At 58.9% G+C, this 55946-nt stretch carries 57 protein-coding genes and 1 tRNA gene (2 of these 58 running past the window's edge); 32 read left to right on the forward strand and 26 right to left on the reverse strand.

Going from position 1 to position 55946, the window contains the following annotated elements:
- On the reverse strand, positions 1–116 hold the 5' portion of the coding sequence (gene hisI, locus O3S81_RS03910; protein ID WP_269341103.1) for a phosphoribosyl-AMP cyclohydrolase. It extends 337 nt beyond the left edge of the window; 116 of the gene's 453 nt are visible here — the first part of the coding sequence; the start codon lies at positions 114–116; its stop codon lies off the left edge, out of view.
- Positions 117–240: 124 nt separating this feature from the next.
- Positions 241–867 (reverse strand): GTP cyclohydrolase I FolE, encoded by a 627-nt coding sequence (gene folE / locus O3S81_RS03915; protein WP_003495569.1) that lies wholly within the window; start codon positions 865–867, stop codon positions 241–243.
- Positions 868–1147: 280 nt separating this feature from the next.
- Here folE and O3S81_RS03920 point away from each other — a divergent pair, with 280 nt between their 5' ends.
- From O3S81_RS03920 to thrS, 4 genes are all read left to right on the forward strand, one after another.
- Positions 1148–1594 (forward strand): iron-sulfur cluster assembly scaffold protein, encoded by a 447-nt coding sequence (locus tag O3S81_RS03920; RefSeq protein ID WP_269341105.1) that lies wholly within the window; start codon positions 1148–1150, stop codon positions 1592–1594.
- A 3-nt stretch (positions 1595–1597) separates the two neighbouring features.
- The gene (gene yidD, locus O3S81_RS03925) at positions 1598–1957 is read left to right on the forward strand and encodes a membrane protein insertion efficiency factor YidD (RefSeq protein WP_269341106.1); all 360 of its coding nucleotides are present in this window, start codon (positions 1598–1600) and stop codon (positions 1955–1957) included.
- The gene (locus tag O3S81_RS03930) at positions 1954–2478 is read left to right on the forward strand and encodes a DUF1697 domain-containing protein (protein WP_269341107.1); all 525 of its coding nucleotides are present in this window, start codon (positions 1954–1956) and stop codon (positions 2476–2478) included. The genes yidD and O3S81_RS03930 overlap by 4 nt, the downstream gene beginning before the upstream one ends.
- A gap of 126 nt (positions 2479–2604) precedes the next feature.
- Positions 2605–4608: a threonine--tRNA ligase gene (gene thrS / locus O3S81_RS03935; protein ID WP_269341109.1), complete on the forward strand. Its 2004-nt coding sequence runs from the start codon at positions 2605–2607 to the stop codon at positions 4606–4608.
- A 206-nt stretch (positions 4609–4814) separates the two neighbouring features.
- Here thrS and O3S81_RS03940 read toward each other — a convergent pair whose 3' ends face one another.
- Positions 4815–5795: a hypothetical protein gene (locus tag O3S81_RS03940; protein ID WP_269341110.1), complete on the reverse strand. Its 981-nt coding sequence runs from the start codon at positions 5793–5795 to the stop codon at positions 4815–4817.
- A 109-nt stretch (positions 5796–5904) separates the two neighbouring features.
- On the opposite strand from O3S81_RS03940, the gene O3S81_RS03945 reads away from it, so the two are divergent.
- The 3 genes from O3S81_RS03945 to O3S81_RS03955 all read left to right on the forward strand — a co-directional run bounded on the left by O3S81_RS03945 (position 5905) and on the right by O3S81_RS03955 (position 8363).
- Positions 5905–6486, forward strand: a complete 582-nt coding sequence (locus O3S81_RS03945) for a nitroreductase family protein (protein WP_269341111.1) — start codon at positions 5905–5907, stop codon at positions 6484–6486.
- Positions 6486–7097 (forward strand): flavin reductase family protein, encoded by a 612-nt coding sequence (locus O3S81_RS03950; RefSeq protein WP_269341113.1) that lies wholly within the window; start codon positions 6486–6488, stop codon positions 7095–7097. Before O3S81_RS03945 ends, O3S81_RS03950 begins: the two co-directional genes overlap by 1 nt.
- Positions 7098–7208: 111 nt before the next feature.
- Complete coding sequence (locus O3S81_RS03955; RefSeq protein ID WP_269341115.1) at positions 7209–8363, forward strand: DUF2336 domain-containing protein; 1155 nt, start codon at positions 7209–7211, stop codon at positions 8361–8363.
- A 78-nt stretch (positions 8364–8441) separates the two neighbouring features.
- On the opposite strand, the gene O3S81_RS03960 is transcribed toward O3S81_RS03955, so the two are convergent.
- Positions 8442–8876, reverse strand: coding sequence for a hypothetical protein (locus O3S81_RS03960; protein WP_269341116.1), 435 nt, complete (start codon positions 8874–8876; stop codon positions 8442–8444).
- 106 nt (positions 8877–8982) lie between these two features.
- Here O3S81_RS03960 and O3S81_RS03965 point away from each other — a divergent pair, with 106 nt between their 5' ends.
- The gene (locus O3S81_RS03965; protein ID WP_269341117.1) at positions 8983–9438 is read left to right on the forward strand and encodes a GNAT family N-acetyltransferase; all 456 of its coding nucleotides are present in this window, start codon (positions 8983–8985) and stop codon (positions 9436–9438) included.
- A 248-nt stretch (positions 9439–9686) separates the two neighbouring features.
- Here the strand turns inward: O3S81_RS03965 and O3S81_RS03970 are convergent, their stop codons facing one another.
- Positions 9687–10925, reverse strand: coding sequence for an AI-2E family transporter (locus tag O3S81_RS03970; protein ID WP_269341118.1), 1239 nt, complete (start codon positions 10923–10925; stop codon positions 9687–9689).
- Between the two features lie 230 nt (positions 10926–11155).
- Between O3S81_RS03970 and O3S81_RS03975 the strand changes: the two genes are divergently transcribed.
- On the forward strand, positions 11156–12889 hold the full coding sequence (locus tag O3S81_RS03975; protein WP_269341119.1) for an ABC transporter ATP-binding protein: 1734 nt from the start codon (positions 11156–11158) through the stop codon (positions 12887–12889).
- A 21-nt stretch (positions 12890–12910) separates the two neighbouring features.
- Here the strand turns inward: O3S81_RS03975 and O3S81_RS03980 are convergent, their stop codons facing one another.
- Positions 12911–13138: a hypothetical protein gene (locus tag O3S81_RS03980; protein WP_269341120.1), complete on the reverse strand. Its 228-nt coding sequence runs from the start codon at positions 13136–13138 to the stop codon at positions 12911–12913.
- A 139-nt stretch (positions 13139–13277) separates the two neighbouring features.
- Positions 13278–13643, reverse strand: coding sequence for a VOC family protein (locus tag O3S81_RS03985; RefSeq protein WP_269341121.1), 366 nt, complete (start codon positions 13641–13643; stop codon positions 13278–13280).
- A 329-nt stretch (positions 13644–13972) separates the two neighbouring features.
- Between O3S81_RS03985 and O3S81_RS03990 the strand changes: the two genes are divergently transcribed.
- Complete coding sequence (locus O3S81_RS03990; protein WP_269341123.1) at positions 13973–15298, forward strand: Nramp family divalent metal transporter; 1326 nt, start codon at positions 13973–13975, stop codon at positions 15296–15298.
- Between the two features lie 6 nt (positions 15299–15304).
- Here the strand turns inward: O3S81_RS03990 and O3S81_RS03995 are convergent, their stop codons facing one another.
- The 6 genes from O3S81_RS03995 to O3S81_RS04020 form a co-directional block, all read right to left on the reverse strand.
- On the reverse strand, positions 15305–15592 hold the full coding sequence (locus O3S81_RS03995; protein ID WP_269341125.1) for a helix-turn-helix domain-containing protein: 288 nt from the start codon (positions 15590–15592) through the stop codon (positions 15305–15307).
- A 57-nt stretch (positions 15593–15649) separates the two neighbouring features.
- A complete protein-coding gene (locus O3S81_RS04000) occupies positions 15650–15997 on the reverse strand; it encodes a hypothetical protein (protein WP_269341127.1) in 348 nt (115 codons plus the stop codon).
- Positions 15998–16149: 152 nt separating this feature from the next.
- Positions 16150–19968, reverse strand: coding sequence for a vitamin B12-dependent ribonucleotide reductase (locus tag O3S81_RS04005; RefSeq protein ID WP_269341129.1), 3819 nt, complete (start codon positions 19966–19968; stop codon positions 16150–16152).
- Positions 19969–20645: 677 nt separating this feature from the next.
- Positions 20646–21143 (reverse strand): xanthine phosphoribosyltransferase, encoded by a 498-nt coding sequence (gene gpt / locus O3S81_RS04010; protein ID WP_269341131.1) that lies wholly within the window; start codon positions 21141–21143, stop codon positions 20646–20648.
- 299 nt (positions 21144–21442) lie between these two features.
- Positions 21443–22288, reverse strand: a complete 846-nt coding sequence (locus O3S81_RS04015) for a universal stress protein (protein ID WP_269341132.1) — start codon at positions 22286–22288, stop codon at positions 21443–21445.
- Between the two features lie 206 nt (positions 22289–22494).
- A complete protein-coding gene (locus tag O3S81_RS04020) occupies positions 22495–23286 on the reverse strand; it encodes a competence/damage-inducible protein A (RefSeq protein ID WP_269341398.1) in 792 nt (263 codons plus the stop codon).
- A 276-nt stretch (positions 23287–23562) separates the two neighbouring features.
- Here O3S81_RS04020 and wrbA point away from each other — a divergent pair, with 276 nt between their 5' ends.
- Positions 23563–24162 carry an NAD(P)H:quinone oxidoreductase type IV gene (gene wrbA / locus O3S81_RS04025; RefSeq protein ID WP_269341134.1) on the forward strand — a complete coding sequence of 200 codons (600 nt, stop codon included), beginning with the start codon at positions 23563–23565 and terminating at the stop codon, positions 24160–24162.
- Positions 24163–24669: 507 nt separating this feature from the next.
- Here wrbA and O3S81_RS04030 read toward each other — a convergent pair.
- Positions 24670–24915 (reverse strand): DUF982 domain-containing protein, encoded by a 246-nt coding sequence (locus O3S81_RS04030; RefSeq protein WP_269341136.1) that lies wholly within the window; start codon positions 24913–24915, stop codon positions 24670–24672.
- Positions 24916–25008: 93 nt separating this feature from the next.
- Positions 25009–25314, reverse strand: coding sequence for a hypothetical protein (locus O3S81_RS04035; RefSeq protein WP_269341137.1), 306 nt, complete (start codon positions 25312–25314; stop codon positions 25009–25011).
- Between the two features lie 755 nt (positions 25315–26069).
- Between O3S81_RS04035 and O3S81_RS04040 the strand changes: the two genes are divergently transcribed.
- From O3S81_RS04040 to O3S81_RS04060, 5 genes are all read left to right on the forward strand, one after another.
- On the forward strand, positions 26070–26222 hold the full coding sequence (locus O3S81_RS04040; protein ID WP_269341139.1) for a DUF3309 family protein: 153 nt from the start codon (positions 26070–26072) through the stop codon (positions 26220–26222).
- A 239-nt stretch (positions 26223–26461) separates the two neighbouring features.
- Positions 26462–26535: transfer RNA gene (locus O3S81_RS04045), tRNA-Cys, on the forward strand.
- A 229-nt stretch (positions 26536–26764) separates the two neighbouring features.
- Complete coding sequence (locus O3S81_RS04050) at positions 26765–27727, forward strand: site-specific integrase (RefSeq protein WP_269341140.1); 963 nt, start codon at positions 26765–26767, stop codon at positions 27725–27727.
- 128 nt (positions 27728–27855) lie between these two features.
- Positions 27856–29016, forward strand: a complete 1161-nt coding sequence (locus O3S81_RS04055) for an ImmA/IrrE family metallo-endopeptidase (protein ID WP_269341142.1) — start codon at positions 27856–27858, stop codon at positions 29014–29016.
- On the forward strand, positions 29016–29507 hold the full coding sequence (locus tag O3S81_RS04060; protein WP_269341144.1) for a DUF4411 family protein: 492 nt from the start codon (positions 29016–29018) through the stop codon (positions 29505–29507). Before O3S81_RS04055 ends, O3S81_RS04060 begins: the two co-directional genes overlap by 1 nt.
- A 28-nt stretch (positions 29508–29535) precedes the next feature.
- Here the strand turns inward: O3S81_RS04060 and O3S81_RS04065 are convergent, their stop codons facing one another.
- From O3S81_RS04065 to O3S81_RS26560, 9 genes are all read right to left on the reverse strand, one after another.
- Positions 29536–30120 (reverse strand): hypothetical protein, encoded by a 585-nt coding sequence (locus O3S81_RS04065; RefSeq protein ID WP_269341146.1) that lies wholly within the window; start codon positions 30118–30120, stop codon positions 29536–29538.
- Positions 30121–30124: 4 nt separating this feature from the next.
- Complete coding sequence (locus O3S81_RS04070) at positions 30125–30346, reverse strand: hypothetical protein (RefSeq protein ID WP_025592359.1); 222 nt, start codon at positions 30344–30346, stop codon at positions 30125–30127.
- 225 nt (positions 30347–30571) lie between these two features.
- Positions 30572–31345, reverse strand: a complete 774-nt coding sequence (locus tag O3S81_RS04075) for a S1 family peptidase (RefSeq protein ID WP_269341149.1) — start codon at positions 31343–31345, stop codon at positions 30572–30574.
- A gap of 553 nt (positions 31346–31898) precedes the next feature.
- Complete coding sequence (locus O3S81_RS04080; protein ID WP_269341150.1) at positions 31899–32282, reverse strand: hypothetical protein; 384 nt, start codon at positions 32280–32282, stop codon at positions 31899–31901.
- A gap of 112 nt (positions 32283–32394) precedes the next feature.
- Positions 32395–32895: a hypothetical protein gene (locus tag O3S81_RS04085; RefSeq protein WP_269341152.1), complete on the reverse strand. Its 501-nt coding sequence runs from the start codon at positions 32893–32895 to the stop codon at positions 32395–32397.
- Between the two features lie 63 nt (positions 32896–32958).
- Positions 32959–33381, reverse strand: a complete 423-nt coding sequence (locus O3S81_RS04090) for a hypothetical protein (protein WP_269341153.1) — start codon at positions 33379–33381, stop codon at positions 32959–32961.
- Positions 33382–33534: 153 nt separating this feature from the next.
- Complete coding sequence (locus O3S81_RS04095; protein ID WP_269341155.1) at positions 33535–33804, reverse strand: hypothetical protein; 270 nt, start codon at positions 33802–33804, stop codon at positions 33535–33537.
- A 96-nt stretch (positions 33805–33900) separates the two neighbouring features.
- Positions 33901–34173, reverse strand: coding sequence for a hypothetical protein (locus O3S81_RS04100; protein WP_269341156.1), 273 nt, complete (start codon positions 34171–34173; stop codon positions 33901–33903).
- Positions 34174–34259: 86 nt separating this feature from the next.
- On the reverse strand, positions 34260–34556 hold the full coding sequence (locus tag O3S81_RS26560; protein ID WP_331284176.1) for a hypothetical protein: 297 nt from the start codon (positions 34554–34556) through the stop codon (positions 34260–34262).
- Between the two features lie 9 nt (positions 34557–34565).
- Between O3S81_RS26560 and O3S81_RS04110 the strand changes: the two genes are divergently transcribed.
- From O3S81_RS04110 to exoR, 8 genes are all read left to right on the forward strand, one after another.
- Positions 34566–34907: an Arc family DNA-binding protein gene (locus O3S81_RS04110; protein ID WP_269341158.1), complete on the forward strand. Its 342-nt coding sequence runs from the start codon at positions 34566–34568 to the stop codon at positions 34905–34907.
- Positions 34907–36079: a tyrosine-type recombinase/integrase gene (locus O3S81_RS04115; RefSeq protein ID WP_269341160.1), complete on the forward strand. Its 1173-nt coding sequence runs from the start codon at positions 34907–34909 to the stop codon at positions 36077–36079. Before O3S81_RS04110 ends, O3S81_RS04115 begins: the two co-directional genes overlap by 1 nt.
- 193 nt (positions 36080–36272) lie before the next feature.
- Positions 36273–36470, forward strand: a complete 198-nt coding sequence (locus O3S81_RS04120; RefSeq protein WP_442864862.1) for a hypothetical protein — start codon at positions 36273–36275, stop codon at positions 36468–36470.
- 184 nt (positions 36471–36654) lie between these two features.
- Entirely contained in the window at positions 36655–37326 is a 672-nt protein-coding gene (locus tag O3S81_RS04125; RefSeq protein WP_269341162.1) for a protein-L-isoaspartate O-methyltransferase family protein, read from the forward strand.
- A 388-nt stretch (positions 37327–37714) separates the two neighbouring features.
- Positions 37715–38683 carry a cell division protein PopZ gene (gene popZ / locus O3S81_RS04130; protein ID WP_269341164.1) on the forward strand — a complete coding sequence of 323 codons (969 nt, stop codon included), beginning with the start codon at positions 37715–37717 and terminating at the stop codon, positions 38681–38683.
- A gap of 218 nt (positions 38684–38901) precedes the next feature.
- On the forward strand, positions 38902–41745 hold the full coding sequence (locus tag O3S81_RS04135; protein ID WP_269341165.1) for a valine--tRNA ligase: 2844 nt from the start codon (positions 38902–38904) through the stop codon (positions 41743–41745).
- 454 nt (positions 41746–42199) lie between these two features.
- Complete coding sequence (locus O3S81_RS04140; RefSeq protein ID WP_269341166.1) at positions 42200–43489, forward strand: OmpP1/FadL family transporter; 1290 nt, start codon at positions 42200–42202, stop codon at positions 43487–43489.
- A 562-nt stretch (positions 43490–44051) separates the two neighbouring features.
- Positions 44052–44846 carry an exopolysaccharide production regulator ExoR gene (exoR, locus tag O3S81_RS04145; RefSeq protein WP_003509731.1) on the forward strand — a complete coding sequence of 265 codons (795 nt, stop codon included), beginning with the start codon at positions 44052–44054 and terminating at the stop codon, positions 44844–44846.
- 58 nt (positions 44847–44904) lie between these two features.
- Here exoR and xth read toward each other — a convergent pair whose 3' ends face one another.
- Entirely contained in the window at positions 44905–45702 is a 798-nt protein-coding gene (gene xth, locus O3S81_RS04150) for an exodeoxyribonuclease III (RefSeq protein ID WP_269341168.1), read from the reverse strand.
- Positions 45703–45798: 96 nt separating this feature from the next.
- On the reverse strand, positions 45799–46131 hold the full coding sequence (erpA, locus tag O3S81_RS04155; RefSeq protein ID WP_269341169.1) for an iron-sulfur cluster insertion protein ErpA: 333 nt from the start codon (positions 46129–46131) through the stop codon (positions 45799–45801).
- A 214-nt stretch (positions 46132–46345) separates the two neighbouring features.
- On the opposite strand from erpA, the gene O3S81_RS04160 reads away from it, so the two are divergent.
- The 8 genes from O3S81_RS04160 to tatB all read left to right on the forward strand — a co-directional run.
- A complete protein-coding gene (locus O3S81_RS04160; RefSeq protein ID WP_269341171.1) occupies positions 46346–47563 on the forward strand; it encodes a deoxyguanosinetriphosphate triphosphohydrolase in 1218 nt (405 codons plus the stop codon).
- A 74-nt stretch (positions 47564–47637) separates the two neighbouring features.
- Positions 47638–49395 carry an arginine--tRNA ligase gene (gene argS, locus O3S81_RS04165; protein ID WP_269341173.1) on the forward strand — a complete coding sequence of 586 codons (1758 nt, stop codon included), beginning with the start codon at positions 47638–47640 and terminating at the stop codon, positions 49393–49395.
- 66 nt (positions 49396–49461) lie between these two features.
- On the forward strand, positions 49462–52488 hold the full coding sequence (locus tag O3S81_RS04170; protein ID WP_269341174.1) for an SPOR domain-containing protein: 3027 nt from the start codon (positions 49462–49464) through the stop codon (positions 52486–52488).
- A 260-nt stretch (positions 52489–52748) separates the two neighbouring features.
- Entirely contained in the window at positions 52749–53765 is a 1017-nt protein-coding gene (nagZ, locus tag O3S81_RS04175) for a beta-N-acetylhexosaminidase (RefSeq protein ID WP_269341175.1), read from the forward strand.
- 58 nt (positions 53766–53823) lie between these two features.
- Positions 53824–54672 (forward strand): segregation and condensation protein A, encoded by an 849-nt coding sequence (locus O3S81_RS04180; protein ID WP_269341177.1) that lies wholly within the window; start codon positions 53824–53826, stop codon positions 54670–54672.
- Complete coding sequence (scpB, locus tag O3S81_RS04185; protein ID WP_269341178.1) at positions 54662–55396, forward strand: SMC-Scp complex subunit ScpB; 735 nt, start codon at positions 54662–54664, stop codon at positions 55394–55396. Before O3S81_RS04180 ends, scpB begins: the two co-directional genes overlap by 11 nt.
- 127 nt (positions 55397–55523) lie before the next feature.
- Complete coding sequence (locus O3S81_RS04190; protein WP_003509722.1) at positions 55524–55730, forward strand: twin-arginine translocase TatA/TatE family subunit; 207 nt, start codon at positions 55524–55526, stop codon at positions 55728–55730.
- Between the two features lie 157 nt (positions 55731–55887).
- Positions 55888–55946 carry the 5' end (the start) of a Sec-independent protein translocase protein TatB gene (tatB, locus tag O3S81_RS04195; protein WP_269341180.1) on the forward strand. 685 nt of this gene lie beyond the right edge of the window, so 59 of the gene's 744 nt are visible here — the first part of the coding sequence; its start codon is at positions 55888–55890; its stop codon lies beyond the right edge, outside the window.

Below are 55946 nucleotides of genomic sequence, written 5' to 3' on the forward strand. Positions count from 1 at the left end.
CGTGCATCGGTAACCACGGCGGTAACGAGGCCATGGGCATCGAATTTCGGCGAAAAGAAACCTGCGTTTTCGAGCACTTCCTTGTCCGCAGGCGCGGACGGAAACGAAATGGACATGGCTACCCCGGGAGAAAAGCGGAAGGTTTCAGAGCGGCGGAGACAATGCAATCAGTCCGCCACTCCAAAATTTGTCTGGGCAGCGGGTTTCAGGAAACCCGCGCTACACTTTTCGGTCCGATGCTTAGCGGTTCCGCACCATGGTCATGAAGCGCACCTGCTCGGCCGGATCGTTCTTGAACGTGCCGGTGAAGCTGGTGGTCAGCGTCGTGGACCCTTGCTTGTTTACGCCGCGCATGGACATGCACATATGTTCGGCGTCGATCATGACGGCAACGCCGCGCGGTTTCAGCGTTTCTTCGATCGATCTTGCGATCTGCGCTGTCATGTTTTCCTGCGTCTGCAGGCGGCGGCCGAAGATTTCGACGACGCGGGCGATCTTCGACAGGCCAAGCACGCGGCCGGCCGGAAGATAGGCGACATGCGCCTTGCCGACGATCGGCACCATATGGTGCTCACAATGGGAGAAGAACGGGATGTCGCGCACCAGCACCACATCGTCATAACCGCCGACTTCCTCGAAGGTCGTGCCAAGCACGTCCTGAACGTTCAGCTCATAACCCGCAAAAAGCTCGCGATAGGCCTTGGCGACGCGCTTCGGCGTATCCAGAAGTCCTTCGCGGGCCGGATTTTCTCCTGCCCAGCGCAGGAGAACGCGCACGGCTTCTTCCGCTTCGGCCTGGCTTGGGCGAGCTTCGGCCACGTCTGGTTTTGCGCCAGCGCCGGGGAAATTCTTCACGATCGCATCCATTCCGTCTCTCCCGATGCGGGTAAAGGCCGCACCTGAATTCGTTTTTCATCGCGAACTCATGTTCGCAGCTGCTGCTATCTGGTTGTTTTACAGCATTTTGGCAAGACCGATGCTGTTTTTTCGGTATCGGAGCCGTTAATTTGATCACGGCTTGATGTCCAGAAAGCTCGTTAGCATATAATGAGAATGAAGGGCAGGAAAGCTTCACTGCGACAAACGCTGTGTTTGAAAAATCTGACCTGTCCCGTTTTGGGTATTTTTGAGCGCGCCGGACACTTCGATGGACGATATCTACAATAATCGCATTCTGGAATTTGCCGGGAATATTCCACTGACGGGAGTTCTCGAGGATGCCGATGCCAGTGCTGAAAAACACTCGCGGCTGTGCGGCTCGAAACTCAAGGTCTATCTGAAGGTCGAAGACGGCATCGTGACGGCGTTTTCGCACGAAGTCCGTGCATGCGCACTGGGGCAGGCCTCGGCCTCCATCATGGCGCATCACATCGTTGGGGCTTCCACCGGCGAAATCCGGCAGGCGCGGGAAGATATGCTCGCCATGCTCAAGCAGGATGGCGAGGGGCCGACGGGCCGTTTTGTGGACATGCGGGTGCTTTTGCCGGTGCGGGATTTCAAGGCGCGTCACGCCTCCACCATGCTGACCTTCGAGGCCGTGGTCGATGCGCTCGACCAGATCGAAGGCCGCCCGGCTCTCAACGTCGCGGGTTAGGCCATGTGCGGCGAACCGGGCTGCCGGCACCAGCAGACAGCGGTGAAAACCGGGCGATCCCGCAACTGGGCGGGCAGCTTTGCCAAGACACCGGGACGGCTTTTCGGCGTCGGCTTCATCAGGCTGTATCAGCTCACACTGTCAGGTTTCGTTGGTAATTCCTGCCGCCACATCCCCACCTGTTCCGAATATGGCTATGAGGCGATTGCCCGCCACGGGCTCTGGGCCGGCGGCTGGATGACGCTGTTTCGTGTGGCGCGCTGTGGCCCTGGCGGCACCGGCGGGCTGGACCCGGTGCCGGAGGAGCTCGGTGGCAGCAGGCGCTGGTGGATGCCCTGGCGTTACTGGAGCCGGCATCGATGAATGACTATGTGGCCCTGCTGCACAGCATCGTGCTTGGCCCCGGCAAGCGGCTCATCATGGCCGATCTCAGGGCGCTGGCGGAAGAGCTGGGATTTGCCGACTGCAGGACGCTTGTCGCGACAGGAAATCTGGTTTTTCGCACTGAGGCGGCACCTGTTCGCGAGATTGAGGACAGGCTGGAGCGTGCCTTTGAGGCCCGTTTCGGCAAACATGTCGATATTCTCGTTCGCTCGGGCGGCGACTGGCTGAAACTGGCGGCGGATAATCCGTTTCCGCACGGCAATCCGCCTGACGTCTGCGTTCGGGTCATGCGGGAGCCGCTGGACGGGAAAGTTCTCGGATTATTCGATAAGTCCCGTCAGCGGGAAGAGGTTGCCGTGGTCGGCGGTGACCTGTGGATCGATTTTCAGGGGAAACCGAGCGAGAGTCGGCTTCTGTCGGTCGTGACCACCAAAAGGCTCGGTATCGGCACGACCCGCAACGCCAATACGGTCAATGGTCTCGCGGAAATGCTTCGCTGACCTGCCCTTCACCTTTGACTGCAATGGCAAAAGCCTTTATCAGCCTGCCTGTCCGCTTGTCGCGGGCAAATCATTATTCCAACACCACCCGCATTCGTTGGCGGGACTGGACAGGAGCACGAGACGATGTCTGAAGCTATTTCCCTTACATTTCCCGATGGATCCGTGCGCAGCTACCCCGCCGGTACGACCGGCCGCGAGGTCGCCGAATCCATTTCCAAATCGCTTGCCAAGAAGGCCGTCGCCATTGCGCTTGACGGCACCGTGCGCGATTTGTCCGAGACCATCACCGATGGCAAAATAGAGATCGTTACGCGTGAAGATGGCCGTGCGCTGGAGCTCATCCGCCACGATGCCGCCCACGTCATGGCTGAAGCCGTGCAGGAACTGTGGCCCGGCACGCAGGTGACGATCGGTCCGGTGATCGAAAACGGCTTTTATTACGACTTCGCCAAGAACGAACCCTTCACGCCGGAAGATCTGCCGAAGATCGAAAAGCGGATGAAGGAAATCATCCTGCGCAACAAGCCGTTCACCCGCGAAGTCTGGTCGCGCGAGAAGGCCAAGGAAGTCTTTGCCGCCAAGGGCGAGAACTACAAAGTCGAACTCGTGGATGCCATTCCGGCAGGCCAGGACCTCAAGATCTATTATCAGGGCGACTGGTTCGATCTTTGCCGTGGTCCGCATATGGCTTCGACGGGCCAGATCGGCACTGCCTTCAAGCTGATGAAGGTGGCCGGCGCCTATTGGCGTGGTGACAGCAACAATGCGATGCTGTCGCGCATCTATGGCACCGCCTGGGCGACGCAGGAAGAGCTGGACAATTATCTGCATGTGCTGGCCGAAGCCGAAAAGCGCGACCACCGCCGTCTCGGCCGCGAAATGGATTTGTTCCATTTTCAGGAAGAAGGTCCGGGCGTCGTGTTCTGGCACGGCAAGGGCTGGCGCATGTTCCAGACGCTGACGGCCTATATGCGCCGCCGGCTCGCCAATACCTATCAGGAAGTCAACGCGCCGCAGGTGCTGGACAAGTCGCTGTGGGAAACCTCCGGTCACTGGGGCTGGTATCAGGAAAACATGTTCGCGGTGAAATCCGCCCATGCCTTTACCCATCCCGATGACGAGGAAGCCGATCAGCGTGTCTTCGCCCTGAAGCCGATGAACTGCCCGGGCCACGTCCAGATCTTCAAGCATGGCTTGAAGTCTTACCGCGAAATGCCTGTCCGTCTTGCGGAATTCGGCACCGTGCATCGCTACGAAGCTTCCGGCGCACTGCATGGCCTGATGCGCGTTCGCGGCTTCACGCAGGACGATGCGCATGTCTTCTGCACGGAAGAGCAGATGGCGGCGGAATGCCTGCGCATCAACGACCTGATCCTCTCGGTCTATGAGGATTTCGGTTTCAGCGAAGTCGTCGTCAAGCTCTCGACGCGCCCGGAAAAGCGCGTCGGTTCCGACGATCTCTGGGATCGCGCCGAAAGCGTGATGCTGGAGGTTCTGAAGACCATCGAGGAACAGTCCGAAGGCCGCATCAAGACGGGCATCCTGCCGGGTGAGGGCGCGTTCTACGGGCCGAAGTTCGAATATACGCTGAAGGACGCCATCGGCCGCGAATGGCAATGCGGCACGACGCAGGTGGACTTCAATCTGCCGGAACGCTTCGGCGCCTTCTATATCGACCATAATTCCGAAAAGACGCAGCCGGTGATGATCCATCGCGCCATCTGCGGCTCCATGGAGCGCTTCCTCGGCATTCTCATCGAGAACTTCGCCGGTCACATGCCGCTCTGGTTCGCACCGCTTCAGGTCGTGGTTGCCACCATTACTTCGGATGCGGACGATTATGGCCGTGAGGTTGCCGAAGCGCTGCGCGAGGCGGGCATGGCGGTCGAGACCGACTTCCGCAACGAGAAGATCAACTACAAGGTCCGCGAACATTCGGTGACCAAGGTTCCGGTCATCATCGTCTGCGGCCGCAAGGAAGCGGAAGAGCGCACCGTCAACATCCGCCGTCTCGGTTCGCAGAACCAGACGTCGATGTCGCTCGAGGAAGCGATCACCAGCCTCGTGGACGAGGCGACGCCGCCGGATGTCAAGCGCAAGCTTGCGGCGAAGAAACAGGTTGCCTGATAACAGTTACGGCCCCTTCGGGGGCCGTTTTTGTTTGCGGGGTGAGGGACGCTTGAAGCTCTCTGAAGTCATCCTCGGGCTTGACCCGAGGATCCACAGTCTGGCGGGGGAATGGATCCTCGGGTCAAGCCCGGGGATGACGTGCAGGGTGGTGGGTCGCTCCGCACAATCTCGCCTCCGACGAGACGATGAATGTGCAATGTCGGCTACTCAAAATCCCCGGTCATGTCTTCCGGCGCCTGGTCCTTCATCAGCACTTCCACATCCGAATCCCGGCCGGACGTGACCTTGAAATTGCGCTGAAAGACCTTGTCCTTGTTGCGGGCGATGGCGGTATATTCGCCTTCGGCCAGCACCATGGTCGAAAAGGCGCTGACGCTTTCATTGACCACGTCGCCGCCGCCGTTCAGCACCGACCAGGCCGTATCGGCAATGGCTTCGCCGCCCTCTTCGGAAACGAGCTTGAGCGTGATCTGCGCTGCCTGATGCTGCAGCGTCGCTTCGGTCAGCTTGCCGGCTTCCACCTGGATATCGGCGCGCACCACCGCGTTGACGTTGCCATATTCGGAAACCACGTGGTAGGTGCCGGCATTCAGCCGCACGATGGTGTTGGGCTTGATATCGGCCATCACCAGACCGCGTTCACCATCCGGACGGGCGTCCGAGGAATAGACGGAGAATTTCAGCTGGTTGCCGGAAATCTGCTTGTCGGAGCCAGCAACCGCATTCAGCACGAAACCGCCGGCATCGAGGATAAGCACCTGCTTCTGGACACTACCGGAGGCGGGCACGTTGAGTTTCTTGGTGACGCCCGCGCGGCCGAAGGCGACGTTGACGAAATATTCGCCCGGCACCAGATGGAATTCGGCCGAGCCGCCTTCCGAGCTTGCCAGCATCGGCAGCTTGCCGTCAGCACCGGGAATGGGGCTGAAGACGCGCCAGGACAGGCCTTCCTTGACCGCTTCGCCTTCGCTGGTCAGCTTCGCTTCCATCGCGATGTCGCGGGCGGTGCTGGTTGGGGCATTGGGAGCGGAAGGGGCGGTGAAAGCGTTGAGTTTGGGCATTTTCGGCGTGCCGCCGAGTTGCTTGAAGTCCTTGAAAGCGTCCTGCGCAAAAGCAGCTTGTGATAAAACGCCCATCGCGGCGCATGCAATGACCAGACGTGCCGCGATTTTGATTGCCGACATTTTCGATACCGATTGACTTCTTGATTTTCCCGCCTCACTTCAAAACCAATGCCATGGCTATTTCAAGGCCCTAGTTTCGCGATGACAGCAGAATGGAAGATTTTTGATCATGACCAGCGATATCAAGCTCCTCGATTATCTCAAGGTTCGCCGCTCCATACCGGCACTGCAACTCAGCGAACCCGGACCTTCGAAAGGTGAAATTGAGGAAATCCTGCGCCTTGCCGTGCGCGTGCCCGACCATGGCAAGCTCGCCCCCTGGCGTTTCGTCGTCTATCGCGGTGAGGAGCGGGTGCGTCTCGGCGAGACGGCGCTCAGAATCGCGCTCGAAAAAAATCCCGATCTCGATCTGCAGCAGCAGGAAGCGGAGCGTACGCGCTTCACCCGCGCGCCCGTCGTCATTGCCGTCATCAGCACCGCAAAACCGCATTTCAAGATTCCCGAATGGGAACAGGTCATGTCCGCCGGTGCGGTGTGCCTCAACGTCATCTTCGCGGCCAATGCCAGTGGTTTTGCTGCGAACTGGCTGACGGAATGGCTTGCTTTCGACCCGGCCTTTCTCGCGGAGATCGGCGTCAGCGCGGAAGAGAAGGTCGCGGGCTACATCCACATCGGCTCGACGACATTTCCGCCGGTGGAGCGGCCGCGGCCGGAGCTTGCCGATGTCGTCACCTGGGTCGGGGACATCTGATGTTCTACACCACGGATACCAACCAGCACGGCCTGCCGCATGATCCGTTCAAGGCGATCGTCGCGCCGCGGCCGATCGGCTGGATCGGTTCGAAGGGCAGGGAGGGTGTCTTGAACCTCTCGCCCTATTCCTTCTTCAACGCGATTTCGGACCGGCCGAAGCTCGTCATGTTTTCCTCGAGCGGCCGCAAGGACAGCCTGCGCAATGTCGAGGAGACCGGCGTCTTCACCGCCAATCTCGTCAGCCGCCATCTGGTCGACCGGATGAACGCTTCTTCCGCGCCGGTTGCCTATGATGTTGATGAATTCGCCCTTGCCGGCCTCACCGCTGTCGACGGGCGGGTTGTGGATGCGCCTTTTGTGGGCGAGGCACTGGCGGTTCTGGAGTGCCGCGCGACGCAGATCCAGCAGCTCACGGACATTGACGGCAAGCCGACCGAATCGTGGATGGTCATCGGGCAGGTCATGGCGATCCATATCGATGAGACGATCATTCGTGATGGTCGCATCGACATGGGGCTTGCGCGTCCGGTGGCGCGCATGGGCTATATGGATTACTGCGATGGCGGCAGCGATGTATTCCAGCTGCAACGCCCCTCTACTGCGCCGTAAATATAGCCCTTCTTCGGCAAGGGTTAAATTTTATGGTGAACCAAACGTAAACCATTTGCGCCTAGAGTTTTATACATGGTGGCGGCGATGATGCCGTCATCCATTGTATGAATGTGTTTCGAGGCTCAGGTGATCGTACAGGCATTTCTTCGCTGGTCTGAAAAGGCTGGATCGAGCGAGCGGGCAAAAGCCGCCAATGCGCTCGGCCGTGCCTATCTGCAGTCCGACATGGCGCGGGAAAACCGCGATGCCGCCTATATGGCGATGACCTATCTGCTCGATGACCCTTCACCACGCGTGCGGCTGGCGCTTGCCGAGGCGCTGGCGGATGCCGACGACGCACCGCGAGCCATTCTTGTTTCGCTTGCCGAAGACCAGCCGGAAATCGCCTGCACGGTTATTGCCCGTTCGCCGGTGCTGACTGAAGCTGATCTTGTCGATCTTGCCGGGCGTGGCGAGAGCCTGACGCGTGCCCTTATCGCCGCAAGGCCGGGCCTGCCGCGCGGTGTCTGCGCCGCGCTCGCCGAAGTTGGCGATTTGCCGGAAACCCTCATCCTGCTCGAAAACGACGATGCCTTCATCACACCGTTTTCGCTCAGGCGCATTGCCGAGCGCCATGGCTGCGACGCCGATGCCCGTGATCTCCTGCTGCGCCGAGAGGCGCTGCCCGCCGATGCGCGCCATCTCTTGATGGGTCGTATCAGCGAGGCGTTGGCGGGTTCCGCGCTGGTTCATGCGATGATCGCACGCAACCGCGCCGACAGTCTTTTCCGCGAGGCGGAGGATTCCGCCACCATCCTCATCGCTGCCGGTGTTTCGTCACCGGAACTGCCGGCGCTGGTGGAGCATCTGCGCCAGCGGCTGGAGCTGACGCCGGCGCTGCTCATCCACGCTGTCTGTTCGGGGCGGCTGGAGTTTTTCACGGCGGCGATGGTCAATCTCTCCGGTCTCGATGACCGCAAGGTGCGCGCCATTCTGGCCACCGGGCGGCCACATGCGCTGAAGGCCCTGTTCCAGTCGATCGGTCTTCTGGGGGATGTGGTCGACGTCTTCATCGAGGCGACGCTGATGTGGCGGCGTGCCGCCCGCTCGCAGCTTTCTGAAGCCGCGGCCTCCGTCTCGGCCGAATTGCTGGCGCATTTCCGTGACGTCAACGGCTCGGAAACGCTGTTCGAACTGCTGCATGCGGTACGCAAGCTGGCCATTGCGGAAGAGCGGCAGAAGGCGAGATATTATGCGGAAGCGCTTTCGATCGAGGCGGCGTAAGATCCGTGATGTTTCCGGGCCGGAGCATCCCCACACCCTCATTCCTGTGACAAGCGCAGGAACGAAGGTTCGCTGCAATCACTTATCGAACCGCTTGGCAATCCACGAATAGCTGTTCTCGACCATCCTCACCGGCGTTCCCAGGAAATGCTTTATGCCCTCGGTGGAAGGAAGGATGCGGCTGACGCGGCCGATCGCCTGTTTGGTGAGGCTTTCCTCTTCCTTTGGCGTAACTTCTGCCGTTGCCTGCTGCGCATCGGCGGGTGCCGCAGCAGGGGGCTGCGTGCCGGCCGTCTGCGGGGTCTGGTCGCCCGGGGTTTGGTCGCCCGGTGTCTGGCACACGGCCACCACAACCGGATAGGACGCGTTGGCGAAGCGCTCCAGCTCCTTTTCCGACACGGCGTCGCACAGTTCGATGCTCGTCCAGCGCTGCTGCGAAGTGGCGAGGTAGTGGCAATCGGTGGCGCTGTCGTCGCAGCCAAGGAAGGTCATGAGAACGAGGGCTGTTTTCATGGTGTGTGTTGCCTCTGTCGGGAATAATGCTCTAGAAACTCATCTATCCGGATTGCAGTGATATTACGACGAAATACGCATTTTTTGAAAGAAAGCAGGCACCGCATTGGTCACCGAAATCAAGCTTGAAACGCCCCGCCAGGACGCGGTTCTGCGCCTTATCGATCTTTCCAACGCCTATATGGCCTCGCTTTACCCGGCCGAGAGCAATCATCTGGTCGATATCGGCCAGTTGGAGAAGGACAATGTCTCGTTTTTTGTGGTCCGGCACGATGGCCGCGTGGTCGGATGTGGCGCGCTGGTGGAAGCGGGTGACGGCACGGCGGAGGTGAAGCGCATGTTCGTTGATCCCGAGGCGCGGGGATTGCGGATCGGCAAGCTGATCATGGATACGCTTGTTGCACGCGGCGCCGAACTTGGTCTTTCCGCCATCCGGCTTGAAACCGGCATCAGCCAGCCGGAGGCGATCGGCCTTTACCGCAAGGCGGGATTTGTGGAGATCGAGGCCTTTGCGCCCTATAAGCCTGATCCGCTCAGCCTGTTCATGGAGAAGGCGCTTTAAGGGCCAAGGCACGGCTTGATCGCATGATCCGGTGACGGGGAGGTTTGTGGTGCAGCCGCATCCGCTCAACGTCACCCCGGACTAGTTCCGGGGTCCAGTGCGATCAAGTCTTTGATCGCGGAAGACTCTTAATACGGCGCAGACATGCCGTGGCTGGATGCCGGATCAGGTCCGGCATGACGGAAGAGTGGATTGAGATTGGCCTTATCCGGTGTTCCAGGCAACGCCCTTCACACCGGTTTCACCAATCAAAACGCCGCTTTCCGATACGCCGTTGTTTCGTCGCTGCCGTCCTGACGCGAAACGGCCTCCGCGGTCGGATCGTTCTGCGTGGGCGGTGGAGGTGGAGCCTCGGCGCTGACGGCAGCGGAAATTTCCACTTCACGCACCCATTCGCGCCAGATCGCCACCAGCAGCGCCATCAGCACCGGGCCGATGAAGAGGCCGAGGAAACCCATGGTCTTGACGCCGCCGACGAGGCCGAAAAAGGTGGGCAGGAAAGGCAGCTTGATCGGTCCGCCGACGAGCTTCGGGCGGATGGTCTTGTCGACGATGAAAAGTTCGACCGAACCCCAGACGAAGAGCGCGAGCCCATGGGCGGGCGAGCCGCTGGCGACCAGATAGATCGACACCAGCGTGAAGGAGAGCGGCGCGCCGCCCGGAATGAGCGCCATGACGCCGGTGAGCACGCCGAGCGTGACGGGCGAGGGCACGCCGGCGATCCAGTAGGCGATGCCGAGGATGATGCCTTCGCCGATGGCGATCAGTGTCATGCCGGTCACGGTGGAGCTGATGGTGGCGGGCACGACGCGGGAAATGCGTTCCCAGCGTGTCGGCAGGATGCGCTCACCCACCAGATCGACCTGGCGGGTGAAGGCGGCGCCGTTGCGATAAACGAAGAACAGCGCGATCAGCATGAAGAGCAGGGTCAGCACCAGGTGGAAGGCGCCGTTGCCGGCGGCGAGGATCGCCCGGTAGATATTGCCGATATTGGCGCCGCTGACGAGCTGGATGAGTTCGCCGATGGCGCCCGGCGTGCCGATATATTTCACCCATTGGTCGCCAAGCCAGGGGCCGACAGCGGGAAGGGCGGCGATCCAGTCCGGCACGGGCGCGCCTGTTTTGTTGACATGCACTGCCCAGCCGAACCATTCGCGGATTTCGGTTGCCGTATAGGAGGCGGCGATGAAGATCGGCACCACGAGGAAGGCAATGATGAGGATGATGGCGATGGTGGCGCCGAGCGTGGTGTTGCCGCCCACCTGCCGCAAAAGCCGCGTATAGACCGGCCAGCTGGCGAAACCGATGACGAGGGCGGCGAGAACCGGAACCAGGAAGCCGTTGAAGAAATAGATGCCCGCAAGGACGACCAGAAGGAGCAGCCAGCGCGCAGCCGAAATGGGCGGAATCAGGGCGATCCGCGTCGGGCTGGCGGGACCAAGCCATCTCGGTTCGCCACTGGGCTTACGGCTGTCAATGTTACTCACGGCAGGCTCTTTCTCGCATTCTCCCCTCAAGGGGTGCATTCACTCTGTCACACCGATACATATAAGTGCAATATAACCCGATCACATTACCGTTGTGTGTTTATTGCCTAGGCTATTGAACGATTTTGGTAAAAATAGAACATCGGCCTTGGCGCGCGCATTGAAATATGACAATTAAACTCCGTTTTATTGCGGCGTCAGATTGCCGCGCCCGATCCCCAGGTCACGCCATGCTCCGCCGTTTCTTCGCCTATTACCGTCCCTATCGCGGTCTGTTCATTCTCGATTTTTCCTGCGCGGTTCTGTCGGGTGTGCTCGAACTCGGCTTTCCGATGGCGGTGAAGGCCTTTGTGGACGTGCTGCTGCCGGGCGGCGAATGGGCGATCATCCTTGCCGCCTCGGTGGGGTTGCTCCTCATCTATGTGCTGAATACCGGGCTGATGGCGACGGTCACCTATTGGGGACATATGCTCGGTATCAATATCGAGACCGATATGCGGCGTCTCGCCTTCGATCATCTGCAGAAGCTTTCCTTCCGTTATTTCGACAACCAGAAGACCGGCCATCTGGTCGGGCGGCTGACCAAGGATCTGGAAGAGATCGGCGAGGTGGCCCATCACGGCCCTGAGGATCTGTTCATCGCCATCATGACCTTCATCGGCGCCTTCCTGCTGATGATGTCGGTCAATGTGCCGCTGGCGCTCATCACCGCCGCCGTCGTGCCTGTCACCGCCTGGGTGACCAGCCGTTACGGCGGCCGCATGACGCAGAATTTCCGCGCGCTTTATGGCCGGGTGGGGGATTTCAACGCCCGTATCGAGGAAAATGTCGGTGGCATGCGGGTGGTGCAGGCCTTCGCCAATGAGGACCACGAGCGTGCGCTGTTCGAAAAGGACAACCAGAAATACCGCCGCACGAAGCTCGATGCCTACAAGATCATGGCGGCCAGCACCTCGCTCAGCTACATGAGCATGCGCCTGACGCAGATGATCGTGATGATCTGCGGCGCCTGGTTCGTTCTCACCGGCAGCCTCACGGAAGGCGGTTTCGTCGGCTTCCTGCTGCTGGTCGGCGTGTTCTTCCGTCCCGTGGAAAAGATCAATTCGGTCATCGAGACCTATCCGAAGGGCATTGCCGGTTTCCGCCGTTTCACCGAGCTTCTGGATACCGCGCCGGATATCGTCGATGTGCCGGATGCCGTGGAAGCGCCGCTGCTTCGCGGTGATATCGAATATCGCCATGTCGGTTTCGGTTATGCCGAGGGCAAACGGGTTCTCGACAATATCGACCTGAAGATCGGCGCTGGCGAGACCGTGGCCTTTGTTGGCCCCTCGGGTGCGGGCAAGACGACGCTCTGCTCGCTTCTGCCGCGTTTTTACGATGTCACCAGTGGCGCGATCACCATCGACGGCATCGATATCAGGAAAATGAAGCTCGCCTCGCTGCGCAACCAGATCGGCATCGTGCAGCAGGATGTCTTCCTGTTCGGCGGCACGATCCGTGAGAATATCGAATATGGCCGGCTCGGTGCCTCGGATGACGAGATCATGGATGCCGCCCGGCGCGCCCGGCTCGACAGCGTCATCGAGGCCATGCCGCTCGGGCTTGATACGGTGATCGGCGAGCGCGGCGTCAAATTGTCCGGCGGCCAGAAGCAGCGTCTTGCCATTGCCCGCATGTTCCTCAAGAACCCGCCGATCCTCATCCTCGACGAAGCGACCTCGGCGCTCGACACGGAAACCGAGCGCGCCATCCAGCAATCGCTGACCGAGCTTGCCAGGGGCCGCACCACGCTCGTCATCGCCCACCGGCTGGCGACGATCCGCGATGCCTCGCGCATCGTGGTGGTGGACCAGACCGGCATTGCCGAAACCGGCGGACATGCCGAGCTGCTGGCCGCCAAGGGCCATTACAGCCGGTTGCATGAGGCGCAGTTCAGCGCGCATCTGCCGGGTCTCAGTTGAGCGGCGCGTGCCGCCAGCAGATTACCCGCCGTTTTCCACCGCCTGTTCCTCCACGATGCCGGGATTGGGCTCCGGCTTGCCGGGATGGCTGATGACGAGATAACCCATGGCGACGGCGGCGGCGACGATGACCAGCAGCACCATGCCGCTGATGGTCATCAGCCAGTCGCGCGGCCTTCGATGCGCCATGATATATTTCGGCCATCGGTTCGGATGGTTCGCCAGGCTGAATTTATGGCCATGTCGCATGAACTTCCCCGATTATCGTTGCTCGATGAAAGATAAACGCGGGCATGCGTGCGGCCGTTCCGCACCGGTGGGGCAGGGGCGATGACAAGGCCGTGAGGCCTCTGCCGCGCCCCGATCGGCCGCAGGGGAATACGCCTGATCAGGCGGATTGAACCGCGATGCGGTTTCCCTCGCTGTCGGAAATTTCAGCGACGAAGATATTTTCATTGACGGGGGTCTTTGGAAACAGAAGCGCGCTGCCATGGGCAAGGGCCTTGGCGAGGACATAGTCAATGTCCCGGACGCTGAGATAGATGATCGCGCCGTCCTGTGTGGGAACGTAGGTCTCGCCCTGGGCGAGTGCGCCGCTGGCCCCATCCTTTCCCTCCTCGAAGGGGAAATAGGCCATCCTATTGTCGTGGATCGTGACGATCTCTCCGAATGTCACATCGAAAACCGCGCTGTAGAACAGTATCGCTCTTTCAAGATCGATCACCGGAATTTCGACATGGGCAATGAGATTCATACGGCAAATCCTCCTGGGCTGCTTGCCGAAAATGTATCGGCCGTCCTCGTGCCGGTTGCGGCAGGGTGTCGAGGGCGAGGCCAATAGGCCATGCGGCGGCGCGAAAGTCAGCCGCCATTATCCGGGCATCCACGGTTTTGAACGGGCTCATCTTTCAGCGCTTCCATGGCGTCATGCGCCATGTTCCCGCTTGGCGATGGATAAAGGCCAATCTGCGCACGACCTGCATCACCGACATGCCGCGTAAAACTTCACTTGCCAGCCGATATTGCTTATGCGAATGATTTGCAATTGCACCAATTCGATTTCCTGTTTTGAAAGTCTGGAATATGGACAAGCCTGTCTTTGGATGGCGGCGGAACGGCGATGACCTCTCGCTGTCTGACGTTCACAGTTCGATCCGCATCAAACCGGATGCCAGCACGTTTCGCCGGGCAATGGCCTTTTTTGGCCCCGGCTATCTCGTTGCGGTCGGTTATATGGATCCCGGCAACTGGGCGACGTCGCTCGCCGGCGGTTCCAAGTTCGGTTATACGCTGCTCACCGTCGCGCTGGTTTCGAACATCATGGCGATTGTGCTGCAGTCACTCTGCGCCCGTCTTGCGATCGCATCCGGCCGCGATCTCGCCCAGGCCTGTCGTGATGCCTATCCGAAACCCGTTGCCATGGTGCTGTGGCTGCTGGCAGAAATCGCCATCATCGCCACCGATATCGCCGAGGTGATCGGCACGGCCATCGGCCTCAACCTCATCTTCGGCATCCCGCTGGAACTCGGCGTTCTCATCACCGCGCTTGATGTGTTCCTGATCCTTTATCTGCAGAAGCTCGGTTTCCGCTGGGTGGAGGCGCTGGTCATCACGCTGCTTGGCGTCATTGCCGTATGTTTCGCCATTCAGGTGGCGCTCGCCGATCCCGACTGGGGGCAGGTTATCCTCGGTTTTGCGCCGACGACCGAGATCGTCACCAATCCCGACATGCTTTATCTGGCGCTTGGCATTCTCGGCGCCACTGTCATGCCGCATAATCTCTATCTGCATTCGGGTATCGTGCAGACCCGCGAAATCGGCCATAGCCTTGCCGAAAAACGCGAGGCGCTGAAATTCGCGACCCTCGATTCCACCATCGCGCTGATGTTTGCGCTCCTCATCAACGCCTCGATCCTCATTCTTGCGGCAGCGACCTTCAACAAGTCGGGGCAGACCAATGTCGCCGAACTCGGCGAAGCGCATAATCTGCTGGCACCTCTGCTCGGTCTTGCCATTGCGCCGACGCTGTTCGGCGTGGCGCTTCTTTGCTGTGGCATCAATTCCACCGTCACGGCAACGCTTGCCGGCCAGATCGTGATGGAAGGTTTCCTCAAGATGCGGCTCGCCCCCTGGCTGCGCCGCCTCATCACCCGCGCCATCGCCATCGTTCCCGCCGCCGGCGTGACCATCTTTTATGGCGACAGCGGCACGGCGGAACTGCTGATCCTGACGCAGGTGGTGCTCAGCCTGCAACTCTCCTTCGCCGTCTTCCCGCTCGTGATGTTCACCGCCGACCGGACGAAGATGGGCGAGCTGCGCTCCCCGCTCTGGCTCTCGGCCTTTGCATGGCTGATCGCAGTGGTGATTGCGGGGCTAAATGTGAAGTTGCTGGTGGATTTTATGGGGTGAGGCGGGTCAGGCCGCGCCTTTACGGAGCACAGCCGCCGTTCCCTCGGGATCGACGGCGATGACTTTCAGATAGGCGCGGGCCGGTTGATCTGGCTCGCTTCGGCCTTGTTCCCAATCGCGCAAAGTGCCGAGGGGAATATGATAACGGACGGAAAACTCCTCCTGCGTCAGCTTTAGCGCCCGGCGGATGATCTTGATGCGTGGCATTTTGGGGGCCGAGGCCAGCTGTTCGGCGGAAAGCGGCGGGTTGTCGGGATCGGCAAGCGCATTTGCCTCCGCCTCTTTGTCGGTCATGGCGTGGAGACGGGCCTATGTGGCTCGGTCGATTTTACCCGTTTATTGGCTCTGAACTCAATTTTCATCGCTCTCATCCTTAACTCTAAAGCCCGTGAGATGAAACGTGACGTCGGAAAAAGACGGATTCTCGCCAAGTAAGCTCCCTTTCCCAAGGCTTTCTCCGGACATCTGTGTCAGTAAAGCACTGGCCACGTAAAATCCGAACCAGACCGGAAAGAAAAAATAAATGAAGAGCGGGGTTAATATGTAGAATAAACCGCTCACGTGGTCTGTTAAATACGCTATTACGGTGGCCGGAGCGGCAGTGTATAAAAATAGTTTTATTGTATGAAAAATAAGTCTTAAGATGTTTTTTTGCTTGTATAAAATATATGCCTCACGGGCCTGTGCAGTTTTTTTCATTTTAAACCAGTTCAATTTTACGAACACCTATTAGTGATCGAGAGAAGTTAAAATACTGGTTTACTGATTTTAGGTTTCGAACTGGCCAATTTTTTGTTGGCCAGTCCTTAATTATTTCTTCGTGTCAATCTGACAAAGACATCTTAGATATCTTAAGAGCAACCGCTCGTCGCACCACAAGTGTCGCACTTTTCACAAGTGCCATTCCGCACCATCGTGAAGTTCTGGCATTCCGAGCACATATTGCCCGTATAGCCTTGAGCGATCGAGCGCATGCGGCGTTCGTTTTCCACCTTCTTGGCTTCCGTCTTGGCCGAAGCAGCGTCTGCGGCGGCCTTGTCGGAGAAGAGGGCGGTTGCCGTCTGCTGGGCTTCCTGGGCGACCTCGTCGATGACTTCCTCGGCGATTTCTTCGGCCAGTTCCTTGGCGCGCTCTTCATAGTCCCGCTTGAAGGAGACGATTTCGGAGGTTGCGATGGAGACCGTCGGTTCCAGCTTGCGGGCGGCGGAGCCGGCAAAGGAGGTGACGTTGGCCGAGGCGCGGGCAGGAGCTGCCGTTGCCGAACCCTTCGGCTCGGAAGACGAACGTTCGCTGCCATTGCTGGAAACCAGCGTCGGCTTGTAACCGCGGGTCCAGCCGGTGGAAACGAGGTTGGTCTTGCCTTCCTGGATACCCTTGCCGAGTGCCGTGTTGGAGAAATCCGACGTATCGACATGGGCGAGATCGTGGCGGCCGAGATAGGAGACGGCGAGTTCGCGGAACACGTAGTCGAGGATCGACGTGGCGTTCTTGATCGCGTCGTTGCCCTGCACCATGCCGGCCGGTTCGAACTTGGTGAAGGTGAAGGCCTCCACATATTCTTCCAGCGGCACGCCATATTGCAGGCCGAGCGAAATGGCGATGGCGAAGTTGTTCATCATCGCACGGAAGGCGGCACCTTCCTTGTGCATGTCGATGAAGATTTCGCCGATGCGGCCATCACCGAATTCACCGGTGCGCAGATAGACCTTGTGACCGCCGACGGTTGCCTTCTGGGTGTAACCCTGACGGCGGTTCGGCAGCTTTTCACGCTCACGCGAGACACGCTCGATGACGCGTTCGACGATCTTTTCGGTGATCGTCACGGCCTGCTGTGCAGCCGGCTGCTGGATCAGCTCTTCGATCAGGTCTTCGTCGTCCTCATCTTCCACCAGCGAGGCGTTGAGCGGCTGGGAAAGCTTGGAGCCATCGCGGTAAAGGGCGTTGGCCTTCAGCGCCAGCTTCCAGGAGAGCATGTAGGCGCTGCCGCAATCCTCAACCGTCGCATCGTTCGGCATGTTGATCGTCTTGGAGATCGCACCGGAGATGAAAGGCTGGGCCGCCGCCATCATGCGGATGTGGGATTCAACCGAGAGATAACGCTTGCCGATCTTGCCGCAGGGGTTGGCGCAATCGAAGACCGGCAGGTGCTCGTTCTTAAGGAACGGTGCGCCTTCCAGCGTCATCGCACCGCAGACGTGCACATTGGCCGCTTCGATGTCCTTCTTGCCGAAGCCGAGGTGCTCCAGCAGGTTGAAGCTCATGTCGGAGAGCTGCTCGTCGGAGACCTTCAGCGTTTCCTTGAGGAAGTCGGCGCCGAGCGTCCACTGGTTGAAGACGAACTTGATGTCGAAGGCGCTCTTCAGAGCGCCGTTGACGGCTTCGATCTTCTCATCGGTGAAGCCCTTGGCCTTCAGCGTCGAAGGGTTGATGCCGGGCGCCTGGTTGAGGTTGCCATGACCGACGGCATAGGCCTCGATCTCGGCGATCTGGCTTTCGGAATAACCGAGCGAACGCAGCGCATCCGGAACGGCGCGGTTGATGATCTTGAAGTAACCGCCGCCGGCGAGCTTCTTGAACTTCACCAGCGCGAAATCGGGCTCGATGCCGGTCGTGTCGCAATCCATCACGAGGCCGATCGTGCCGGTCGGCGCGATAACGGTCGTCTGGGCGTTGCGGTAGCCGTGCTGTTCACCGAGTGTCAGCGCCTTGTCCCAGGCGGCGACGGCATGGGCAATCAGGTCCTGATCCGGGCAGTCGCCATGGATCAGCGCAACCGGGTTGACCGACAGGCCTTCATAACCTTCCGACTGGCCAAGGGCGGCGCGGCGGTGGTTGCGGATGACGCGCAGCATGTTTTCGCGGTTCGGCGCAAAGCCCGGGAAGGGGCCAAGCTCGCCGGCCATTTCGGCCGAGGTGGCGTAAGACACGCCGGTCATGATCGCGGTGAGCGCACCGGCAATGGCGCGGCCTTCGGCGCTGTCATAGGGAATGCCCGAAGACATCAACAGGCCGCCGATATTGGCGTAACCGAGGCCGAGCGTGCGGTATTCATAGGAGAGTTCGGCGATCTGGCGCGACGGGAACTGCGCCATCATGACCGAGACTTCGAGCACGACGGTCCACAGGCGAACGGCATGTTCGTAATCGGCGATATCGATGCGCTTCGTCTTGGCATCCTTGAACTGAAGCAGGTTCAGCGAGGCAAGGTTGCAGGCCGTGTCGTCGAGGAACATGTATTCCGAGCACGGGTTCGAGGCGCGGATCGGGCCGGCGGCCGGCGAGGTGTGCCAGTCGTTCATGGTGGTGTTGAAATGCAGGCCGGGATCGGCCGATGCCCAGGCGGCATGGGAAATCTTTTCCCAGAGATCGCGGGCCTTCAGCGTCTTCATCACCTTGCCGTCCTTGCGGGCGGTGAGGTTCCAGTCGCCGTCATTCTCGACAGCGCGCAGGAAGTCGTCCTTCAGCGATACGGAGTTGTTGGAGTTCTGGCCAGATACCGTGAGGTAGGCTTCCGAATCCCAATCCGTGTCGTAGGTCTTGAACTGGATGTCCTTGTAACCCTGTTCGGCGAACTGGATGACGCGCTTGACGTAGTTTTCCGGCACCATGTCCTTCTTGGCGGCGCGGATTTCGCGCTTCAGGGCAGGGTTCTTGGCCGGGTCGAAACAATCACCATTGTCAGCCTCGCAATTGACGCAGGCCTTCATGATCGCCTTCAGGTGCTTGGCGACGATCTTGGAGCCGGTGACGAGAGCGGCAACCTTCTGCTCCTCGTTCACCTTCCAGTCGATATAGGCTTCGATATCGGGGTGGTCGGCATCAACGACGACCATCTTGGCCGCACGGCGGGTGGTGCCGCCGGACTTGATGGCGCCGGCTGCGCGGTCACCGATCTTGAGGAAGCTCATCAGGCCGGAGGAACGGCCGCCGCCGGAAAGCTTTTCGCCTTCGCCGCGCAGATAGGAGAAGTTGGAACCGGTGCCGGAGCCGTATTTGAACAGGCGCGCTTCACGCACCCACAGGTCCATGATGCCGCCTTCGTTGACGAGGTCGTCTTCCACGGACTGGATGAAACAGGCATGCGGCTGCGGATGTTCGTAAGCGGACTTGGACTTGGTCAGCTTGCCGGTGAAAGGGTCGACATAGAAGTGGCCCTGGCCGGGACCATCGATGCCATAGGCCCAGTGCAGGCCGGTGTTGAACCATTGCGGGCTGTTCGGCGCAACACGCTGGGTGGCGAGCATATAGGCAAGCTCGTCGCGGAAGGCGAGGGCATCTTCTTCCGTGGAGAAATATTTGCCCTTCCAGCCCCAATAGGCCCAGGTGCCGGCCAGACGGTCGAAGACCTGGCGCGCATCGGTCTCGGAGCCGAAACGTTCGGCTTCCGGCACGTCCTTCAGCGCCTTTTCATCGGGAACGGAGCGCCACAGGAAGGAAGGAACGTCGTTTTCCTCAACCTTCTTCAGGAACTTCGGCACGCCGGCCTTGCGGAAATATTTCTGCGCCAGAACGTCGGTGGCAACCTGGCTGAACTGCGCGGGAACGTCGATATCCGCCAGACGGAACACGATCGATCCATCCGGGTTCTTGATTTCACTGACGGCCTTGCGGAAATCGATTTCCGCATAAGGCGATTGGCCGGGCTTCGTGAAGCGGCGTTCAATGCGCATGGTTTCCTGTCCTCGTCCATTGGGCGCCCGGTGAAGGGCGCAAAAATCCGGTCCAGCCGTGCGATGCCTTCGCGCAGCCGGTTGTTGCCGATCTGTAAGGGATGTTCATCCTTGGATGTGATCCCTGTATCTCGTGGCTTATTCGGCTGCAAGCATAGTTTGGAATACTAAATATAGTATCAACAGCTTCCTGCCGCCAGTCCCCGCATCATGTTTTTGGCGGTTTCCGCAAGGCGCACAAAACCCTCCGGCGAACCGCCCCCTCATGGTCGGGACGCCGTTCTGGACCTGCGCGCTGAAGATGGAGAAGAACCGGCCTCGTTACTTTCCGGTCCGTTGCCGCCGCAACATAAGTGTCACTTTCCTCCCGTGACACAGATTCGTCAAGCCATAGATTGAAACCCATTTTTAACCACAAGATATTGTGTGGAGTGCCTGTGGAAAACGGGGATAGGAAAAGCGCTTAGAAAAATCAGTGACTTGGCGGAAAAATTTGAAGCTTGCGCGAGGCTGGTTTCCGCAACGGAAAGTCAAAACCCAGCATTTCCGGGGTGAGGCATAATGGCGACACTGCGGTTTTTCCGTGTTTTTCGCGGCCGTCAAAAAAGACGTTTCTCCACAAAAAACCGCCCTCGATGGGGCGGCTTTTCAAAGTTGATTTCAGCGGTGACAGGCAATCAGCCGCGCGATCCCTTGGCGATCGGCTCCTGATAGGTGAAGCCCATATCCCAGGGGAAATAGATCCAGGTGTCCTGGCTCACTTCGGTGACAAAGGTGTCGATGGTCGGCACGCCCTTCGGCTTGGCGTAAACACAGGCGAAATGCGCCTTGGGCAACATTTCGCGCACTTCGAGCGCCGTCTTGCCGGTATCGGTGAGGTCGTCGACCACAAGCACGCCTTCGCCGGCATCTGCCGTCAGTTCCGGGGCAACGCCCTTCAGGAGAACCGTTTCGCCCTGGTTGACATAGTCATGGCGCGTGGCGATGCAGACCGTGTCGATCATGCGGATGTTCAGTTCACGGGAAATGATCGCCGCCGGAACGAGACCGCCACGGGTGATGCAGACGATTGCCCGGAACTCTTTGTCGAGACCGGCAAGACGCCAGGCAAGCGCACGGGCGTCGCGGTGGAACTGGTCCCAGGAAACGGGAAAGGCTTTATCGGGAAGGGACATGTCGTCTACCATCTGGTCAAAATTGTCGATGGCTTTGGCTAATAGCCGCAAGACCGGCAAAAAGGCAAGCTTTGCGCGCAAAGGCAGGGCAAGAGATCACCACTTGTTTCTTCTCCCCGCCGGGGAGAAGGTGGCCCGAAGGGTCGGATGAAGGGGCTAGCTCACAGTGTTTCTCTACCCTTGCCCCCTCATCCCGCTGCCGCGGACTTCTCCCCGGCGGGGAGAAGAAACAAGGGGCAACCGCTCGCTTCATGTGGGATGCCGCGGGGCTTGCGGCACTATTCGCGCCGCATCCATTTTTAACGCGAAAGCAGCGTCATCGCCGTCATGGAATCGAGCAGGGTGCGCGTCACGCCGCCGAACAGCAGTTCCCACCAGCGGGAATGGCCATAAGCGCCCATAACCAGAAGGTCGATGCTGTTATCCGACAGGCGGTTTTCGATGGCCGCCTGCGGCGAGATACCGGCGATCTTTTCCTGAGAGGTAACCGTGACATTCACGCCGTGGCGGGCAAGCGTGGCGGCCAGTTCCGCACCGGCAAAGCCCGAAGACTGGGTTTCGCTGTCGGCCTGATCGACCGAGAAGATTTCGACGCTGTCGGCGGCCTTCAGGAAGGGCAGGGCATCGAAGGTGGCACGGGTTGCCTCGCGGGAGCCGTTCCAGGCAATCAGGACGCGCTTGATCGGTTTGGCGACGGTGAGCACATGCGGCACGAGGAGAACGGGGCGGCCGCTTTCATAAAGGAAACCGTCAATATCCGAGCGGCTGTCGGACAATGCCGAAGAACTGCTCTGGCGGGCAACGACGAGATCGGCGCAGCGGGCGCTGTCGATGGCGGATGCGGAGGCATATCCCACCGATGTGACGAAGCTGCGCCATTCATGCGAGATGCCGTTGGCAGACAGCGTGCGCTCGAAAAGCGTGCCGACATCGGTGGTTTCCCTGTGCGCCACATCCTGCAACGCCTGCACGGTGGCAGGGTCGGGAATTTCCATCGGCGCGACGAGCGGAACTGCGGCCAGCGTTTCCATATGCAGGCCGATCACATGCGAGGAAAACTGATCGGCAAGGCTTACCACGAATTCGCCGAGCTTCTGCGTGTTCGAAACATTGTCGACCACTGCCAGTATCGTTTTGTAACCCATTTCTCTCTCCTCGGTGACATGTCGTTTTCAGATCGTTCGGGCTTTTTTTTCGAATCGCCAGAACGATCCAAGTCTCTGTTTTACGCATTGTCCGGACGGAAAAGGTGTTCCGCTTTTCCTGGAAATGCTCAGGGGGAGAGTGGCCGCCTTTACAGGCCGCCACCTTGATTTTGGTCAAAGCCTCTTCGTCTCAAACCTTTTCTGTCTCAGGCGGTTGCATCGCCCTTGCTCGCCGTCAGTCTTTTTTCCTGGCCGATGGTTTCGATCATGGCCGCAACCGCCTCGGTTGCCGCCTTCAGCACGCCGGCGTCGCGGGCGCGCACGACGATCTCGGTCGAAAAACGCTGCCCGTCATATTTGGGATAGGAGCCGATGCTGGTTTCCGGATGGGCCTTCTGGATGGCCGTCAGCGGGGTGCCGATATCGCCCTCGCCATAGGGCGAGCGCACCGCCTGCGACATGACCTTCGCGCCGGTGCGCAGGGTCGGCATGACATTGTCGAGCATGGCCTGAAACACCTGCGGCACGCCGGCCATGACATAAACGTTGCCGATGACGAAGCCGGGGGCGACGGAGACGGGATTGGCGATGTGTGCCGCACCCCTCGGCATGCGGGCCATGCGCTTGCGCGCCTCGGTGAATTCCATTTCCCGGACGCGGTACATGTCGCCGAGCAGGCGCAGCGCTTCGGCATCGTGTTCGCAGGGCAGGCCGAACGCCGCAGAGACCGCATCCGCGGTGATATCGTCATGGGTCGGGCCGATGCCGCCGGAGGTGAAGACATAATCATAACGGCCGCGCAGCGCATTCAGCGCCTCGACGATCGATTCCTCCTCATCGGCGACGATACGCACTTCCTTGAGATCGATTCCCGACATGGTGAGAACATCGGCGAGATGCCCGATATTCTTGTCCTTGGTGCGGCCCGACAGCAGTTCGTCGCCGATGGCGAGCATGGCGGCGGTCACGACGGATTGGGCGGAGGAGGGATTGGACATGGTTGCACTCGTCATCTGTTTCACCCGACGTTAACGCCGTGCACCCCGAATGCAAAGCGGTTTTGAAGAAAGGCAAGTCGGGGATCGGTTGACGATGGCGCCCTGCGTTCACTCATCGTGAACAGTGCGTATGCCAATCCCCGGCTGGTGGGGCGCCGATCCGTCGGCTAGGTTTTTGTCACACAGTTTTACGGGTCAACGCCAATGATCATCGAGTTTTTGAAGAAACTTATAACCGGTACGCCGGAAACAGCTCCAACAAGGGAAACGAAGAGAATGACGAAAGTTTTGGTACTCTATTATTCTTCTTACGGTCACATCGAGACGATGGCCTATGCCGTTGCCGAAGGTGTAAAATCGACGGGCGCGGACGTCGTCGTCAAGCGCGTTCCTGAACTGGTGCCGGAAGAGGTCGCCAGATCCTCGCACTTCAAGCTTGATCAGGCAGCGCCGATCGCAACCGTGGACGAACTGGCTGATTACGACGCCATCATCGTCGGTGCCGGCACGCGTTTCGGCACGGTCGCCTCGCAGATGCGTAATTTCTGGGACCAGACCGGCGGTCTGTGGTTCAGCGGCAAGCTGGTTGGCAAGGTCGGCTCGGCCTTCACTTCCTCCGCCACGCAGCATGGCGGTCAGGAATCGACCATTCTCGGTTTCCTGCCCACCTTCCTGCACCATGGCATGGCGGTTGCCGGCCTGCCTTATGCCTTCCAGGGCCAGATGGGTGTCGATGAAATCAAGGGCGGTTCGCCCTATGGCGCCTCCACCATCACCGATGGCGACGGCTCGCGCCAGCCTTCGGCGATCGAGCTGGAAGCCGCTCGCTTCCAGGGCGCCCATGTGGCGAAGCTCGCCGCCAAGCTTTCCGCCTGATTTGACGGCTTGCTGAAAAAGAAATGCGGCCCGAAAGGCCGCATTTTCTTATGCCGGGATTTCACGTTGCCGGTAACGTCGGGCAGGGAGTTTGAAGCGGGGTCAGATCGGCAGGTTGACCATGAAAAGGCAGCTTGCAACCACGAAGCCAAGCATCGAGATTTCGAGAAAACCGTTCAATCCGTCACGCATTCCAACCCTCCTTGTGATGAGCGAAAAGAGAACGGACGAAGCTTCCCGCAGTTCCATAACAGAAGAATGAAATTTAGGAATTTTTAACACGCCGCTGTCGGGCGGCGCGAGGCAAGGGGCAGGGCGCGTCAGCCGGTGACGACGAAGGCCACCACGAGATGGCCGAGAAGGCCGATCGCCAGGCAGGAGAGGAGAAAAATGAACAGGGCTTTTTTCATGTTTCCTGAAGCTTCCATCTGTTGCGATCCATCGAACCCGTTATCTTGAAAACGCGGCGCCGCAGGGCGCATTTATAAGGCTGAGGCCTACCTGCCGTCAGGCCTTGATATCGAGGCCTGCCTCGATTGCGGCGGCGATGAAGGCCCTGCGCGCATCCTCCGGCTTTTTTCTGCCGGCATCGACGGCGGCGCAGATGAGCAGCGCCTTGTCCAGCGCTTCGCCATCTTCGATCGGCCAGTCCTCGATCAGCGCCCAGGAGGCGGCCTGCGTGGTGTCGATGCTCGTATAATCGCCCGGCGTTTCGAAGGCGATCAGGACGGGTTTTTGCCAGCGCGTGTTCATCGCTCTTCCATATTGATTATCGCGCCCGGCTCTAAACGAAGCGGGCGGGATGCGCAATCCCGGTCGAGGACCGTTTCCGCCTGTTCCCTGCGGTCAGTCGTCGCGCCCGAAAAGCCACTCGCGAATGATGCGCCGGTCGATGAGTTCCAGCGAACGGTCCGGCGCGATGCGATAGGTTTCCACCGCCCGCGTGCTGCCGTCGATGCGGAATTCATGGGTGAAGGTGCTGCCGATCGGCGATTTCGTCAGCTTGGTGCGCGGCTGGCCCCTATAGATGATGCTGCCAGGGATCGGTTCGACATAGGGCGCTGGTCCGGCGTAAACGGCGGGTCCGGCTGTGGTGCATCCCGCAAGCGCCAGTGCGAGCGCCATAGTGGCCGATGATACGAGCGTTTTCATCCTGTCCTCCGAAGTGCGTCTGCGAAAACGATATGGAGGCGCAGCGGTTCCCGGTGGGCAAGAGGATCGGGGATAATTCGTCCCGGCTATTTGCTCTTCGGATTCTGAATGTCGCGCGCGACCCAGCGGAAGAAAGCGTAGACGAGGAAGGCGAAGATGAAAAGCGGGATGAGGTTCGCAAAACCGGACATGTGATTCTCGTTTCTCCCTCCCGGCCTGGGGTCTAGCCGGAGAAAAAGAGGCAAGGCAAGAGCCATGCGATGGGACGCCGGTCACATGTCCGTGTGCCGGTACCGGAATGGAGGGCAGAGAGGCTGCGGGGGGAGACCTGGCGCACTGCCAGTGATGCCAGGTCTCTCTGTCTCCCGTCAGTTTCAGGGAACGGGCGACTTTCAAGAGTATGTCGAACGGCGGGCGGGATACATAGACCGAGAAATTACCTCGAATAAATCGTTGCCATCCTCACCCCGTGGAAAAGCCGGAACGTCGCCCGCATCCGGGCGCGGGTAGAGGTCCGGTCGCCCGATATCATTATCCGACGAATTGTTTTTCGATGGGTTGGCGATAACGCCCGTTTCCCTCAGCCCGAGGGAAGGTGCGGTAAGCTGCCCCATTCGCGAATAATGGTTTAACCCGTTGAAAGGCTTCAAGGCTTGTGCGGCGATGGATGCCAGAGGAGGGAACCTTTTGCACGCTTTATCATTCAAACAGACAGGGACCCATGCCAATAATGGGCCAATAAAGGAGGGCTACACATGCTCGGCACCATCCTCGTCATCCTGCTCATTCTTTTCCTGATCGGCGCACTGCCAAGCTGGGGTTACCATAGCTACGGTTATGGCCCCTCGGGCGGTCTCGGACTGGTTCTGGTCATCGTCCTGATCCTGGTCCTGCTTGGGCGAATTTGATTGACCGCCCACGGGAATACAGCAATGCCCGCGTCGCTGCCAATGCGCCGAATGCGGGCGTAGTTTCTTCTGAAATATGAGGAAGATATAAAAAACCACGCAATCTTAAGCGCTTAGTGAGAGGCTAATCCGTTGCGCCGATCCTGCTTGAAAAAACATCGCATTCGGAACGAACCCTCTTGCGCCCAAAATGGATTCGTTCTAAATGCCCGCCATCGCTTGAATTGAAGAGCGTGTGAGGCCTCGTGGCGGAGTGGTGACGCAGAGGACTGCAAATCCTTGTACCCCGGTTCAATTCCGGGCGAGGCCTCCAAAAATTTCACCAGTAAAATCAAATGTTTATTGATGAAAAGCCCTCTCGCTGTGGGTTTTTCATGTCGCGCCTTGTTGCGCTGTGGTTTCCGTGATTTCCGGGCGATTCCCTGTGGCTACGGCGAATCCATGCGACATGATTTGCAACATGTAGTCGGACCGGCATCTTTCGGCGCGCTGACGAGCAGGCCGCTTATAGCTACTAATCAACTGCAGGATAGGGTTACCAAATGTCCGCACACACGTTGATGTCTCAGCCGCCGGGAATAGAGGCTGTCTCCGAGCTCTCTGACGCCGCGCTAGACTACGGTCGCGCTGCGTTGTCCAGCAACACCATGCGGGCCTACAAAAGCGATTGGCAGGATTTTCAAGATTGGTGTGTGGCTCGCGACCGATCGCATCTGCCGGCCAGCGCTGCGACCGTGGCGAACTATGCTTCCTATCTTGCCGATGCTGGCAAAAAGGTGCCTACGATCGCCCGCAAGCTGGCCGCCATTCGCTTCTTTCATCGCGGCGCTGGTCTGGATAACCCAACGGACCATGCAGGCGTAGCGGCCATCCTGAAGGGCATACGCCGTACAGTGGGCACAGCGGCACGCCAGAAGGCTCCAGCAACGGTGGACGTCATTCATGCCATGATAGCGCGGATCAACGCCGACAGCCTGCAGGGCAAGCGCGACAGGGCGCTGCTGTTGCTCGGTTTCGCGGGCGCCTTCCGTCGCTCCGAGCTTGTGGCGATCACGTTCGAGGATTTGACTTTCGGCCAGGAGGGCGTTGACGTGTTCCTTCCGAAATCCAAGACGGATCAAGAGGCGAAAGGCCAATCGGTTGCCATCCTGAACGGCAAGGCACTGAAACCCGCTGACAGGCTCAAGGAGTGGCTGCAGGCGGCCGGGATAATCTCGGGCCCAATCTTCCGCCGCTTCAATCGTGGTGACCGCCTGACTGGAGAGACATTAACTGATCAAGCCGTGGCGTTGATCGTCAAGAAGTATGCCGATGCCGCCGGCCTCGATGTGGCAAGTCTATCCGGCCATTCGCTGCGCGCTGGCTTCGTCACGTCGGCGGCAGAGAACCGGGCTAGCATATCCCGCATCATGGAAGTGACCCGCCATCGTGATCCGCGCACCGTGGAAACCTACGTGCGGCGGGCCGATAGGTTTAAGGACCATGCCGGTGATGGATTTCTGTAACACTGTAATAAATTTCGAAACAATTCGTTTTGTATTGAGGTTCTCAGATGAAAGCTGGACGAAAGTATGCCTTTCGTTAACCTCTATCTGCGTGCAATCTCCAACATAGAATCAACTATCGAAAACACATGACCAAAGCGCTGATCAATTCGGATATGATCGTATGGGCTGCAGACCGCGCCAATATCAGCGCGGAGGCGGTAAGCGCCAAGCTCAAGCTGGAGCCAGAAAAGGTTTTGTCGTGGTTCGACGGCGTTGATCAGCCTTCTTTCGCTCAAGCGCAAAAATTGGCGAAGTGTCTCCATATACCTTTTGGATTTTTATACCGGAGAACTCCGCCCGATGACGAACTGCCAATTCCGGACTTGCGAACGGTAGGAAGCGATCCCGCCACCGGGCTGGATCATAACTTTCGAGACTTGCTGAAAGATGTACTTTTTAAACGAGACTGGTATCGCGATTTCTGTATCGAAATTGACGGTGACGACTTGCCTTTCGTTGGTAGCTTTAACGTAAATAGCTCGGTGACCGAGGTAGCCCGCGACATCAAGAGGGTGCTTTTTCGTGAGGCCAAATTCGACATTGGTTCTGTGACAAATTGGGAAGCATACCTCACTGTCCTGATGAGGAAAGCAGAGGATGCGGGCATATGGGTAATGCGAAACGGTGTGGTGGGCAGCAACACGACGCGGGTGTTGTCCGTTTCGCAATTCAGGGGGTTTGCAATCAGCGACCCAATAATTCCCCTTGTTTTCATTAATGGTACTGACGCCAAAGCTGCCCAGATTTTCACGTTTGCCCATGAGCTCGCCCACATATGGCTTGGAGAGAGCGGGATATCTAACGTCCGCATAGGGGACATAGACTATGGTACACATCGATCTTTAGAGCGTAAATGCAATCAAATCGCTGCAGAGTTTCTGGTGCCGGCCGAGGATTTGCTTGCCCTTTGGATGCCTGAAAATCCCGCTGGATGGAACATTGATCGAAACGCGAAGCATTTCAAAGTGAGCCGCATTGTGACGGCCCGAAGAGCCTTCGATTTGGGGCTAATAGCCGAAGACGACTACAAGCGATACTACGCTGTGGAGAGCAGAAAGTGGGAAGAGGATAACGGTAGTGGCGGAGATTTTTACCGTACGCTCCCCGTGCGCAATGGTGGCCGCTTTACGAACTCCGTCGTTAATGAGGCGGTTTCTGGTCGGCTATTGTTGAGACAAGCCGCAGCCCTCCTCAATACCCAGCCGGGATCGGTGATGAAATTCCATTCTCGTAGGCGGGCAGCTTAATGAAGCTTCTGTTAGATTCGAACATCTTCATTGAGGCAAAAAATCGCTACTATGCCTTCGATATCTGTCCTGGCTTTTGGGAGTGGATGGATAGCGTATGCGGCACCGAAGTCGGGACTATCGTGAATGTTCGCGACGAGCTGATAGAGGGTAAAGACGAACTCGCAGCATGGGCAAAGGATCGCCGTGACGCGGACTGGTTTTTATCGGTAGATGATGACACGACCCAAGAGAATTTCACTGCGGTAGTTCAGGCTGTGGTGGACGGCGGTTACAAAGAAATTGGGGTTGAAAAATTCTTAGCGAAGGCCGACCCGTGGCTGATCGCAAAGGCAATGACGATTGGCGCCACGATAATAACTCACGAGGTCATCGAGCCCTATTCGAAGCGGCGGGTGCCAATTCCCAATGTTTGCGAGGTCTTCGGTGTGCCTTGTGTCAATACCTTCGACGCGCTCCGAAAGTATTCCACGATCTTTAAATTGGGTTGAAGACCGGTATTGGTAACTGGTCTTCTCGCTACTCATCCCACGCAGCTTCAAGGTGTCCGCCAAGCGCCTTCACACCTCGCTGAATGGCCTTGAAGTTTGGGTATTTGCTCCGGCAGCCGCGTGACCGGAAATAGCGGCCAGTGCCGGCCTCGTCGTCCACGTCTGGCATGTACCAACCGATTTCGTAAGCTCGCGATCGCAGTTGGTCGAGAGATTTAACGCCGGTGATTTTGTACGGTTTTCGCTTACGACGGTAGCCGTAATAGTAAGCCACCTTGCGAATGCGCTCGATTTCCACGCCAGGGAAAGCAGCGCGCAGCTCATCGTGGGTGGCTTCAGGGTAAAGCTTGCGTAACCGCTGCTTGTCGAGCGGGCCCCAGGTTCTTCTGGGCGACGTCAGTCCCAGCTTCCTGCATCTGGTCCTGATGGCGCACTCCGTCCTGTTGTAAAGGATCTGGCGCAGGGCAAAGAAATCTGGATGGAATAAGCGGCAGATGAAATCCTCATCCTCAGTCCACAACTTCTGTCCGAAGAGGGTAAAGCCAGATCGCAGCATCCTTTCACGGATACGCTCAGCAGACGCTGCGCCTCTGACAAACTGCGCGAGCGACATCGCATCAAGCCGGCTTTTTCACTCTCAGCGTGCGATATGCGTTGAAGGTGCCGGCCTTATCTGTGAACAGATCGACTAGCGAGGATGGAAGGGAATTGAGTTCCCGCAACTGCGTGGCCAAATCAACAAACTGAAGCTTCAGGCGCTCGACCTCTGAAGCCTTAACTTCCTCTATCTTCGCCTCGATCTCGGCTTTTGCTCTCAGCAATTCCTGCAGCTCACCCATGGCTCCGTCTCCGCTTTTGGTGGGAATAGGGCGACCTTATGAAGCGCTGCGGATCTTTGTCCACGTCTTCTCTATCGTACGCTTTCTGACAGGCTAACGACGAGGATTTACTGTTTCGATATGGGCGCAATTGGCGCGCGTTGCGCTGACGATAACGATCATCACTGCTTGCACAAAGTTCATGATCACCTCCCGCCGGGAACAAGGTGGGCTTGGTGGCAGCATTTATAATTTGGAAAGTTCTAGGAGCGTTCGCCCGCCGAACAAGGAAGGCTTCCAATCCAGCAGGCCACGAATGTCGTGAGCAAACCCGTACTCCTCGATGCGTACTCGCTTTTCAGTAAACAACCGTCCGTCATCAAGGACCTCCGATATCTCAGACTCGGTAGTCTCTCCTCGGAATGAGCTGACACTTACTCCTACGACTAGGTCATTTCCGTCGCGATAAATGAAAATTGGTGAGCCGCTCATGCCCGGGCTAATGTTGAAACTTAACTCGAAACCGTCCGGATGTCTGCCTATCTTCATGTCCTGCGGCTTCGTAATGCGTTGGATGTAACCTTTATGGGCGCGAAGATTAATGCGAAAATCTTCAGGCTCGCCTCCAAGGGCGGAAAGCGGATAGCCAAAAGTAGCTACATCTTTCCAAACATCGATGTCGAAGGTCTCCAAAGTCAAATGAGTAGAGGTAACTACAGGCACCTTGCCGATAGCGATATCGTGAGGTGCAGGGGCGTTTTCAAAATTGTCGACTAGTACAACACCATTTTTTGTGGTGCCGTCGACTTGAATTTTTACCACCAGACCTACGAGTTGATCGCGGGCTTTTGCCATTGCGGCAGCCTGCTCCAAAACGTGTGATGCAGTAAGGAAAACACCCGAAGAGTTTATGAAGAACGCCGTCCCGACGAGCGAATGCGCAAATATTGAGCTTACCCGATCCTCGAATAGACAAACTGGCACGACGTAAGACTGTAAAAATTCAGGCTGCGTGTTCATAGTCCAAAACCTAACCTCCCATGCCAACCTTAACAGCGGCGGTTCACTAGCTGTGTCAGCCGCCGCTGACCTATCGATAGCAAATTGTGCATCAAGATTCCGGAAGTTCCGCAGCCGTTGGCGGAACTATGGAATACCAATTAAACTGGAAGACGGCTTCTCTGTCTGCATTGAGGTCGGAAGAGAGTATCAAGCCAGTGCCAGGCAATCCTGTTTTCTTGTTTACGACAAGAACAGTGAGGGGTGGTAGGCCGTTTTCGTCGCACCAATACATCAAGTGCCCGAGTTGCCTATCCAAGACGCCTGACCCCTTATAACCTAGGCGATCCGCGATCATCTGATACGTTAATATCTCTCGGCGATGTGCCGCGCCGATTAGAATGAGGTAGATCTGCACCGCTCGGGTTCGTGTTGTAGAATTGGTGGCAAAATAAGAAACTGGCACTGATCAAATCCTGAAATTGTCCTGAGACGGCTAATGATAATGGTCATTCCCGCTAGGTAACCGGTCCCCCATGACCACCACCGAGCAAGAGCGGGAGAGGAAGGCGGACTAGGAGACGGTGGCGGGTTTCGGTAGCAGCGTGTAGGGGGTAGCTTGCCCTTCAGTGATCCCTCGTTCAAATCCAAGCAATGAGAACCATCGGCTAAGGTCAGAACGCGTCCCATAGCTTACGGCGACGACCGGCTTGTTATCGTGGTCGACTTGTATCCGCCTGACGTGTACGCGGCTGAAGCGCACGAATTTTTTGTCGAAGAATTCGGGGACGGCCGCGAAACTTGTAAAGACGCAACCGTCGACTGCCTGCCAGGCAATAATCGCAACAGGTTCGCCTTCATGCGTAAGTGCGTGGGCATCGCCGGCGATCACCCATCCTCGAAACATGTCCTTCACTTTGCGTGGATTGAAGCCAGCGGCGACGTACTCTGCTGTCAATCGCTCCTCGTTATTCCGAAAGACCTTAGCTAGATCGCTGGTTGTTGCCTTCCTGTACTCCAATTCCATCCCCCAAAGTTACCCATGCCAGTACTCAAGAATGCACGGCACTTCACTTCTGCGTCTTCATGCACGCGAGCAGAGAAGCACTCGCCTTAGTTGACCCTCTCGCGGTCAATAGATGCGGTCGATCGCTGATACCATCTTTGATGGCAATTTGCTTCTTGGCAGTGGCGAACGATGCAACGAGAGATTCCGCATTCTCTTTCGTCAGCATAACTTGGGCGGCGGCCAAGTTGTCCCCGACGGCTCCTGTCTCTCCTGTCTGCCCGAGGAGCTTTACTCCATCGATTGCAAACTCAATTTCAGGTGTGAGGCCCTGAAGCCGTGTATCGAATGCGAAGCCCGGTATAGCTCGAAACATAAGTCCTTTCTCGGCAGTGTCACATATTACGATGACGCCCGACCGAAGGGAGCTCATGAAATCGACTGTTACACGCTTACCGCCAGAGAAAGGATCGTCCTCTGTACTCACTGACCATTGCTGAAAACCCGCCATTGCAGGAGCAGTGATCGAAACCAAAAACACTGCTGACAGAACCCATTTGCGCATGCATATCCCTCCAAGCCGCAAGCTTGAATTTTCATCATCACAGGTTGTGCCTGTCAACGGGATTCACTTCGCCATTCGCATATACCGTTGAGCTTGGCTAACAGTCAGCCCACTCTTTTCACGTAGCCATGGACCGAAATGACCGCGAGGCAACGAAGCCTTCATGTTGAGAAGTTCTCGCCCATAGTGGGCTTTCTGCGCCTCTGACAGCCTCGTGTATGGCTTTGTTGAGTGTGGGGCCTGATTGCTTTGCTCACGCCTTGGAGCGATTGCAGCGGGCGATATGAGGCGGCTATGGGCATCCCAGATTTCACGCTGCTTCTCAGGCGTTAGTTTCTTGAATTGCTGTACGCTCAAGCCGAGTCCGAAAGCTGAAAGAGCAATGGCTCGATTGCCCCTATCCTTGATCCTCATAGCGCGCTGAAGCTGGAAAGCGTTCATAGGGCGGAGGGTGCCAATGCCGTCAATCTCGATCTCGGTAATCATGGGAAAACTCCAGGCAAAAAGAAAGGCCGTCACCTCGGAAGGCCGGCCAATCCTTTGCGCCAGTTCATCCGTGGTCGCTGGCCAATTTATAACAGATGATGATAGGTTGCTGCAACAACATCAATTTGTGTGTTGAATTGTGTTGATAAGGTGCTACCGGCCGCCGCCGGAAAGAAGCGCCATCATGTCGCGATGCTGACGCCCGATTTCGGCAATCTCTCTGCGGACTTCGATCATTTCGCAGGTAAAACGGCCGTGCTTATAAGCGCCGTTCTTTTTCCCCTTTGGCGCTCCGGCGCGGGCTCCGTGGAACCGGCACACTGTCTTCCCGCGCTCCGCTGGCGCCTGGCATTGGCACTTTGTCCGCTTCGACATGGCCGAGCACCGCGGCGCGAGCTGGTAAGGATAAATCTTGCTGTCCATGGGATTGTACCCCCTTTTGATTTCCACCCCGCCCCCCGTGGGTGACGTTGCCGACGATGGCTTGGCCTCCGCTGTGAACGTGAACGTGCTCGACAACTACCTTCTGATTGCCGCCATTCCGCCTTCGTCTTTCAGGCAGAGGCGGAGCGCTTGCTTTGCGGCCTCTGCTGACGATGCCGGCTCATTCCATTTGGTGATGGCATCGAGGTGGGGAACATAGGTTTCCTCGGCCACATCGTTCCATTTGTCGTCGGGAACATCGAAGGTGCGGAAATTGAATTCTGCCAGCCCGCGCTTGTAGTTGTGGATCGCTGCCAGCAATGGGTCTGGTGCTTCAGCCGACGCCGTGCTATTCGTTGCCTCGTTCATTTCTTCTTTCCTCATGCAGGGGTGAGTGATTGAGCCATGGTCCGGAGAGGTTGCCGCCTCTGCCGGGCCGTTTGCGTTCTGGGAGGTCATGCAGCCTCCATGAAGAAGTCGATGAGCTTCTTGCGGCTGATTACCCACCGACCATTTACCTTTTTGGCGGGGAGCTCGCCCTTATCCAGCATGTCGAAGGTTGCGCGGGTGGAGCGCCCAATTGCCTTGCCGATCTCTTCGGCACCCCAAAGCAGGTCAAGCGGGCTATGATTAACACTTTCCATAATGTTCCCTTTTGGTTCATAGATGCAACTTGCATCCATTAACCGTAATAGCATCAGCATCCCGTAGGTGCAAGTCGCATCATTGACATTTTTGGGTGCAAGTTGCATCCATACGAAATGAGTGACAAAGAAAAGTACCCGAGTGAACTAGCTGAGCGTTTTCAAATCCGCCTTCCGCCGGGTTTGCGAGATCGTATCAAAGCGACCGCAGAAGCCAATGGACGGAGTATGAACACAGAGATTGTGTCCACGCTCGAAGACGCCTACCCAGACCCAGAGCGATTAGCGCAAGAACTGAGTTTCTTAGATGAGATCGATGAGATCCAAGAGAAGCTGGAAAAGATACGAGCGGCACAGCAACAACTTTTGCTTGATCAGGGGAAAGCGCAGATGAAGGAAACTGAGCGGCTGATCAAAAAGGCGGACAAGCTGCTTGGAGACACAGAGGAAGATGTTTGATGTCAGTCCGCAAGCGTGAATGGACGACGCCGAAGGGTGAAGCGAAGAGCGCTTGGGTGGTCGATTATTTCGACACCGTCGGAAAGCGCCGGCTGAAGACATTCAAGCTGAAGAAGGAGGCGGACCGGTTCGCCGCAACGGCCTCTGTAGAGGTCAGGGAAGGCGTCCACGTCGCTGATAGTGCAAGTGTGACCGTCGAGAAAGCGGGCTCTCTGTGGATAGCCTCTGGCGAAAGCGCAGGTCTTGAGCGCTCATCTATGGATCAGCGCAAAAGCCACCTGAAGCACCACATCAATCCATTGATCGGACAGACGCTGTTGTCACGTCTTACTGTGCCGACCGTGAGAGACTTCGAAGATTTGATGCGCGAAAACGGCCGATCGCCGGCTATGGTCAAAAAGGTTTTGACTTCGCTCGGCTCGATCTTGTCCGACGCGAACGAGCGAGGCCTCGCAACGCGAAATCCAGTGCGGGACATCCGCTCCAGCCGCAAGGGGCGTGATAGGCGCCAGGAGAAGCGCCAGAAGGGCAAGCTCGTGATCGGGGTGGACATTCCCACCAGAGGCGAGATCAAGGCGCTCGTGGCCGCTCTGGATGGGAACTGGAAGCCATTGCTTGTGACTGCCGTCTTTACCGGCATGAGGTCGTCGGAAATTCGGGGCCTTCGCTGGAGGGACGTGAATTTCAAGAAAGCCGAGATCCATGTCAATCAGCGCGCCGACCAGTTCAAGGAAATCGGCCCGACGAAGTCGGAGGCTGGCGTCAGAACTATCCCGGTTCCACCCGTCGTTATCGCGGCGTTGAAAGAGCACAAGCTCCGGCAGCCGCCGGGGTTCGAACTCGTATTCGCCAATCCAGAGGGCGAACCGCGGTCACACGCGAACATCGTGAACAAGGGCCTCAAGCCGGCGATGATTCGATCTGGCGTGACCGTGGGCGAGGGGGATGCCGTCGAGGCGAAATATACAGGCCTCCATGCGCTACGCCACTTCTACGCCTCTTGGCTCATCAACCGGAAGGAAGACGGTGGCTTAGGTCTGCCGGTCAAAATGGTGCAGGAGCGCATGGGCCACTCCTCGATCGTGATGACCATGGACACCTACGGACACCTATTCCCGCGGCTGGATGATGGGACAGAACTAGCACAAGCCGCGAACATTTTGCTCGATTGACTGCAACATGGTTGCGACAAACAGGGAAATTGCGATGGTAAATCAAGAGCGGGTGAAAGCCTGCAAATCCTTGTACCCCGGTTCAATTCCGGGCGAGGCCTCCAAATTTCTCTCACCATCGGCATCATATTTATCTACGCTCCGCAGATGATGCGGGCGCGTGCCGTTTTCGGCCAGAATGCAGGAGGAGAGCGTGGATCAGGATCAGCGAGACAATGCGGGCAACGACAGGAAGCGAAGGCTCTGGCCATGGCTGCTCGTCGGTGTCGTTACTGTTCTGGCGATCTATGCCTATACGACGACGGTCGAGATGATCGAGGACATGGCGCGGCTCTGGAGCGATCTCGTTCAGCTTTTCTGGTGGATCATGCCGGATATTCCCGCCTCCTGACGGCGTATTTCCTGCCGATCGCGAGAAATTTGCATCACCCGCCAGTGCTTTTTGGGATCGCAGCCAATGAGCGCGCTTGAAAGCGCAGCTTCTGGCAATTATGAGATTGTTTTAACGGTCGGCTGCATCTTCCGACTTTGGGCTGGTTCCCAGCCCCTATCCTTGAAATTGAGGCGATAAGGACATGATGGATTTCGAAACCGCACGCGCCAATATGGTCGACAGCCAGTTGCGCACGACCGACGTGACGTCGCATTCGGTGCTGAAGGCGTTTTTGAGCGTGCCGCGCGAGGCTTTCGTGCCGGCGGGCGTGCGGCAGATTGCCTATGTGGACGAGGATCTGCAGATCTGTCCGGTCCGCGACGGCCGCCCGGCCCGTTACGTCATGAAGGCCTCGCCGCTGGCGAAGCTTTTGCAGCTTGTGGCAGTGTCTAAGGAAGATGTGGTGCTGGAAGTCGGCGGTGGTTCCGGTTATGCGGCCGCCATTCTTTCGGAGCTTGCCGGTTCGGTCGTTTCGCTTGAAAGCGACGAGGCGCTGGCAGCGGAAGCGACCGGGACGCTGGCATCGCTCGGATATGACAATGTCGCCGTCGTGACCGGCGATCTCGGCAAGGGTTATGCGGGCGAGGCACCCTACGACCTTATTTTCATCAACGGCTCGGTGGAAGAAGTGCCTGCGGCGCTGACAGATCAGCTGCGCGAAGGCGGTCGTCTGGTCGTCGTCGTTGGCTACGGCAATGCCGCAAAGGCAACCGTCTATCGCCGCGACGGCAACAGCACATCGGCTGCCACCTTCTTCAATGCTTCGGTCAAGCCTTTGCCGGGTTTCGCCAAGGCCGCCGAATTCGTTTTCTGATCGGCAGACGATCATCCGTTTTCAGAGAGCCGGGGTGGATTTTCCGCCCCGGCTTTTTTGTGCCTGACTTATCAGGAGAGTACCGGTTTCCGGGCCGCGCGCACAAAGCTGTGCATCATCATGAAACTTGTCGAATCAGTGATTTAGTTCCGGGTTATGCTGCCCTAGACTAAGGGTGATTCGGGGTGTGCGTATTTCTGCCCCGTATGAGCCTGCAACAGGGATGGCGAAATGCTCAAGCGCTTTGGCCGAACCTGTTTCAGGGCATCGGCCCGGCACCGGCTTCGGTTGTCGCGGAAACGATGTGCGAATTGAACAGGTAAGAGTGCTCCGGCCGATATCCGAGGGATGCGGCAAGGGTGCTCAAGAGTGGAAACCGGGGATTGATATGGCTCAGCCAAGTGTCGCGCGTGAACCGTCCATGGAAGAAATTCTGGCGTCTATTCGCCGGATCATCGAAAGCAACGAAACCGGGCCGGCAGGCGCGTTTTCCGGGCAGTTGCCGCCGGTTTATGACGATGAAGACGGAGCCGCAAGCGAGGCCGCCTTCGTGGCGGAGCCCGTGAGCCCGCCGGCGCGTGTTCCCCCCGCTGCAAATCAGGCTTTTGGCGCCCGTCCGGCGCAGGATTTTTCGCCGGCCTCCGAAAAGCCCGCCGCCGAGCGGCAGGAGAGCCAGGGTGAAAAGACCATGTCGCTTGCCGATGTCGCCGCCCGCGTGCGCGCCGCCGCCGACCGCAACGCCGCCATGGGGCCGCAGGCATTTGCCGCGCAGGCCCAGCGTGGCGCGTCCGAGGCCACACCCGCTTCCTCGAATGTATCGCAGCCTGTCGCACCCTCCACTGAACGGGCGGCACCGCAGCGTCCGACGGATGTTCGCCCGCTCATGGCCGCCGTTGCCAGCGCCAGCGAGCAGCCGGTGCCTTTCGCATCGGAAGACCGTGCCGCTGCGGCCGCCATTGAAAGCGCGCCTCTGGCGGAAAACCGCTTCGATCAGCTGACGCTGCGCGGCGCCATCGAAACGCCGCTGGCCACGGAGCGCTTCGACGTTACGGTGCGGGAGCCTGCCGTGGAGATGCCGGCATTCGATCTGGCCGAGCTGGAAACGAAAGACAGGGCGGATGTCGAGGACGGCCTGTCGCTCAATCTCCTTTCCGCCGCCGCCGGCGCGCAGATCGCCCGTTCCTTCAGCGAGCTGGCGGAGGTTTTCGACGGCGTCGAGCGGCGTTCGATCGAGGATCTGGCTGCCGATATGCTGCGCCCGATGCTGCAGGACTGGCTGGAAGACAATCTTCCGACGCTGGTCGAGCGCCTCGTGCGCGAGGAAATCGAGCGCGTCGCGCGCGGCTCACGCCGTTAAGGCCGGCCCGGGCACGGGCTGTGTTCGCTGATGATGCGACGAAACAGGAGCCGCTCCGGCACAGGAGCGGCTTTTTTGTTGAAGATGAAGGTGTTATGGGGGCATAGTCACCCGTGGGTCCACTCAATGGTTGGCTCGCGGGCGGGTTTCTGTTGACTCTCTCCCGTCCATCCTTATTTAAAAAATCCACACAAGAACTCTAAAATTCAGGTCAGGAAATGCTCGAAAAGACCTACGATTCCGCATCCGTCGAACCGAAGATCGCCAAAGCCTGGGACGAGGCTAATGCTTTTCGTGCCGGCGCCAACGCCAAGCCGGGCGCGGAAACCTTCACCATCGTCATCCCGCCGCCGAATGTGACCGGCTCCCTGCATATGGGCCACGCGCTCAACAACACGTTGCAGGATATTCTGGTCCGCTTCGAGCGCATGCGCGGCAAGGACGTGCTGTGGCAGCCGGGCATGGACCATGCCGGCATCGCCACGCAGATGGTCGTCGAGCGCAAGCTGATGGAACAGCAGCTGCCGGGCCGCCGCGAGATGGGCCGCGAGGCTTTCGTGGAGAAGGTCTGGGAATGGAAGGCTGAATCCGGCGGCCTGATCTTCAACCAGCTGAAACGCCTCGGCGCCTCCTGCGACTGGTCGCGCGAGCGCTTCACCATGGATGAAGGTCTCTCCGAGGCGGTTCTCGAAGTCTTCGTCACGCTCTACAAGCAGAACCTGATCTACAAGGCCAAGCGCCTCGTCAACTGGGACCCCAAGCTGCAGACTGCGATTTCCGACATGGAAGTCGAACAGATCGAGGTGAAGGGCAACCTCTGGCACTTCCGTTATCCGCTGGAAAAGGGCGTCACCTATCAGTATCCGGTCGCTTTCGACGAGGAGGGCAAGCCCACCGAGTTTGAAACGCGCGATTATATCGTCGTTGCCACGACGCGACCCGAAACCATGCTCGGCGATACCGGCGTTGCGGTGAACCCGAAGGATGACCGCTACAAGGGCATCATCGGCAAGCATGTCATCCTGCCGATCGTTGGCCGCAAGATCCCGATCGTTGCCGATGATTATGCAGATCCGACGGCTGGAACCGGTGCGGTCAAGATCACGCCGGCGCATGACTTCAACGATTTCGAAGTCGGCAAGCGCTGCGGCCTGCGCGCCATCAATGTCATGAATATCGATGGCACGATCACCATCAAGGAGAACGAGGATTTCCTCGAAGGCCTCAACCATCCGGCTGCGCTACATGGCGCATGGGATCGTCTCGAAGGGCAGGACCGCTTTACCGCCCGCAAGATCATCGTCGAAATCTTCGAGGAAGCCGGCCTGCTCGACAAGATCGAGCCGCACAAGCATGTGGTGCCGCATGGCGACCGCGGCGGCGTGCCGATCGAGCCGCGCCTGACCGACCAATGGTGGGTGGACAACAAGACGCTGGCCCAGCCGGCAATTGCCTCCGTTCGTGAAGGCCGCACCAATTTCGTGCCGAAGAACTGGGAAAACACCTACTTCCAGTGGATGGAAAACATCCAGCCCTGGTGTATCTCGCGGCAATTGTGGTGGGGACACCAGATTCCGGCATGGTACGGCCCGGACGGTCAGGTCTTCGTTGAAAAGACCGAGGAAGAGGCGCTGCAGGCCGCCATCCAGCATTACATCGCCCATGAAGGCCCGTGGAAGGCCTGGGTGGAAGAGAAGCTCGAAAACTTCGCGCCCGGCGAAATCCTGACCCGCGACGAAGACGTGCTCGACACCTGGTTCTCGTCGGCGCTCTGGCCGTTCTCGACGCTCGGCTGGCCCGAGCAGACGCCGGAACTGGCGCGTTATTATCCGACCAATGTGCTGGTCACCGGTTTCGACATCATCCCGTTCTGGGTGGTGCGGATGATGCAGATGGGCCTGCATTTCATGAAGGACGATGCCGGCAATCCGGTCGAGCCCTTCAGCACGGTCTACATCCACGCGCTGGTTCGCGACAAGAACGGCCAGAAGATGTCGAAGTCCAAGGGCAACGTCATCGATCCCTTGGAACTGATCGACGAATATGGCGCGGATGCGCTGCGTTTCACGCTGGCCATCATGGCGGCGCAGGGCCGCGACGTGAAGCTCGATCCGGCACGTATCGCCGGTTACCGCAACTTCGGCACCAAGCTCTGGAATGCGACACGTTTTGCCGAAATGAACGGCGTGAAGCGCGATCCGCATTTCCTGGCTGAAACCGCCTCGCTCACCATCAACCGCTGGATCCTGACCGAGCTTGCCAATACGGCGCGCGACGTGACGGCGGCGCTTGAGAACTTCCGCTTCAACGATGCTTCCGGCATTCTCTATCGTTTCGTCTGGAACCAGTTCTGCGACTGGTATCTGGAACTGCTGAAGCCCGTCTTCAGCGGCGAAGACGAAAAGGCGAAAACGGAATCGCAGGCCTGCGCGGCTTATGTTCTGGAGGAGATCTACAAGCTCCTGCATCCCTTCATGCCCTTCATGACGGAGGAGCTGTGGGCTCATACGGCCGGTGAGGGAGAAGAGCGGGATAACCTGCTTTGCCTCACCGACTGGCCGGAGCCGGAATTCCGTGACGATGCCGCGGCGGCTGAAATCAACTGGCTGATCGATCTCGTCTCCGGCATCCGCTCTGCGCGCGCCGAGATGAACGTGCCGCCAGGCGCCACCGCCTCGCTGGTTGTCGTCGGCGCCAACACTTCCACCGAAGCGCGGCTTGACCGCCATGCCGCCGCCATCCGGCGTCTGGCGCGTGCGGATGAAATCCGCGCCGCCGATGTTGCGCCGAAGGGTTCCGCGCAGATCATCGTCGGTGAGGCCACCGTCTGCCTGCCACTCGGCAAGCTCATCGATCTGGCGGCTGAGGAAGCCCGTCTCGAAAAGGCGATCGGCAAGGTGGATGCGGAAATGGAACGTATCGACAAGAAGCTGTCGAACGAAAAATTCGTGGCCAATGCCGATCCGGAAGTCGTCGCCGCCGAGCGCGAGCGCAAGGCGGAGCTGGAAGTTCAGCTCGCAAGCCTGAGAACGGCGCTCACACGGGTCAGCGAAGCGGGGTAATACCGCTTAAGGCTTTGCAGAACAAAACGCCCCGTTTGCAACGGGGCGTTTTTTCTTTGGCGTAACAATTCGTCTCGATTGATTGCTGCACTGCAATGGCGAATCATGCGCGCTGAAAGAGCGATTATTTCACGCCATATCCGGCCAAAATCGCTGAAAACAGCCGAAAAAACCAACAAAAACGGCCTGATAAGCGCGTTTCCTCGGGAAACTCGTGAGTGTGGTTATTTGGCGACAATTCCTGTCCCCAGTGGGAATTTGTTTCATTTTGTGTCTGATTGCTTCAATCGGATTAGAAAAATAACCTAAAATGATTATACAAGGGGATCGACATGGAATTCTTACGTAAAAAATGGAGAAGTGTCGCAGAACTGTGCCAGAGTGCGGCAGATTGTCATTTGCCGCGAAGCGCTTCACTCTTTTGACGATCACATTGCCTTGATTGGGGAGAGAGATGGCAAAAACTGCAATTTTTCGCGGCGCGGTATGTTTCGCAGTCAGCATCGCGGCGGTAACGCCCTCACTGGCGGGTGGCCTCGAGCGCGGCGGTTATAATATCGACCTGCTGTTCGATCCGTCCGATTATGTTCTCGACAGTTCCGCCACTTTCGTCGCACCGCAGCGCAAGGTGGAGAATGCGCGGGACAATCCGCTGAAAAGCGGTCCTTTGCCCGCGTCCTGGTCGAACAGCGCAGATGACTCCGAAAATTTCTGGTCGACCCGTATCGGTGCCAAGGCGGCAATCGGTGATTTGGGCGACTGCATGTTCGATTACTCCGAACCGTGGGGCGCACATTTGAAGCCCGGGATCTGGCAGGGATCGAGCTACAACATCGAAACCAAGGTCAAGTCGCACAACTACGCCACGACCTGCCGCGTCAAGTTCGATCTCGGCAAGGGCGATTTTTCGATCATCGGCGGCGGTTTCTATCAGGAACTCAGCGGTTACAAATACCGTCAGGTTCTCGGACCGGGCGTGCTTGGTCTTAATCCCGCATGGTCCAGCTTCAGCGGCGTCGGCAAGCTGGAGATGGAAGGTGATGGCTGGGGCTGGCGCGCCGGCATGGCCTATGAAATCCCTGAAATCGCGTTCCGCGCCAGCCTTGTTTATAACAGCGCTGTTGATCATGACCTGACCGGCTTCGCCGATGTCAGAGCGATCCCACAGACACCGCCGTCCATATCTCCGACGCTTGCAAAATACGGCGGCAAGCTCGTGCCGATCTATGGCTCCGTTTCCATGCCAGACAGCATCGAACTCAAGGTGCAATCCGGCATAGCGCCAGACTGGCTTGCTTTCGGTTCGGTGAAGTGGACCGACTGGAGCCAGATTCAGGTCATTCCTTTCTGCGCGGTCGGCACGTCTCCCTGCGTTCCAAGTGGCGCAGACACGCTGAATACGCTTGACCTGTTCTATCGTGACGGCTGGACGATTTCCGGCGGCGTTGGTCACAAGTTCAACGAACAGTGGAGCGGCGCGGTCAGCCTGACCTGGGATCGTGGCACTTCCACGGTTATCGGTACGCAGACCGACACCTGGACCCTTGGCACACAGGTAGTCTATTCGCCCAACAAGAACATCGAGTTCAAGATTGCAGGCGCACTTGGTCTGCTGACCTCGGGTAAGTCTTCGATCAACGGCGGCCCCTGCGGCGCGGGCTTCACCTGCGGCAACGAGGCAGGCTACGACTTCGGCAATGACCTCGTGGCGGCGATCTCGACCGGCGTGAAGGTCAAGTTCTGATCCAATCCTTTCGCTGATGCTAAAATAAAGGTCCGGTTTACCAACCGGGCCTTTTTTCATGCGCGACTATGATTCCTGCTCGATAAAATTTTCTAGCCGAAAGTTTTGTGACGATTTGGCAACACTTTTCTGCAAGCGTGGGGTCGCGTTGGAATGTGAGCATATCTGTCCATTTCCCGCCACAAACAGGGTGCTTGGCTTATGTTTAGGGACGCGGGAATGGAAGAACATGCAGGCGTTTGATGTGGTGGTGCGCAATGCCGAAAAGTGAAAACGGATTTGGATTCAGGGTTTAAGCAAGTAATACGGGAATTTCGCCCGGCTTTCTTGTTTGGCGCTGACCGGCGGGCGGTGAGTTGCCGTTATATTGCCGGAAATTATGCCTATATCTGTTTAACTGGAAAATTAGGGCAATTGCCACGAAAGACCACCGGTGGTGCGCTGGAAAGTGCTGCCGGAAAGACGCAGTGTGTTCGAAAAATCGCGACCCGGCGGGGTTCGGCTTTGCAGTATTCCGCAAGTATTGGCTATATGCCGGGAAGAGTGAGAGAAGTTCGCTGAAATGCTGAAATGTGAAGCCAACGTTTTAAAGCCGCTCCTTATGGGCATGTTGCTTGCGTCGCTCGCAATGCCTGCTGCGGCTTTTGACATCAATGCGGGCGTGACCAAGGAATCCGGCCCCTTCGACCTGTTCAAGTTCGGCTTCAAGGCCTACAAGAACGGCAACAAGGGTGAAGCCGTTGAGGCCTATCGTTACGCGGCCGAAAAAGGCCATACCGGCTCGCGCTGGGCGCTTGCCAATATGTATGCCTATGGCGATGGCGTCGCCAAGAACGACTTCGAAGCTTTCAAGATCTACAGCGAAATCGCCAATCAGGGCGTGGAGCCCGGTTCGGAAGATACCGGTTTTTTCGTCAACGCACTTCTTTCCCTTGCCGATTATTACCGTCACGGCATTCCCGGCAGCCCGGTGAAAATGGACCTTTCGCAGGCTCGCCAGCTTTATTTCCAGGTGGCTTCCACCTTCGGCGTGGCTGAAGCGCAGTTCCGTCTGGCGGAGATGATCCTGGCCGGCGAGGGTGGCCGCGCCGATGTGCAACAGGCCAAGAAGTGGTTGAACCAGGCCCGTAAGCATGGTCATGCCGGCGCCATGTCGATTTTCGGCAATCTGATCTTCCAGGAAGGCCAGACGACGCAGGGGCTGGCCTTCATGACCGCGGCGCTCGACAAATGCACGGCGGCGGACTGTACCTGGATCCAGAACCTGCAGGAGCAGGCCTTTTCTCTGGCCGGCGAAAATGATCGCCGCGCCGCCATCGCCATGGCGCAGAACATGCAGTTCAACGATCCTGATTGAGAATGGGCCGGATTGAGAATGCCGATCGGGACGGTTTCATCCGCCCGATAGACGCGGGTCAGCCGACCGGGTTGAAATCGAAATAACCGCAGACCGGCACATGGTCGGACGGTTTTTCCCAGGCACGCACATGTTTTTCGATCTCGACTGATTGCAGCCTGTCAGCCGCTTCCGCTGACAGCATCAGATGATCGATGCGGATGCCGTTGTTTTTCGGCCATGCCCCGGCCTGATAGTCCCAGAAGGAATAAAGTCCTGCCGCATCGGTCGTCGCACGCGCGGCATCGGTGAAGCCGAGATTCTCCAGTTTGCGGAAGGCCGTGCGGGTCTTCGGCAGGAACAGGGCGTCACCTTCCCATACGCGGGGGTCGTGGCAATCGAAGGGCTCGGGAATGACATTGTAGTCACCCGCCAGAATCAGCGGCTCTTCCAGCGCAAGGCGGTCTTCGGCAAAGCGCCGCAGCCTTTCCATCCAGGCAAGCTTGTAGGGATATTTCACCGGATCGTCGGGCGGATTGCCGTTCGGCAGGTAAAGCGAGCAGACGCGGATTGCGCCGCCTTCGACGGAAAACACGCCTTCGATGAAACGCGCCTGTTCATCGGCATCATCACCCGGCAGGCCGCGATTGACCTCGTCCGGCTTGACCTTCGAGAGCAGGGCGACGCCGTTGAAGCCTTTCTGGCCATGGGTCTCGACGTGATAACCGAGCGCCTCCAGCTCCAGCCGGGGAAAACCCTCGTCGACCGACTTGATCTCCTGAAGGCAGACGATGTCGGGCGACGAATCCTTCAGCCACTGGCAGAGGTTTTCGATACGCGCCTTAACGCCGTTGATGTTCCAGGTGACAATCTTCATCGGAGTTTCCCTTTTGTGGGGGTACTTTTACCCGATGCAAAAGCGATTGCCACCGTTTTTGGAAAACGGCCCTGTGGATGTGGTGGAAAGATGATGTCAGATCGAGAAGCTCGTACCGCAGCCGCAGCTTGCCACGGCATTCGGGTTCTTGATCTGGAAGGACTGGCCGAGCAGATTGTCGACGAAGTCGATTTCGGAGCCGGCCATATAAACGACGGACAGGCTGTCGATCAGCACCTTGGCATCGCCGCGCGCGATCACGATATCGTCATCGGTGGGGTCTTCGGCCAGATCGAACTTGTAGGAGAAGCCCGAGCAGCCGCCTCCTTCCACGGAGACGCGCAGCGCCTGTTTGCCGGCATCGGCGGCGACGATCTGCGCGATTCGCTTCGCCGCTGCTTCCGAAAGGGTAATGTCGCTGTTTTCCATGTCGTTTCTCCTGCCGGGGTCAAGAACCGGAGAGCAATAATCTCGTTGTCACCATTATAAACCGGTCAAATTAACGGTCTATAGCCTGTTGAAGGCGGTCAACGCGGCGATGATGCTTTGCGCTGACCTCTGCGATAGGTATGAAGGGTGAATGAAAAGGTCAATGGCCGAGGCGAAAAGGAAGCCCCGGCCGGAGAAGACAACAGGTGGATGCATGATCATAGACCAGCGCGCATTGGGTTTTGGAAGTGGCGAGAGGGCGGTGTTCGCCTCGGATCCATGGACCACGCGCGGGCGTCTTTTTCCCGAGGCCGGAAGCCTGACGCGCTCGGAATTCCAGCGTGACCGCGACCGCATCGTCCACACCACGGCCTTTCGCCGCCTGAAGCACAAGACGCAGGTCTTCATCAGCCCTGACGGCGACCACTATCGCACGCGGCTTACCCACACCATCGAGGTGGCGCAGATCGCCCGCGCGCTCGCCCGCGCCCTGAAGCTCGACGAGGATCTGGCCGAAGGCGTGGCGCTGGTGCATGATTTCGGCCACACGCCTTTCGGCCATACGGGCGAAGATGCGCTTGATGCGGTGCTGCTGCCCTATGGCGGCTTCGATCACAATGCGCAGTCGCTGCGCATCGTCACCAAGCTGGAGCGCCGTTATGCCGAATATGACGGCATCAACCTGACCTGGGAAACGCTGGAAGGCCTCGTCAAGCACAATGGCCCGCTGGTGAATGCCAGGGGCGAGGGTATCAAGGGGCCGGTTCCGCGGCCCATTCTCGAATATTGCGAGCTGCAGGATCTGGAAATCGGCAGCTATGCGAGCCTGGAGGCGCAGGTGGCGGCGATTGCCGACGACATCGCCTATAATACCCACGATATAGATGACGGTCTGCGCGCCGGTTATCTCACATTCGAGATGCTGGAGGAGGTGCCTTTCCTTGGCGGCCTGATGGCCGAGGTACGGGGCAAATATCCCGTGCTCGACAAGGAGCGTTTCGCCAACGAAATCATGCGGCGGCAGATCACTCACATGGTGGAAGATGTGATCGGCGTGGCGCAGCAAAACCTCGCCCGGCTGAAACCGAAGAGTGCGGCGGATATTCGCGCCGCCGATTTCACCGTCGCGACGTTTTCGCCGGAGATGGCCGAAACCGACCGGCAGATCAAGAAGCTGCTGTTCGGCCACATCTATCGGCATCCGGAAATCATGCGCATCCGCGCCGGCGCCACACAGATCGTCACCGACCTTTTCCACCGTTATATGGAAACGCCGGCGGAAATGCAGAGCCACTACTGGGTGGACAGCATTTCCGGCATGAGCGTGGCCGCCAAGGCCCGCCATGTGGGCGACTATCTGGCCGGCATGACCGACAGTTATGCACTGCGTGCCCACCAGCGCCTGTTTGACCACACCCCCGATTTGCGATAGGGCAGCGGGCGATCGCGAAGCCGACCCGGTTAAAAGGCCGGACTAAACAGAAGCCCTTCGCGCAGGTTGGAACGATGAACATTTTTGCCGATTTCGATACCAGGATCAAAAACGCGCTCGAGACCCTCGATCTCGTGAAAGAGAACCGCGAAAAGGTCGATTTCAGTCGAATTACCGTCGAATCCCCGCGCGATCTGAGCCATGGCGATGTCGCAACCAATGCCGCCATGGTGCTGGCGAAGCCGCTCGGCACCAATCCGCGCGCGCTTGCCGAACTCATCGTGCCTGCCCTTCAGGCCGATGGCGATGTTGACAGCGTCAATGTTGCCGGTCCCGGCTTCATCAATCTCAAGGTCTCCGTCGGTTACTGGCAGCGTCTTCTGGCCGATATGATCAGCCAGGGTATCGATTTCGGCCGCTCCACCATTGGCGCCGGTCAGAAGATCAACGTCGAATATGTTTCCGCCAACCCGACCGGCCCGATGCATGTCGGCCATTGCCGTGGCGCCGTGGTAGGCGACACGCTGGCGAACCTGCTCGCTTTTGCGGGTTACGGCGTTACCAAGGAATATTACATCAACGATGCCGGCTCGCAGATCGATGTGCTGGCCCGTTCCGTCTTCCTGCGTTACCGCGAGGCGCTGGGTGAGGATATCGGCACCATTCCGTCCGGCCTTTATCCCGGTGACTATCTCGTTCCCGTCGGCCAGGCGCTGGCGGATGAATATGGCATCAAGCTACGCGCCATGCCGGAAGAAAAATGGCTGCCGATCGTGAAGGACAAGGCGATCGACGCGATGATGGTGATGATCCGCGAGGATCTGGCGCTGCTTAACGTCCGGCACGACGTGTTCTTCTCGGAGCGCACGCTGCATGAGGGCAATGGCGGACCGATCCTCTCGGCCATCAACGATCTCACCTTTAAGGGCCATGTCTACAAGGGCACCCTGCCGCCGCCGAAGGGCGAATTGCCGGAAGATTGGGAAGACCGCGAGCAGACGCTGTTCCGTTCCACGGAAGTGGGCGACGACATGGACCGTGCGCTGATGAAATCGGACGGTTCCTACACCTATTTCGCCGCCGACGTTGCCTATTTCAAGAACAAGTTCGACCGTGGTTTCTCCGAGATGATCTATGTGCTCGGCGCCGACCATGGTGGTTATATGAAGCGTCTGGAAGCCGTCGCGCGTGCCGTCTCGGAAGGCAAGTCGAAGCTGACCGTGCTGCTCTGCCAGCTCGTCAAGCTGTTCCGCGATGGCGAGCCGGTGAAGATGTCGAAGCGCTCCGGCGACTTCGTAACGCTGCGCGATGTTGTCGACGAAGTGGGTCGCGATCCCGTGCGATTCATGATGCTCTATCGGAAGAATTCCGAGCCGCTGGACTTCGATTTTGCGAAAGTGACCGAACAATCGAAGGATAATCCGGTTTTTTACGTGCAATATGCACATGCCCGCTCGATGTCGATCTTCCGTCAGGCGCAGGAGGCATTTCCGGGTCTTTCTCCGTCGGCTGAGGAAATGGCGGCGTCCGTTGCTTTGATCAGTGATATCAATGAGTTGCAGCTGGTTGCGAAGCTCGCCGAATATCCGCGCCTGATCGAATCCGCAGCCCTTTCGCACGAGCCGCACCGGCTTGCTTTTTACCTCTATGATCTCGCCAGTTCCTTCCATGGACACTGGAACAAGGGTAAAGACCAACCGGAATTACGTTTTATTAACGATAAAAACCGAGAATTGAGCATTGCCAGACTTGGGCTGGTGAATGCTGTCGCGAATGTTCTGAGGTCCGGCCTTACGCTTTTAGGAGCGGACGCACCTGCCGAAATGCGATAACATATCACCATTATTTGCTCACAATACGCTGGCAAGAGCTGCAATGCGTAGATGGTGGAACACGTAATGGTCGAAAAAAATGTCGCGTATAACCGGGACGCCCGGTCCGAAGGCTTCGCTGACAACGATCCTCTGGCAGAACTGGCGCGTATCGTCGGCTTCGAAGATCGTCCTTCGCATGCGGGTTCCGAGGCTCAGCCGCCGGTGACCCGCCGCGAACCCGAATTTAATCTCGAAGATGAGCTTCTGAGGGAATTCGAGGTTTACGACGCGCCGCACGCCGATCCCGTCGTTCTTGATCCGGCGAACGATGTTCGTGCGGGCATCCATCCCAGCGATTTCATGCAGCGCGTCGAATCGGTTTTCGCCCGCCGCGAGCCGGAGCTTGCGCCGGTGGCCGAGCCCGCGCCACAGCCCGAGGTGAGGCACGAGCCGCTTCCCGAGGTCGATCAGGCCTATATTCACAATTACGTTGAAACCTCTGCGCAGCAGGATATTCGCGCGGATTTCCGCGACGACGCCGGTGCTGTGGCGGAAGTCTTCGATGTGCATTCGCGCCAGCCGCGCGCTGCCGAGCCGGTTGTCTACCAGCAGGTGGCATGGGAAGAGCCGCAGGCCGCAGAGCCTGAATGGCACGCCATGCCGGAGCTTCCGGCGGATGTTTCCAGCAATGTGTCTTCCGATGCTCACGCCTATGCGCCGGAGCCGCAGGCTTTCGATCTCGCCGATGAGGTGGAGATTGCCGTTGCGGAAGAGGCGCCTGCGCCGGTTTCCGTTCGTCCGCCTTCGCATGGCGGCCGTTCTTCGCTGGAATTTTCCAGCCTGAGGCTGCCGCTTGCCAATTTCGGTGCGCGCCGCGATGTTTCGGCTGTCGATCCGCGCCGGGTCGAGCCGCGATCCGAACAGCTGCCCGCCGCAGCCCGCATCGAGCCGCAGGCCGAACCCGCTCCCGCGCCGGCCGTCGTTCAGGCGGAAGAGACCATGCCGTCCTTTGCGCCTGCCGCCGCGACCTTCACGCCCGCAGCAGAGCCTCAGGCGCCGGTGGTTGCCGAGAAGCCGGCAGCGAAACAACTCTCGCCGATGGACGAGCTGATCTACGACGTTGCGAAATATTCCATTCCTGGTCGTGGCGAAGAGCCCGTTGTGCAGGCCGTGCCCGCCGTTCAGGCTGCGCCCGCCTTCCAGGCCGCCGCTAAGGTAGAGCCGCCAGTGGTTGCTGCCGCAACGCCTGTGAAGGCCGCGCCGGTCGTTGCTGCGTCTTCGCCAGCGGAAGAGCCGGATTTTGCGGATTTCGCCGGCTTCAACGATGATGATTTCGAGCTTGCGCTCGATGATCTCGATCTTGATCTGGATCTGTCTGAAATCGCCGAAGCGGAAGTTGTGCCTGCACCCGCGCCACAGCCCGTGCGTCCGCAGCCGGCCGCGCCGGTTGCCGCTGTTGCGCCGCAGCCGGTGAGGGAGCAGCCCGCGCCACAGCCGAGCCCGGTCCCCGTTGTCGCCGCCGCGCCCGTCGCTGCCGCTCCGGTTCAGCCGCGCCCTGTCGCCGCGCAGCCGGCCGTGCCGCAGACGCTGGAAAGCCTGCCATTTGATCCTTCGCAGATCGGCGAGACGGAAGAACACCCGGAAACCATCGTCGAGATGGATGTGCCGGAACTGCCGGTCGGGGTTTTCGAGCCCAAGCCTGCCGCTCGCCGTCACGAGGAAGATCTCGATATCGATACCGAGCTTGCGACGCTGTTTGCACCTGCCGTTGCCGGCGGTCTCGACCGTCACAAGCATGCGGAAAATCGCGGTGCCGTCCAGGCGCGTCCCGCGCAGGCTCCGGAAGAGGCCGACGAATTCGAGCGGGCGCTGGAAGAAGATTTCCGCCGCTCCATGCAGGAGGCTGCTGCTTCCCGTGGCAATGCGCCGCGTGATGCCGAAAATACCTATGTCGATCATCAGGCCGCCTATCGCGACGAGGATGAACGCGGCGGTCGCCGCTGGATCATGCCGGTTGCCGCGGCAATCGGTCTGGTGCTGATCGGCGGCGGCGTTTACGCGCTGGTTTCCGGCGGTTCGTCGAGCACCGGCTCGAATGGCGCGCCGGTCATCATTTCCGCCGATAATGATCCGATGAAGGTCGTGCCGGAAAATCCGGGCGGTCGCGTCGTGCCCAACCAGGACAAGGCGGTTTATGACCGCGTGGCCGGTGGCAGCGCCGCCGATCCGAAACAGCCGGCGCTGATCTCCAGCAGCGAGCAGCCGGTCGATGTGGTCCAGCGCACGCTGATCCCCGAACAATTGCCGCTGGAAGGCGAAAACGACGCGGATATGCAAGCTGCCGGCACGCCGGTTGGCGAGACCGAGGATCCGCGCCTGCTTTCGCCGGAAGAAAAGGCTGCCCAGAACGAAGGTGCCGGCGCAACGGGCGTTTCGCCGCGCAAGGTCCGCACCATGATCGTCAAGCCGGATGGCTCGCTGGTTGCCCAGGAAGTCGATGCACCGGCTGCCCAGCCGCCAAAGGCCGACAAGGTGGCGGAGCTTGCCGCACCGCAGACCGCCAAGCCGGGTGAGGGCGCTCCCGCCGTCATCGCCGCTTCGCGGGTTCCGGTGACGCCGGAGCAGCCGCAGACCCATACGCCAGCTGCGACCGCGCCTGCTGCGACCACACCGGCCGCAACGCCGCCGGCCGCACAGTCCGCAGCACCCGTTCCCGCGGCGCGTCCGTCCTCGCAGCCCGCCAATGTGGTGGCAACGGTGACCAACCAGGGCAATGTTCGCCCGACGGCAACCGCTCCCGCCCAGCCGCCGGCTGCACAGCAGCAGACGGCTGCCGCCACACCGGCTGCGACCAGCGCGCCGTCTGCCGGTGGGTATTACATCCAGATCGCTTCGCTGCCGAGCCAGGCCGAAGCGCAGAAGTCCTACCAGAACATGTCGACCAAGTTCGGCTCGGTCATCGGTGGACGCGGCGTCGACATCAAGGCCGCCGAAATCGCCGGCAAGGGCACGTTCTACCGCGTCCGCATCCCGGCGGGTGACAAGAACGCGGCCGTGGCGCTGTGCGAAAAGTTCCGCGCAGCCGGTGGCAGCTGCCTGGTGGCGCGCTAAGGAGATACGCCGGGGCTAGTGCCCCGGCGCTGATTGTCCAATGACGCTGACGGTGCACCTATCCTCCGTCATGCCGGACTTGATCCGGCATCCAGTCACGGCGTGTCTGCGCCGTGAGACGAGTTTTAAGCGATCAAGGACTTGATCGCGCTGGACCCCGGCTCGGAGGCCGGGGTGACGAACGTTAAACGTCACCGCCCTCGCATCGGCCGAGGAGCAGGCAAAATTCTTCCCATCTATTCCAAGACAGGCGTGACATCATGACCGATTGCAAAGCTATGATCCTCGGATGCAGCGGGCTTTCGCTGACCGCCGACGAGATCGCCCTTTACCGCAACGAGCAGCCATGGGGCTTCATCCTGTTTGGTCGCAATATCGGCGAGCCGCAGCAGATCGCCGACCTCGTCGCTTCCATGCGCGATGCCGTCGGGCGGCCGGATGCGCCGGTTTTGATCGATCAGGAGGGCGGACGGGTCCAGCGCATCAAGCCGCCGATCCTGCAGGCCTATCCGAATGCCCGCATTCTCGGTGAAATCTATGAGCGCGACCGGGGTGCCGGCCTGCGCGCCGCCTGGCTGATGTCGCGCCTGCACGCTTTCGACCTCATGAAATTCGGCATCAATGTCGACTGCCTGCCGGTGCTCGACGTGCCTGTGGAGGGTGCGAGCAACGTCATCGGCAACCGGGCTTACGGTTACACGCCGACCATGGTGGCCGAGATGGGGCAGGCGGCAGCCGACGGGTTGAAGGCGGGCGGCATGCTGCCTGTCATGAAACATATGCCGGGCCATGGTCGCGGCATGGTGGATTCGCACCATGAACTGCCTGTCGTCGATGTGCCGCTCGACGAGCTGGATGCCCATGATTTCGTGCCGTTCCGGGCGCTGAACCGCGAATTGATGGCGATGAGCGCGCATCTGGTGTTCAACGCCATCGACCGCGAACGGCCGGCGACGACCTCGCCGAAGGTGATCGAGGAGATCATCCGCGGCCGCATCGGCTTTGACGGTCTTTTGATGTCCGACGATAGTTCCATGAATGCGCTGAAGGGCACGCTCGGTGAAAGAGCTGCGAATATTGTTGCGGGCGGCTGTGATATAGTCTTGCATTGCAACGGCGTGATGGGTGAAATGCTGGAGGTCGTGAAGGAGGTTCCCGTTCTTTCCGGCCGTTCGCTGGAGCGGGTGCGGGCCGTGGAAGCGGGTTTCCCCGCCGCCGACCCATCCGACGAGGCGGAACTGAGAGCCGAATTTAACGCCATGTGGGCCGTTTCCTGACAGTAGGGCGGCGGCCCGTTACTCGGGACGACAGGCCGGACGCCCGGCGGATGGAACAATGGCCGCAGACAAGTCTCGCAATTCAACACCGATGGACAAGCTCTGGCAGGATGTGACTCCGGAGCGGCTGACGGGCGAGGCCGGGCTGGTGATCGACGTTGCGGGTTTCGAAGGCCCGCTCGATCTTCTCCTGCACCTTGCCCGCACCCAGAAGGTCGATCTGTCGCGCATCTCGGTGCTGGCGCTCGCCGAACAATATCTGCAATTCGTGGAAAGCGCGCGGCGGGTACGCATAGAGCTTGCCGCCGATTATCTGGTCATGGCGGCCTGGCTCGCCTTCCTCAAGTCCAAGCTGCTCATTCCGCAGCAATCCAAGGATGACGGCCCCTCGGGTGAGGAAATGGCCGCGACGCTCGCCTTCCGGCTGAAGCGACTGGAGGCGATGCGTGAGGCGGCCGAACGGCTCGTCAACCGCGCCCAGTTGGGCCGTGATGTCTTCGCCCGTGGCGCGCCGGAGCATATTCCGCATGTCAACCGCTCGGCTTACGAGGCCAATCTCTACGATCTCCTGAGCGCCTATGCCAATCTGCGTCAACGGCAGGCCATCACCCAGGTCACGATTGAAAAACGGCAGGTCTGGTCGCTGGTGGAAGCGCGCGAGCTTTTGACCCATCTGCTCGGCGATGTCGGTGAGTGGACGGTGCTCGATCAATATCTGCTGCAATATGTGCCGGATCCCGCCATGCGGGTGACGGCGATCGCCAGTGCCTTTGCCGCTTCGCTGGAGCTGGTGCGCGAGGGATCGCTGCAAATCCGGCAGGAGGGGGCTTTCCAGCCGATCTATATGCGCCGGGGCACAAGGGATGAGCGCGAAGCCAATGCCGGGGGGACCGATAATGACGAATGACGATGAGACCGGCGAGGCGATGATTGTGACAGATGGGGTGGGAATCGAACCCACGGTATTTTCCGAACGCCAGCTGAAGGAGGCCGAGCGCATCACCGAGGCTCTGGTCTTCGCCTCGGCCGAGCCCGTATCCGTGGCTTTCATCGCAGAACGTCTGCCGCGCGGCATGGATGTCGTCGCCATTCTGCAGCGTCTGAAGGTTCTTTATGCGGAGCGGGGTGTCAATCTCGTGCAGGTGGGTGGGCAATGGGCCTTCCGCACCGCTGGTGATCTTTCCTTTGTCATCCGCGCCGAAGAAAAGGAGCCGAAGAAGCTGTCGCGCGCGGCGCTGGAAGTTCTGGCGATTATCGCATATCATCAACCGGTGACACGCGCTGAAATCGAGGAAATCCGCGGTGTGCAGACCTCGCGCGGCACGCTGGACGTGCTGATGGAGGCGGGCTGGGTCCGGTTCCGGGGCCGCAGGCGCACGCCCGGCAGGCCGGTGACGATCGGCACCACGGTGGAGTTTCTCGACCATTTCGGCCTCGAGGAATTGCGCGATCTGCCGGGCCTTGAGGAGCTGAAGGGGGCAGGGCTGCTTTCGGGCCGCATCCCCTCCAATTTCGGCGTGCCCCTGCCGATGATGAGCGACGAGTTGCGTGAAGACGAAGACCCGATCACGCAGCTTGATCTGGAAGAACTGGGCCTGCTTGCGCCCGGCGGCGGCGATGGCGACGATTGATATAGCCGGCATCGGGCGACACCACGAAAACTTTATGCGCACTCGCTGTTGAAGCGACGATTTGTCGTTTGAAAAAGCCTTTCAAACGTCTTACATCGTCTGAAAGCGAAATTCAGGAGTTTCAGTTATGGGTTCTTTTAGTGTGTGGCATTGGCTCATCGTGCTGGTGATCGTTCTCGTCCTCTTCGGACGTGGCAAGATCCCGGAATTGATGGGCGATGTCGCAAAGGGCATCAAGAGCTTCAAAAAGGGCATGGCTGACGAAGACCAGACGCCGCCGCCGGCCGATGCCAACACGAAGACCGTCGACCACAAGGCTGACGAGATCAAGTAAGCGGCCTGTCGCCGCCTGGTGTGAGACTGGCGCTAGAGCGCCGTGCGTGCTTTTGGGCGCGCAATGGACGCTCTATCACTTGTATGTTGCGCGTCGTTCCTGCCGAAGATCGATTCCGATTTTCGGGCCGATGCGTTAGGGTCTCGGGAGCATATTGATGTTAGATATCGGCTGGAGCGAGCTTCTGGTGATTGCGGTCGTCCTGATCGTGGTCGT

Source organism: Agrobacterium sp. SOY23, assembly GCF_027212525.1.
Classification (GTDB): domain Bacteria; phylum Pseudomonadota; class Alphaproteobacteria; order Rhizobiales; family Rhizobiaceae; genus Agrobacterium; species Agrobacterium tumefaciens_I.

What these genes read in the sequence shown, in the direction of transcription:
- folE (WP_003495569.1), bottom strand. Translation starts at nt 867, where the DNA reads ATGGATGCGATCGTGAAGAATTTCCCCGGCGCTGGCGCAAAACCAGAC.
- O3S81_RS03920 (WP_269341105.1), top strand. Translation starts at nt 1,148, where the DNA reads ATGGACGATATCTACAATAATCGCATTCTGGAATTTGCCGGGAATATT.
- yidD (WP_269341106.1), top strand. Translation starts at nt 1,598, where the DNA reads ATGTGCGGCGAACCGGGCTGCCGGCACCAGCAGACAGCGGTGAAAACC.
- O3S81_RS03930 (WP_269341107.1), top strand. Translation starts at nt 1,954, where the DNA reads ATGAATGACTATGTGGCCCTGCTGCACAGCATCGTGCTTGGCCCCGGC.
- thrS (WP_269341109.1), top strand. Translation starts at nt 2,605, where the DNA reads ATGTCTGAAGCTATTTCCCTTACATTTCCCGATGGATCCGTGCGCAGC.
- O3S81_RS03940 (WP_269341110.1), bottom strand. Translation starts at nt 5,795, where the DNA reads ATGTCGGCAATCAAAATCGCGGCACGTCTGGTCATTGCATGCGCCGCG.
- O3S81_RS03945 (WP_269341111.1), top strand. Translation starts at nt 5,905, where the DNA reads ATGACCAGCGATATCAAGCTCCTCGATTATCTCAAGGTTCGCCGCTCC.
- O3S81_RS03950 (WP_269341113.1), top strand. Translation starts at nt 6,486, where the DNA reads ATGTTCTACACCACGGATACCAACCAGCACGGCCTGCCGCATGATCCG.
- O3S81_RS03955 (WP_269341115.1), top strand. Translation starts at nt 7,209, where the DNA reads ATGTGTTTCGAGGCTCAGGTGATCGTACAGGCATTTCTTCGCTGGTCT.
- O3S81_RS03960 (WP_269341116.1), bottom strand. Translation starts at nt 8,876, where the DNA reads ATGAAAACAGCCCTCGTTCTCATGACCTTCCTTGGCTGCGACGACAGC.
- O3S81_RS03975 (WP_269341119.1), top strand. Translation starts at nt 11,156, where the DNA reads ATGCTCCGCCGTTTCTTCGCCTATTACCGTCCCTATCGCGGTCTGTTC.
- O3S81_RS03980 (WP_269341120.1), bottom strand. Translation starts at nt 13,138, where the DNA reads ATGCGACATGGCCATAAATTCAGCCTGGCGAACCATCCGAACCGATGG.
- O3S81_RS03985 (WP_269341121.1), bottom strand. Translation starts at nt 13,643, where the DNA reads ATGAATCTCATTGCCCATGTCGAAATTCCGGTGATCGATCTTGAAAGA.
- O3S81_RS03990 (WP_269341123.1), top strand. Translation starts at nt 13,973, where the DNA reads ATGGACAAGCCTGTCTTTGGATGGCGGCGGAACGGCGATGACCTCTCG.
- O3S81_RS03995 (WP_269341125.1), bottom strand. Translation starts at nt 15,592, where the DNA reads ATGACCGACAAAGAGGCGGAGGCAAATGCGCTTGCCGATCCCGACAAC.
- O3S81_RS04000 (WP_269341127.1), bottom strand. Translation starts at nt 15,997, where the DNA reads ATGAAAAAAACTGCACAGGCCCGTGAGGCATATATTTTATACAAGCAA.
- O3S81_RS04005 (WP_269341129.1), bottom strand. Translation starts at nt 19,968, where the DNA reads ATGCGCATTGAACGCCGCTTCACGAAGCCCGGCCAATCGCCTTATGCG.
- gpt (WP_269341131.1), bottom strand. Translation starts at nt 21,143, where the DNA reads ATGTCCCTTCCCGATAAAGCCTTTCCCGTTTCCTGGGACCAGTTCCAC.
- O3S81_RS04015 (WP_269341132.1), bottom strand. Translation starts at nt 22,288, where the DNA reads ATGGGTTACAAAACGATACTGGCAGTGGTCGACAATGTTTCGAACACG.
- O3S81_RS04020 (WP_269341398.1), bottom strand. Translation starts at nt 23,286, where the DNA reads ATGTCCAATCCCTCCTCCGCCCAATCCGTCGTGACCGCCGCCATGCTC.
- wrbA (WP_269341134.1), top strand. Translation starts at nt 23,563, where the DNA reads ATGACGAAAGTTTTGGTACTCTATTATTCTTCTTACGGTCACATCGAG.
- O3S81_RS04030 (WP_269341136.1), bottom strand. Translation starts at nt 24,915, where the DNA reads ATGAACACGCGCTGGCAAAAACCCGTCCTGATCGCCTTCGAAACGCCG.
- O3S81_RS04035 (WP_269341137.1), bottom strand. Translation starts at nt 25,314, where the DNA reads ATGAAAACGCTCGTATCATCGGCCACTATGGCGCTCGCACTGGCGCTT.
- O3S81_RS04040 (WP_269341139.1), top strand. Translation starts at nt 26,070, where the DNA reads ATGCTCGGCACCATCCTCGTCATCCTGCTCATTCTTTTCCTGATCGGC.
- O3S81_RS04050 (WP_269341140.1), top strand. Translation starts at nt 26,765, where the DNA reads ATGTCCGCACACACGTTGATGTCTCAGCCGCCGGGAATAGAGGCTGTC.
- O3S81_RS04055 (WP_269341142.1), top strand. Translation starts at nt 27,856, where the DNA reads ATGACCAAAGCGCTGATCAATTCGGATATGATCGTATGGGCTGCAGAC.
- O3S81_RS04060 (WP_269341144.1), top strand. Translation starts at nt 29,016, where the DNA reads ATGAAGCTTCTGTTAGATTCGAACATCTTCATTGAGGCAAAAAATCGC.
- O3S81_RS04065 (WP_269341146.1), bottom strand. Translation starts at nt 30,120, where the DNA reads ATGTCGCTCGCGCAGTTTGTCAGAGGCGCAGCGTCTGCTGAGCGTATC.
- O3S81_RS04070 (WP_025592359.1), bottom strand. Translation starts at nt 30,346, where the DNA reads ATGGGTGAGCTGCAGGAATTGCTGAGAGCAAAAGCCGAGATCGAGGCG.
- O3S81_RS04075 (WP_269341149.1), bottom strand. Translation starts at nt 31,345, where the DNA reads ATGAACACGCAGCCTGAATTTTTACAGTCTTACGTCGTGCCAGTTTGT.
- O3S81_RS04085 (WP_269341152.1), bottom strand. Translation starts at nt 32,895, where the DNA reads ATGCGCAAATGGGTTCTGTCAGCAGTGTTTTTGGTTTCGATCACTGCT.
- O3S81_RS04090 (WP_269341153.1), bottom strand. Translation starts at nt 33,381, where the DNA reads ATGATTACCGAGATCGAGATTGACGGCATTGGCACCCTCCGCCCTATG.
- O3S81_RS04095 (WP_269341155.1), bottom strand. Translation starts at nt 33,804, where the DNA reads ATGGACAGCAAGATTTATCCTTACCAGCTCGCGCCGCGGTGCTCGGCC.
- O3S81_RS04100 (WP_269341156.1), bottom strand. Translation starts at nt 34,173, where the DNA reads ATGAACGAGGCAACGAATAGCACGGCGTCGGCTGAAGCACCAGACCCA.
- O3S81_RS26560 (WP_331284176.1), bottom strand. Translation starts at nt 34,556, where the DNA reads ATGCAACTTGCACCCAAAAATGTCAATGATGCGACTTGCACCTACGGG.
- O3S81_RS04110 (WP_269341158.1), top strand. Translation starts at nt 34,566, where the DNA reads ATGAGTGACAAAGAAAAGTACCCGAGTGAACTAGCTGAGCGTTTTCAA.
- O3S81_RS04115 (WP_269341160.1), top strand. Translation starts at nt 34,907, where the DNA reads ATGTCAGTCCGCAAGCGTGAATGGACGACGCCGAAGGGTGAAGCGAAG.
- O3S81_RS04125 (WP_269341162.1), top strand. Translation starts at nt 36,655, where the DNA reads ATGATGGATTTCGAAACCGCACGCGCCAATATGGTCGACAGCCAGTTG.
- popZ (WP_269341164.1), top strand. Translation starts at nt 37,715, where the DNA reads ATGGCTCAGCCAAGTGTCGCGCGTGAACCGTCCATGGAAGAAATTCTG.
- O3S81_RS04135 (WP_269341165.1), top strand. Translation starts at nt 38,902, where the DNA reads ATGCTCGAAAAGACCTACGATTCCGCATCCGTCGAACCGAAGATCGCC.
- O3S81_RS04140 (WP_269341166.1), top strand. Translation starts at nt 42,200, where the DNA reads ATGGCAAAAACTGCAATTTTTCGCGGCGCGGTATGTTTCGCAGTCAGC.
- exoR (WP_003509731.1), top strand. Translation starts at nt 44,052, where the DNA reads ATGCTGAAATGTGAAGCCAACGTTTTAAAGCCGCTCCTTATGGGCATG.
- xth (WP_269341168.1), bottom strand. Translation starts at nt 45,702, where the DNA reads ATGAAGATTGTCACCTGGAACATCAACGGCGTTAAGGCGCGTATCGAA.
- erpA (WP_269341169.1), bottom strand. Translation starts at nt 46,131, where the DNA reads ATGGAAAACAGCGACATTACCCTTTCGGAAGCAGCGGCGAAGCGAATC.
- O3S81_RS04160 (WP_269341171.1), top strand. Translation starts at nt 46,346, where the DNA reads ATGATCATAGACCAGCGCGCATTGGGTTTTGGAAGTGGCGAGAGGGCG.
- argS (WP_269341173.1), top strand. Translation starts at nt 47,638, where the DNA reads ATGAACATTTTTGCCGATTTCGATACCAGGATCAAAAACGCGCTCGAG.
- O3S81_RS04170 (WP_269341174.1), top strand. Translation starts at nt 49,462, where the DNA reads ATGGTCGAAAAAAATGTCGCGTATAACCGGGACGCCCGGTCCGAAGGC.
- nagZ (WP_269341175.1), top strand. Translation starts at nt 52,749, where the DNA reads ATGACCGATTGCAAAGCTATGATCCTCGGATGCAGCGGGCTTTCGCTG.
- O3S81_RS04180 (WP_269341177.1), top strand. Translation starts at nt 53,824, where the DNA reads ATGGCCGCAGACAAGTCTCGCAATTCAACACCGATGGACAAGCTCTGG.
- scpB (WP_269341178.1), top strand. Translation starts at nt 54,662, where the DNA reads ATGACGAATGACGATGAGACCGGCGAGGCGATGATTGTGACAGATGGG.
- O3S81_RS04190 (WP_003509722.1), top strand. Translation starts at nt 55,524, where the DNA reads ATGGGTTCTTTTAGTGTGTGGCATTGGCTCATCGTGCTGGTGATCGTT.